The following is a 55,332-nucleotide window of genomic DNA, read 5'->3' as shown; positions in this document are numbered from 1 at the left end:
CAAGCTCGTCCCGCACCTGGCCGCAGCCCTGCCGGTCGCGGGCCCCGGGGGAGTGTCGTACACGATCCGACTGCGCAAGGGCGTGCGGTTCCACAACGGGGACGACCTCACGGCCGAGCACGTCGCGGCCAGCTTCAACTTCATCCCCGGCAGCCGGGGCAAGAGCCAGTTCCTGTCGCTGCTGGCGCCCTGGTTCAACAAGGCGGTGGTGGTCGACCCGCTGACCGTACGGCTGGAACTGCGGATGCCGTACGGCATCCTGCCGGACCAGTTGGCCCGCATCCCGATCAGCCACAAGGACTTCATCGCCGAGAAGGCCAAGCTGGTGGCGACCGGCCCGTTCCAGGTGGACAAGGTCGTCACCGGCCAGTCCATGCGGCTGACCAGGTTCGACGGCTACTGGGGGCCCAAGCCCAAGCTGTCGGCGATCGTGATGACATCGGTCCCCGACCCGTCCACCCGGTTGGTCAACCTCCGGGAGGGCAAGATCCACATCGCGACCGGGGTCCAGCCCGTCGACATCGCAGGCATCCAGCGTGACCGGTCCCTCAAGCTCCACGAGATCCAGGGCACCGGAGGCATCCGGGCCATGCTCAACATGACCCGCAAGCCGTTCAACAACCCCGACTTCCGCCGGGCACTGGCCTTCGCCATGGACCGCGAGGGCGTGCGCGAGGCCGTCTTCCACGGTGAGGCGGAGATCGCCCAGGGCCCGCTGGGACCCAACGTCGTCGGCTACGAAGCCGGCTATGCGCCCTACCCCGCCAAGGCCGACCTCACCCAGGCACGGGAACTGCTGGAGAAGTCGGGCGTCTCCAAGAGCACCACCTTCAAGATCATGGTGTCGACCAGCGGCGCGGCCCGGGACATCGCCCAGGTCTTCGCCGAGAACTGGGGCAGGCTCGGCATCAAGGTCACCCTGGACGTCGCCGACCCGGCCAACTGGAACCGCCGCTGGCTGATCCGGGACTACGACATGTCCCTCACCGTCCAGGAGTACGGACTGGTCGGCGGCTCCATGCCGCTCTCCCAGTTCACCGTCTACCGGGCGGCGTCCAGACAGAACCCCGGCTACCGCAACGGCGCCTTCGACCGCGACTTCGGCCGTCTGTTCGCCACGTCCAACGAGGCCGAGCGCGCCCAGCTGGCGAGCAAGCTCAACCGGATCCTCACCGAGGAGGCCATCGAGCTGCCCCCCGTCTACCCCAAGCTCCTCGTCGCCCAGCGCGCGGAGGTCAGCGGCCTGGATGTGAACGCGCTGCTCCTCGGCCGGTTGAACCTGCGGGGCGTCAGCATCTCAAGCCGTTAAGGAGAACAGGAGAATCGATCATGTTGGGACTCAACGATCAACCCGTCACGGGCACGGACCGTGCCTATCTCGACTTCTACCTCGGACTGCGGATCGGCTGGGCGAAGCTCCACCACCCCTTGCTCGACGCCTTCGACGAGCGCGCCAAGGAGTGGGAGGCTGAGCACGGCCACGCCCCCGAGGAGACCACCGAGATAGGGGAGGTCATCGAGGAATCCGCCCTCTTCCGGTACTTCATGTACCTCCAGCGGCACACGCAGCTGCTGATGAAGTACGGCCCGCGCGGCACCCACGCCTATATCGAGGGTCACCGGGCCGAACTGGAGGAGCGGATCGCCGGCATCGAGTCACTGGAACTCGATCCCGAGCTGGAGATGCCCGCCTACTACGCCGACACCGACTACCACCTGGAGAAGGGCGGCTACTGGCAGGACGATCTGGACGGTCCTGTCTACGACTTCGGCACCCGCATCCACTTCGCGGGCCTGGAGAACGTCGGCTCGATCCACCGGGCGAAGACGGAAGCCCTCCCCAAGGGTCCGTACCGTCGGATCATCGACCTGGGCTGCGGCACCGGTGACGGCACCTTCGGCCTGGCGGAGACCTTCCCCGACGCGGAGGTCATCGGCGTCGACCTGGCGGCGCCCTTCCTGAAGTGGGCCCACCTCAAGGCCGCGGACCGCAATCTGCCCATCACGTTCGTGCAGAAGGACGCCGCGGAGACCGGGTACGAGTCGGGCTCCTTCCAGCTCGCCACCTCGACGATGATCTTCCACGAGATGCCGGCTGAGCACATCGCCGCGATCATCCGGGAGAGCTTCCGGCTGCTGGAGCCCGGTGGACAGTTCGCCATCTACACCGCCGGTGAACTGCCCACCACCTACGGCCTGTTCATGATGGACTGGCACGCTCACATCAACAACGAGCCCTTCATGTCCGACTTCTTCCGGGCGGACCTGGAGAAGCCCCTCATCGACGCGGGTTACGAAGACGTCGTCACGACCGTCGTGGACGCGTTCAAGCACGGTGACAAGAAGGCGTACGGATCCGCCGCTCCCCCCGACCCGCGTCGGGCACGTGCAGGTGGTTGGCGTCTGGTCACGGGAAGGAAGCCGGCATGAAGCAAGCACCCAAGATCATCGACGGACAGATGGTCTTCTTCGAGGACCCCGCCGTCGACAAGCTCCTCGGCATGGTTCTGGCCCTTGCAGGCGAGACCTATGTGCTGCGCGACCGGGTCCGCGTACTGGAGCAGCTGCTGACGGACGGCGGCACCCTGCCCGAGGGCGCGGCCGAGGAGTACGTGATCCCCGCGGAGGCGGAGCCGGCCTGGCGCACCGACCGGGACGCCTTCTTCGACCGTCTCCTCGGTCCGCTGGCCGCCGACCTCATGGGCCCGGAGGCCACCCTCAAGGCCGACGCCGTCGTCAAGGCGACCGCGGCCAACAAGGCGGCTGCCTCGTGACCACTCCCGCCTGGCTGGAGCGCGAGCCGTCACAGACCGACGGGTCGATCCTCTGGCGCACCAGCATGATCACCATCCGCTCCACCGATCAGCCGAGGGCGGTGCGCTGGTACCGCAACGTCCTGGGCTTCAAGTTGGAGTTCGACATCCCCATCCGCGTCCCCAACCGGCCGTTCCGCATGGCCGTCCTGGTCGGCCCGGACAACCGGCGGATCGAGATCACCGGTCGCGGGGTGCCCAGCAAGGAACCCGTCGACGTGTGGGACACCCCCGTCTCGGTCACCTATCAGGTGGAGGACCTGGCCGCGACCAGGACCCATCTGGAGGCCATGGGAGTTCCGTACTTCACCCCGGAGTTCAAGGGGCAGTACGGAATGCTCCTGACGATCCTCGACCCCGACAACAACATCATCAAGATCCAGGCACCCAACGACCGGTGCGTCAAGGAGCAGAACCTCGAAGACGCGAACAACCCGCGCTACCTGGACGAACCCAAGTACGTACCCGACCCGGAGGTGAGCGATGGCTGAGCAGACGACGACCCGTCCGCGCCCCCCACTGCCCGAAGGCTGGAAGCCGACGCTTCTGTCCCTGCGCCTGGCGAAGAAGCACCCCAAGATCTCCCGCGCCATCATCAAGTGGGAGATGAACCGGGCGCCGAAGGCCACCGGTCCCGGTGATCTGTCGGATCTGCTGGCACCCGGACAGGACCGGCCGGCCGACTTCCCGTCCTACTACGTCTCCAACCCGGTGCACCACATGAACGGACTGCACTGGATGCACCCGTCCATGGGCTACCGGCTGGAGCGCATGGCGGAGGACTTCCCGCTCGGCAAGCGCGAGCAGATCCAGTGGTGGGTGGAGAGCCAGGTACTGGACCGAGGGGTGCGCCCCCGGCGGATCCTGGAGGTCGGCGCCGGCACCGGGGCGACCGCCTTCGTCTACGCCCAGGTCTTCCCCGACGCCGAAGTGATCGGGATCGACCTCTCCCCGTCGGTGCTGCGCTGGGCGCGCAAGCGGGCGAAGGAGTTGGGCATCGACAACGTCAGCTTCTACCACATGGACTCCGGCGACCTCTCGCACTTCGACGACGGCAGCTTCGACGTGGTCCACGAGTCGCACCTGCTCCACGAGATGCCGACGTACCAGATCGAACGGACCGTCCACGAGATGGTGCGGGTCTGCAAACCGGGCGGGTTCCTGGGCTTCTTCGACTGGGCCATCCCCGAGAACGACCGGGACTGGCGTCAGCGCGAAGGCATGGTCCGCAACAACGTCGAGCCGTTCATGCTCGACTACTCCCGGGCCAACCACCCGGCGATCCTGGAGGAGTTGGGCTGTGAGGAGATCGTGATGGTGGAGCGTCACAGCCAATCGGCCAGCTGGCGAGCCGTCAAGGGTAACCTCGGTTAGGTGGCGGACAACGGTGAGGGCGCGTTCCTCGGGTCGGAGAACCACCTCAGCGGGCTTCTGACGCTGACCTCACGGCTCATACAGGACCGTCTATCGGTCGCGCTGCGGCCCCTGGGCGTCACGTACGCCCAGGCCGCGGCGCTGGTCCGACTGTGGCGTTCGCCCGACGGGCGGATGTTGCAGAACGACTTCGTCACCTCGCTCGCGCTCGCCCGACCGTCGGGGACCTTGCTCCTCGCCGATCTGGAGCGGGCCGGTCTGGTGGCCCGTTCCCCGGATCCCACCGACGGCCGTCGCCAGGTGATCACCCTGACCCCGCGGGGGCGGGACCTGGAAGCATCGGTGTTCGCGGTGATCTCGGGGCTCCAACGGGAAATCGAGGAGATCGCGGGCGGGGAGGACCTCGCCACCACCATGCGGGTGCTGACCAGGGTGCTGTCCTGGTTGGAGCCTGCGGTCCTGGCGGCACTGCCCGCCCGGGACCGCGATGTCTACACCCGCTGAGCAAGGAGTCGCGGTCTTCCCCCGGTCGTCGGTCGGCCGGGGGAAACCGCTCCCACCCGCCCACGAACGGCCCCGTGTCACTCTCCGGGGCGGGCGCCGGCCGTCCGCAGGGACGCGACCGCCCGTGCCGTGTCCTCTGCAACGAGGTCCTGGTGGAGGGCGATCGCGGCGGCCGAACCCATTCCGGCGGCCGTCACCACCTGGGCCCTTCGATCGGCCACATTGCCCACCGCCCAGACGCCGTCGGCACTGGTTCGCCCGGAGTCGTCGGTGACCACCCAGCCCTCGCCGTCCACCGCACATCCCAGAGCGGTGAGCAGCCCGCCCCGCGGCACCATCCGCGGCTGTACGAAGACGGCGTCCCGCGCCACCACCCGCCCATCCGCGAGCTCGACGCCCACCAACACGTCCTCGTCCAGCACCAGTTGCTTGACGGAACCTTCGACGATCCGCACTCCCCGCGCGGTCAACTGCATCCGCTCCTCCTCGCCCATTTCCAGCCCATGGGCGAACAGGACGACATCGTGCGACCACTCGGGCAGCAGCAGCGCCTGATGGACGGCCGTCGCACCGGTCGCGATCACGCCGAGCGGCTGATCGCGCACCTCGTAGCCGTGGCAGTACGGGCAGTGCAGCACATCGCGGCCCCAGCGCGCGACGACGCCGGGAACATCGGGCAGCTCATCGCGGAGCCCGGTGGCGATCAGAACCCGACGCGCCTCCAGGGCGGCGCCCCCTTCCAGCCGTACCGAGAACCCGGGCTCGATGTGGTCGACCCGGGCATCGATCAGATCCACCCCGTACCCGGCGACCTCGGCCCGACCCACCTCCAGCAGGGCGGCGGGTGGCATTCCGTCCCGGGAGAGGAAGCCCTGCATATGGGCGGCGGGGGCATTGCGCGGTTCGCCCGCGTCGATCACCGCGACCCGACGCCGGGCCCGCCCGAGCACCAGCGCCGCATTGAGCCCGCCGGCCCCGCCACCGACCACCACCACGTCGTACACCGAGCCGTCCGCCATCGCCGTCTCCTTCCGGTCGTCCACCGTTCTGTCGCCAGCGTGCGGACTCTGGTGCTCGGATGACAACGTTTGTTGCTGTTTTCGGGACGACGGTGTGCAATGGAAGGCGTGGAGCACTCATCTGCCATCGCCAGGGCACTGACCGAGGTGGGCCCCCGGCTCAAGAAGCTGCGTACGGAGCGCGGGGTCACGCTGGCCGCGCTCTCGGAGGCCACGGGCATCTCCAAGAGCACCCTGTCCCGGCTGGAATCCGGCCAGCGGCGCCCGAGCCTGGAACTGCTGTTGCCCATCGCCCAGGCGCATCAGGTGCCCCTGGACGAGCTGGTCGGTGCCCCCGAGGTCGGCGATCCCCGCGTACGGATCACCCCTCAGCGGGTCCACGGTTCCATCGTCCTGCCCCTGACCCGGCACCCCGGCCCGCTCCAGGCGTTCAAGATGGTCATCCCCACCTCCCGCAGCACGCCGGAGCTGACCACCCACGAGGGGTACGAGTGGCTGTACGTCCTCTCCGGGCAGCTCCGGCTGCTCCTGGCCGAACACGACCTGCTGATGGGCGCGGGCGAGGCGGCCGAGTTCGACACCCGGGTCCCCCACTGGTTCGGCAGCACCGGCGAGCACCCGGTGGAGGTGCTGAGCCTCTTCGGCCGCCAGGGCGAGCGGGTCCACGTCCGCGCCCGCCCTTCGGGCGGCACCCACACGAAGACCTAGCGATTCGGGCTCCCGGCCCGGCACCGCCCCGCCCGGCGGGGCGCGGGAACGGTGTTGCCTGCGATCGACGGTCGAGGACCGGTCAGCCCTTGTAGGCGCCGACGATCCGGGAGAACTCGTACGGCGACTGCGGGACGTTGGTGCACAGGGACAGGTTTCCGGTGCAGGCGTTGCGGTCGCGGGTGACGTCCCAGAACGCGATCATGCCGAGCTTCTTGCTCTGTGCGAACGCCACCAGTTGCCGTGCGTCGGCCTGGTCGTAGATCTGGTGGTCGTCGTTCTCGCCAATCATCGGTGTGACCCCGACCATGGCCCAGAGCTGGGCGTCGGTGCGGTTCGGGTAGAGCGACTTCAACTGTGTGACGGTCGCCTGGGCGGCTTGGACGGCTGCGTCGCCGTAGTCGATGACCATGAAGTAGTCCATCGTCATCACATTGACCACGTCCAGCGCGACGCCCGCGTCACGGGCCGACGTCACCACGGACAGACCCGTCTGCGTGAGTCCCGAAGGGGTGACGGGCAGGGTGAGGGAGATGCGGAGCCCGGGGTGCGCCTGTTGGAGTCGGGCGAGCGCGGCCGAGCGGCGTGCGATGGAAACGGGATCGTTGACGGCCGCGCCTTCGATGTCGAAGTCCACGTACCGCAGGCCGTACTGCCTGACCACCGCGTCATACTCGGTGAACAGCGCGTCCACCGATTCGCAGTTCTGGGCGAGTTCCCTACCGCCCGCACCCCCGAAGGTGACCTTCACGTCTCCACCGGCGGCCCGGAGGGCATCGATGTTGCCCTGGGCCCATCCGGAGCGTGGATCGTAGTAGTTGAACCACATCGCCTTGCAGGTCGGTGATGTGATCGCGCCCAGACTGAAGTTCTTCAGTCCGCTGTCCGAGGCCAGGGTGCTCAGATTCGGAGTGGGCCAGGCACCCATGTCCACGTACGGTGCGGTGGGCAGGGTGCGCGTCGGGCTCAGGTCCCCGGTGGTCCCCGTGACGGCATGGCTCAGGGCCGACCGGTTGCCGGCCAGGTCCCTCGCGACCAGTTGGAACATATAGGCGGTGGTGGGCTGGAGCCCGGTCACACGGTAGGAGGTGACGCCGGTCAGGGCGGCGCGTCGGACGCCGTCGACGTAGATCTCGTAGTCCACCACCGGGCTGCGGTCGTCGACCGACGCCGTCCAGTTGAGGGTGAGCGCCCCGTCCTCGACCTCGGTGACGTGGACACCGGTGGGGACCGTGGGGGGCGTGATGTCCGCGTCCCCTTCACAGGGCCCGCCCTTGTTGACCACGCACTGCCCGGGTACCCCGCTGCCCTGGGCCACCCATCCGAAGGTGGTGGAGGCCCCCGGGGCGAGCGAGCCGTTGTAGCTGACGCTGCGGAAGCTGTATCGGTTCCCGCTGCGGGTGAGTTGGGAGTCCCAGTGGGTGGAGACGGTCGTGTCCACGGGCAGGGAGAACTCGACGCTCCAACTGTCCAACGCCGTACGGCTGTGATTCTTGATCGTGTACGTGCCCTGGTAGCCGCTCTCCCAGGAGGAGGTCTTGCGGAACTCTGCCGTCACCAGCACCAAGGGGCTGGTGGCGGAGGCGGGTGGGGCGCCTAACAGGGTGAGGACTCCGAGGACGGTGGCGACCAACGACGCCAATGGTCTTCGCATTGCTGCCTCCCAAACGGGGAACGAGCGCGAGCCGTACCGGTCGATGCGGCGGTTTGGTCTATACCAAAGCCGTCTGCCTTGACTATCGGTCGTGGGCTCACCGAGTCAAGATGAAAGACCGCCCGGCTCACGTCCGCGCCGCCGCCTCGTCGGATTCCCCCGGATTTGGCCCGCCCCCTTCTGTGGGCCGTCGGCTTCTGCACGCACGAGCGGCGACGGCACCCGATCGTGATCCCGGACCGGCGTTACGGCCGCACTTGTTGCTCGTTCACCGACCATGAAGAAGATCATCACTCTGACGGTTGTCGCCCTGGCCGGCCTGGCCGCCGCGACCCCCGCCCACGCGGACAACGACAGCAACTTCGGCGGCGGCGTCAACGCGGCCAACAACTGGAACTTCACCGCAGCCGCGGTCTGCCTCCAGGAGGTCGCTGTCGTCCCCGTGCTGGGTGACTACGTATCCGATCACGTCAACAACTGCAGCAACGGCAACGTGATCGACCACGCCGGCAAGTAACACCCCGCACCACCACACCCGCCCCCACCCCAACGCCCTGACCGGCACACGATGCGCCGGCCTGCGCATCCACTGTCGATGCACGGCCGGCGCATCGTCGGGACCTCGGGCGCGTTCCGGGCGGTTGTTGTACGGGATGGTGGCCGGCGCCGGGGCGGTCCTAGCGGGTTGGTGGGGTGAATCGGTTGCAGGACGCGCCGAGCGAGTGAGTGAAGCCGATATCAGATCGGCTTTTTTGTCCTCATATCACGTAGAGATACAGGTCAAGCGGGCGCTGAAGAGATCACCCCGTTCTGCCTCAGGTCACCCAATCGACCCATTTCGGCGGGGTCGTCGGGATCGTTGGCTCGGCGTGACACCACTGAAATGCGATGCCCCACCCGTCCGTGACCTCTCCGCTCTCGCTCCGTCTCTGGGCGGGACCCCGTCCATGCGGAGCCACAAGATCATTCAGGAGGTGAGTGATCCGAACATCGTCAGGCTCCAGCCTCCGCCGTTCTGTGCCGACATCCTGGCCGACTTCCTGGCCAGGCTGGAGAACATCAGGGAGGACTTCCGCACTCGCTTCGAAGGATGTCCCCCGACGGCGCATTCGGTGGCGGTCCGCGCGGATGAGGATAAACGCGAGTCGGTGCGGCATGTATGACCCGCCGGACCCCTATGACGGTGGGTATCCCCAGGTGGGGCCGGACGACTGGTATCGGGACGGCGGGCGCAGGGCCGAGGAGGAGCTGACGCATCCTCAGGATCTGTACCAGCCCTATCTACACGACCACGACATCGGACAGCCGTCGTTGGATTGGGACGACGAGTTGACCCTCTTGTTGCGGACCACTCCTGCACCCCCTCCGCCCGCTCCCGCTGTTCCCCGGCCGCGCTCCCACAGTCGGCGCAAGGTGCGCGAGCCGCGCAAGCCCATCGTTTGGCCGAGCGGGACACGGCTGTTGAGCGCGATCATCGCCATGATGACCGCCTTCCTGATGACCGCGGTCGGGATGCTCAGTGCCTTGGTCTCCTATGACCCCCTGCGCTACTTGGCGCTGGTGGGCGTCCCGGACGAGTTGGCGCGCGGATGGCCGTTCCTGGTCTTCGGGCCGTGGTTGGTGGCCTGTCTGTCCATCCTCCGTGCCGCGATGCATCGACGGCAGGCCCTGCATGCGTGGTTGATCGTCGTGTGCTTCACCGGCGTCGCGATGGTGTTGTGCATCGCCCATGCCGCGAAGACGGTCCCCGGTGTGTCGGTGGCGGCCATTCCACCGGTTGCGGCGCTCGCCTGCTTCCACCAGTTCATCCGCCAGGTCACGCTCACTCATCCCCGGCACGCCCGAGTCCGCTCCGAGGCCGCGCACCGGGCCCGATCCGCCGTCGAGGGAATGCGGAGGAATCGGCGTACCGACGCCTGACCGCGCGGGCCCGACGGTTCGGGCCAGGTCATCGGTGCTCGGCGACGCTGCTGGGGCGTTGGGGTGCCGTGCGGAGCGGTCCCCCGGCGGCCAACGGCCCGCCGGAGGGTGATCCGGTCGTGCCGGTCTTGTCGATCATGATGTGTTGAACGACGTAGGCCCGCTCTGGTCACACCCGTGATCAGGATCTGTCGAAATCTGCGGGCCGATGCGGTGCTCGATCGCGCACGATGCGCCGTTTCGCCCGTCGAAAACGGCGTGATTTTGGTCGTTTTCTCCATGGTACGTACTGGATTGTGTGGGCCAGTGTTGCGCCACGCCGGATCCCCGGGAATCAGCGGGAGTACACCACAGGACAGACGTTGGCCGGAGGTTCGCCCCGGCTCCGTCGGCGGTTCAGCCGGGGCAGATGGGCCGATGCGGAACATCGGGGAAGTAGGTCTTCCACTCGGCCCGGGGGAAGGACAGTCCCGGTCGTGCGCACAGCGCATCGGCCGTGCGGCGGGCGTCGAGCGACCAGGTCAGCGAGGCCGTGTGCGGGGTGGTCACCCGCACCTGTCGGGTGTCGGGTGTGAAGGCGAGCGCCAACACCGGGCCGGGGGACTGGGGGAGGCGTTTCCCCGGGGAGCGGGGCGCGGCGGTGTCCCACACTCGTACCTCGCCGTTGGCGTCGCCGACGGCCAGTTTGCTGCTGTCGGGAGAGAAGGCCAGCGCCGGTGCGGTTTCGCCGGCGCGGCTCTTGTTCAGAGGGTCTCCCGAGCTGAGGACGCTGATTCTGCGCATCCCCTCCTCGTCCCACAGTGTGATCCTCCCGTCCACATCGCTCACGGCCATCAGCCTGCGGTCATTGCTGACCGCCGCCGCCAGGAGAGGACCCTCGCCGTGGGCGATGAAGTGGTCGGACGGCAACTGCGGTCCGTTGTGGGTGATGCGCTGCCGGGCCGCGGTCACGAGGGAGTCGTACATCCCCGTGGCCAGGATCGGACCAGGAACCCCGACCAGTAGGTTCGACCACCGTGCCTTGGGCCGTCCCGGCGGCAGGGAGAGGATCTCCAGACTCTGCGAGTAGCCGTACGAACGGGACACGACGACCTTGCCCCACAGATCGATGAGGGCCAGGGCCGTGACGCCGGCACGTACCGGTGGAGTCTGCCTGCGTTTGCCGTTCTTCAGGTTCCACACGTCGATCCGTCCCGATGCGGTGAGTTGGGCGAAGGTCTCCGTGTGCCGGTCGAAGGTCATGTAACGCGCACAGTTCGATCCGCAGCCCTGGGGGGTGGCCCCTGTCTTCCCCCAGTACCGTGTGCCGTCGGCGTGGCGGATTTCGTACTGGCCGGCGCTGACGGTGGCGAGCACGGTGCCGTCCGGGCTGTACTCCGCCGCCGTGAGCGGCACTTGTTGCTCCACATCGGGTGTGGGCGTGCGGACGTGGATCGTGCGCACCGTGAAGCCGTGCTTCTGACCCATCGCATAGCGCAGGACACCCCGGGACATGTCCAGACGGAGGGCGAAGACATCCCTGCGCTGGAGCGGGAAGCGGAGTACGGGCACGGTGGGGGAGGCGAGTCGCCAGAGCAGGATCTCCCCCTCACCGAGCGTCGCCAGATGGGATCCGTCGGCACTGAACGTCAGATCGGACTGGCGCGATGTCCCGACACGGGCCGACTCCCGTCCCGACGGCAGATCCCAGAGCCGGACACCGGTGGGGGTGGTGATGGCCAGCGTCCGTCCGTCCGGCGCGAACCGGAAGGTGTTTCCTGCGCAGCCGCCGAGGCTGCTGAGCCATGGGGTGACGAGTGGGCGGCGCTTGCGGACGTCCCAGATGCGGAGCGACCTGTTGTCCGCGCAGAGGGCCATCAGCCGATCGTCGGGTGAGAACTGGAGTTCGTCGACCGCGCTCCATATGCCGCCCGTGTCGAGCACCTGCACTCCGGACCTGGTGTCCCACACCTTCACCGAACGCCCCGGCTCATGGAGGGCGAACAACCGTCCGCGATCCGAGAACCAGGAGGGGGAGGGGTTGCGGGGCGAGGTCGGCAACGGGCGCAGGGGACCGCCCGACCCCAGGTCCCACAGTTGGACCCCGTGCAGAGTGCGGACGGCGGCTGTCCGTAGATCGGGTGCGATCTCCAGTACCCGCCCCCGCTTCTCGTGCTCCAACCTGAGCTGGGGAAGACGCTTCCCCGTCGACACGTCCCAACGGTCGATGTGGTTCGCACCGAGGCTCAGCACCGTCCGGCCGTCCGCACTGAGGTGGTGTTGGCCGTCGAAGAACCCGGGCGCGGAGTTCCACGGCGGAGTGAACGAGGAGACCTCGGACTGGGCCCCCGCGGCGAAGAGCGCCCGCCGCGTCTCGGGGAGGTCGGCGAGCCGCCAGGCTGCCAGGCTCAGCTGGATGGCGGCGGCAGGGTCCGTGTCCCGCATGGTGTCGGCCATCTGCGCCACCCGGCGGGCCTCCGCGTCGATGGCGCGTCGCTCGCTCACCTCGCTCTGCCACCACGCCACCACTCCGGCGACCGTGGCGAGACAGACCAGCAGGGAGAGGCAGACGGTCAGGAACCGGAGCCGGCGTGCGGCGCGGGCGTCCGCCCGGCGGGCGTTGTCATGGGTTCGAAGGGACAGGTGGAGGAACGACCGCTCCTCGGGAGTGAGTGCATCGGAGTCCGTGAACGCCTCGCGGGCCGACTCCAGTTGCGCACCCCAGTACAGCGCACCCACATCGCGGCCCAACTCCTCCCAGACCCTGGCCGCCTCCGTTAGCCTGCGGTGCAGTCTGAGCGTCTCGCGGTCGGCTTCGATCCACCGTCGGAGCCGGGGCCAGCCGGTGATCAGTGCCTCATGGGCCAGATTGACGGCATGGTCGTCGATGGTGAGCAGTCGGGCCCGCACCAGTCGTTCCAGCACCCGGGTGCACTCCGGGGACAGCTCCAACTCGGCTCGCTGGGCCGGTCGGCGGGTGTCGGCGCTCGCCTCACCCGGGGCGATCAGCCGGAGCAACAGAACCCGCGCGGCCTGCGCCTCCGGTTCGCTGAGGGTGGCGAAGACCCCCTCGGCGGTGTGGGCGATCGCACCGTGAAGTCCGCCGATCGACTCGTACGCCGCTTCGGTGAGGGTCCGTCCGCGCCGCCGTTGCCAGATCTCCAACAGTGCGTGGGACACCAGCGGCAGCCCACCGGGCTCGGCGCCCGCGTCGGCGACGATGCGGGCGGTCAGGGCCCGTTCCACCGTGAGTTGCTCCGCGGTGGCGGGTCCCACCACGGCCTCCCTCAACTGCTCGGACGTCATCGGTCCCACCAGGAGGACGGCGTCCTTCAGGGCGGTGGCGAGGGCGGGGTGCTCCGCGCACCGGCCGTAGAAGTCCGCGCGGACGGCGATGACGATCCTGGCAGGGGAGTCGAGCAGGGTCTGGATGAAGGTGTTGCGTTCCTCCCGGTTGCGGCAGACGGTGAAGAGTTCTTCGAACTGGTCCACGAGGACCAGTGCGTCCTCGGTGAGCAGCCCCGGGCGAATGCGCGGCGGGCTGGGCGTGAGGATGCGGATGACCGACGGTCCGGTTCCGGACGCTCGGACGGCCGGGACCAGCCCGGCCCGCAGCAGTGATGACTTCCCGCTGCCGGACGCTCCGACGAGCGCGACGAAGGGGCGGCGCCCGATCAGTTCCACCAGATCGGCCACGAGTCCGTCCCGGCCGAAGAAGTGGTCGCTGTCCGCCAACTCGTAGCGCGCCAGGCCCGGGTACGGGGCGTGGGTGCCGTCGTCGCGTGTGTGATCGGCCTCGTCGGTGGCTGCCATGTGCCAACGCTTCTCCCACACCTCCGCGTCCCCACCGCAGGCCGCGACATAGGCGAGCGTCACCGCGAGCGAGGGCAGGCGTTCACCGGCCGCCGCGATGGAGAGCGTGGGCGCCGAGTACGGGCAACTCTTCGCCATCGCCCGATAGGTCGGTCCCCCCGCCGCACGGCGTAACTCCCTCAACTCGGATGCGAAGCGCTGTACCGGCCCCGCGTCCGGCTCCAACGGTTTCTCCCGACGTCCCACGTTCAGGCTCCCTCCCCCAGGACTCGGAGCGTAAGGGAACCGGGGCGGCGACGGGACGGAGGGTCACACCACCCGGCGGGGCCAGCGACTCAGGCGCCCGTGACGCCGTCGATCCGCTCCCGCAGCAGATCGGCGTGACCGTTGTGACGCGCGTACTCCTCGATGAGGTGCACCAGGATCCAACGCAACGAGCTCACCGGGCGTCGGGGCCGAGCGCCGCCAGGCGTTCGAAGGCGGTGGGGGTGGGACGGTCCGACAGGAAGTCCTTGATCGTCCGGGCGCACTCGTCCGGGCCCGTGCTGCCGGTGTCGCACTCCAGGTCGTACAGTCCGTGCGCATGGACACGGGTGTACTGCCGGGCGGCCAAGCCCGGTGGGCGATCCCCCCGGGCCCGTTCCCTGCGTTCCAACTCGGGCAGCGGGCAGTGCACACCGACGAGGACGACGTCCTGCGGCCGAAAGAGCGCCACGCAGTCCCACAGGCGCCACGGCTCGCTCAGTACGTGGTCGACGATGACGGTGTTGCCCGCAGCGGCCATGCCGGCCACCGCACGGTGATATCCCAACCAGGTCCGTCTGAGGACATCAGGGAGCCGATCGGGTGCGAGTTCGGGTTGCGACCGCATGGCGTGGAAGGCGTCCACCGGCAGATGAAAACAGGGATCGTCGAGCTGGGCGGCCAGTGCGCGGGCGATGCTCGACTTGCCCGAACTCGACGTGCCGTTGAGAAAGATGACGAGACCGGGGGAGGGGTCCTCCGGCAGGTGCGGACGGCCTGCCGGACCTGCCGTCTCATCTGTCGGCATGGTCGTCACCGTCGCTCGATCACGGTGTGCGGGGATGCGTCGTGGGGCCTCATCCCCAGCAACCTACCCCTCGCGGGAACGCGCTCGAACTCCGCCCCGGGCCCAACAACCGAGTCCTCCGCACGGGCGTCGACACATCCGGGAACACTCCCGCCGACCGAGCTTCACCGAGCTGACGATCCCCGCCGTCACCCACCGGTCTGAACGACCCATACAGGCGGTATCGTCCGGTTGCCAGATCGAATGGCACGAGCAGTGTGGAACATCGCGGGGAGGGCGAGCAGGACAGTGAGCGACAAGACGGTTCAGACGCTTGGCATCGAGATCGACGACCTTTCTCTGTCCCTGGTGGGATGGCAGATCGACGAAGTCGAAGCGCGCCTGGTCACCAAGAGCTACGGCAAGAAGGACCACTACCAGGAGATTGCCGTATCCGGCACGGTCCGGTTCCTCCCCGAGGACTGGACGGACCGCTTCAGCGGCAGCGACTACGCACCGCCCCTGCTGATGGCCCTGAGCCGTCGGGAGGACTCCCCCGCGGCACCGCGGTACGAACGCGTCGTCCTGGAGTCCGTGAAGAAGGTGAGCAAGCGCCCCCAGCGGATCTCCCTCAAGAGCACGTCGTGGGAGTGCAAGAAGCCCCTCGCGCCCGAGGACATCGCCCTGCGCCTCACCGCCTTCGACCTGGAGGAGATCGACTCGGGGCTGAACCTGCCCCCGACGAACGTCACCGCCCTGCCCATCGACGTGCTGGACGAGACCACCCACGAGTCGGTGCGGCTGCGGCTCAACACCAGCAGCGCCCACATCCTTCGCGACGCGTACGACAAGGTGCTGCGGGTCCATCTCGAAGGGTCCGCCGAGTTCGGCACGGCCCGGGAACTGCTCGCCGACCACCTCGCGGCCGAGGACTGGCGCGATGAGGACGCGACCCTCGAAGACGAGTGCCCCTTCGAGGTGGCACTGCCCGGTCTGGTGGTGGAAGTCCTCGACGAGGCCGGGTTCCTCCTCCAGAAGTCCGAGGTCAGCTTCTACGGACATATCGCCGTCACGGACGGGGCCAAGCTCCCGGGACGCCAGCCGCGCTGGATCGCGGACGTCGGTGACGACCTCGACGAGTACGCGGGTCAGCCCGCCCGTGTCGTCGTCCGACTCGTGGACGCGGAAGACCTGTGAGCGAGCTCCTCTCGCGGCTCACCGCACTTCAGGCCGCACTGGTCCGCGAACACACCCAGGCGCCCGGTCTCTTCGGCGAGATCGCACGCATGGAGGGACTGCTCGCCGAGACCTACCGCAATCGCGTGCCGTACGAACTGCTCCAGAACTCCGACGACGCGGGCTCCGGCACCGTACGCATCGAAGCTCTCGGCGGTGGGCGCTTCCGGTGGACCAACGACGGGCGGCTCCTCGATGCCGCGGACGTCGAAGCGCTGTGTCGCAGCGCGAGTTCCACCAAGACGCGCGGTGGGGACTCGATCGGCTACCGCGGCATCGGCTTCAAATCGCTGGCCGCGGTCGCGACGCGGATCGACGTGCGCTCCGGTGAACTGGGCTTCGCCTTCGACCGCACCGCATCGGCCGCCCTGCTGGGGGAGTCGAGCGCCGACGCCATCCCCTTGATCCGCATACCGTCCGAGATCCACCGCGGCGAGCCCACACACGGTGCCGTCTTCACCGTGACCTGCCGCCCCGAAGCCGATGCCGGATTCGACGCCCTCGACCCGATCAGCGCCCTCTTCCTGCGGAACGTGCAGCGCATCGAGATCAGCTCCGACTCGGGCCAGCACGATGTCCACATCGAGCGCGACACCTCGGGCATCGTCCTTCGCCTGGCAGAGGGCGAGGCCAGGTTCGGGGTGCTCCGGCACGGCCGGGCGACCGTGGCCGTCCCGTTGAACGCCCGTGCCATGACGCTCACCGGAGTGCGCGGCCGACTGGCATGCTTCCTGCCCCTCGATGACGAGGTTGGTCTGCCGGTCGTCATCTCCGGAGACCTCCTCACCGATCCGTCGCGCACCCATGCCGTGGTCGCCGACGAATCGACCCGACAGGTACTCGCGGATGCCGCACGGGTCATCGCCGATCGGCTGCGCACCCCGGGTGATCCGGTCTTCGAACGGCTGTGGCACCTGGTCCTGGAGGGCGAGGACATCCGCAATCTGCTGGTGTCCCCCGGCGCATCGGCCAGCAAGCTGCTGGTCAGCGCGCTCCGCCAGGAGATGACGACGCAGCGGCCGCCGTTCGCGTACTCCAGTGTCCTGTTGGAGCCCGACGACGTGGCGACCGTGTTTCCCGAGGGGGCGCCCACCGCGCTCTACACCCAGGGCAACCAGCCGGCGGCGAGGGCGGTCAAGGCCGTCCTCGGACTGGAAACCCTGGACCTGTCGGCGATGCTCTCGCAACGCGGGAGCGAAGGGCTGTCCGAGCCGCTCCAGAGCCGATTGGGCGGGCACTTCCAGGAACTCGCCCGGACCCACGGCCGCAAGCTGACCCCGGTCGAAAGCGAACTCGTCGAAGCGGCGGCCCCCACTGCGCCCCCGTCCGCCCCCACGGCCCCGGTGGTGTCCGCGACCAAGGCGGGGCCGGCTGCGGACGGCTCCCTGCCCGCGGTCCTGGCCCGTTGGCGCACCGCCGAGATCGCCACCATGGAGTTCCTCAACGGCCGTGGCTGGAGCCTGAAGGACGTCAGCGGACAGAACGTCGGCTATGACCTCGACGGCATCGACGCTCAAGGGCGACCCGTGCGTATCGAGGTCAAGAAGGTCGACCGCCCGGACGCTCGGTTCGCCATGACGAACAACGAGATGTCACTGATGCTGACGACCCGGGGCGGCTATCTGCTCGCGGTGATCGTCGGCGATGGGCGCCATGTCGCGCTGATGCTCCTCGATCCTTCGCAGGAAGACCTGCCGCGCGAGCGGGTCTGCCGGCGTTGGGACTGGGAGTTCACCGACTGGGCGCGCTTCGCCCGGACGGTCGAGTAGCTCTCCGATGCACCGGAGCGAGGTCCTGGCCCAGCCCGCGGCAGGACCTCACTCCCGTGGTGATGGGGCCGATCGGGTGCCGTACCGGCGCAGCGTGATCGGGAGCCCGCCCCGCCGTCGGTAGTGTCCGCTCGACGTCCACCCTCGATGGCTCATCACGACCAAGGGACCGATCCATGCACATGCGTACCCTGCTGGCCGCCCTCGCGCTCACCGTCGCCGGCATCGCCGGCGCCTCGACCGCCTCCGCGCACGACTTCGGCGACATCATCATCACCACCGAGCAGGCCCCGCGCATCGTCGTGGGGTGCGGGCCCGCCTTCGTGGTGGCCTCCCCGTCCGCGCAGTGCGGGATCTACGACATCGTCAGCTGAATCCGTACGCGGGGATCACGCCGGGTCGACGGGCGCTGCCCCGAATGCCGACCCGGCCTGGTCCGCACCGCGCGGGGGGCTCTCGGTCGAGACGGGGATTCGGTGCGTTGCACGAACCCCGGGGCACGTCGGCAGCGCGGGTATCTTGGCCCGATGATTGCCGGCACCACCGCTCAGGCCATCGTCGACGACATCGTCGGCCGCCTCGGGGTCAATGTGAACATCATGGATGAGCGAGGCGTGATCACCGCCAGCGGTGATCGATCGCGGGTGGGAAGCCTCCACGAGGGTGCCCGACGGGTACTGGAGACGGGACTGCCCTTCTCCGTCACCGGGGAAGAGGCCCGGGCCCTCCACGGCACCCGGGCCGGTGTGAACCTGCCCCTGCGGTTGGACGACGAGATCGTGGGAGTCGTCGGGGTCAGCGGTGAGCCGCGGGACGTGGGCGAGATCGCCCGGGCGATCGCCCACCTCGCCGAGGTGATGGTCATGCAACAGGCGTTCCTCGGTGAGGCGGGCTGGCGGCACCGGGTGCGGCAGCAGATCGTCGAGGACCTGGTGGCCGGACGGCTCACCGTGCAGAGCTGGCGGCAGCGTCAGCAGCTCGCCGGCTGCCGGGTGGAGCCTCCGTACACGCTCTTCGTCCTGCACTGCGGACAGCAGGACTCGGCCGATGACCCCCGCGAGCTGTACCGCTGGCTCGAAGTCGATGAGGCGGCCGTACTGGTCGCGGCGGACGCCGAGGGTGCGGTGTGGGCCGTCGCCGGGGGGACCGCGGCCGTCGCCCTGCGCCGCAGGTTGTCGGCCCTGTGCGAGAGCCGCACGGACATCGGCGTCCTCGACGCGGGCCGGGCGGAGGACTTCGCCGCACTGGTGGAACGCACCCGGCAGGCCAGGTTCGCGATGCGCCGCAAGCTGGTCGGCGAGGTGCGCCTGTCGGACCTGGAGCTTCCCGCACTGCTCGCCCGGATCGAGATCGACACCCGGCACGCCACCGCCGAGCGGATCCTCGGCCCGCTCTCCGCCGAGCTCCGACACACCCTGTGGGTGTACTTCGCCCGGGACTGCAGCATCACCGACGCCGCCCAGGCCCTCAATGTGCACCGCAACACGCTCGCCTATCGGCTGGGCCGGATCGAGGACCTCACCTCGCGCGACCCCCGGTCCTTCCAGGACGCCGTCGTCCTCCAGGTCGCCCTGCACCTCACCGAGCTCGACTGAACCAGCGGATGACGGCCACATGCTCCCGAACCGTCCTGTGCACCATGCACAAATGCAGGTGTGCACGGAGGAGGAAAGTTCGTCATCCGGGCCAATACTGACCGGGCGCCCCAGTCCCTAGAGTTCCGACACAGCTGGTTACGACACAGCTCATCAGTTCCGATACGGCTGTTTCCGACACAGCTCGTCGGACTCCCCGGATGTGCTCACTCCTCCCGAAGGGCCTGGTTCCGTGCGTGTGGTCATCGCTCCCGACTCGTTCAAAGGCAGTCTTTCGGCCTCCCTGGTCTGTGCCGCGATCGAGACGGGCGTACGCCGTGCCCTGCCGGACGCCGAGGTGGTACGGGTCCCCATGGCCGACGGCGGCGAAGGCACCCTCGATTGCATCCTCGGTGCCACCGGAGGCCAGGAAGTCACCCTGACCGCCACCGGTCCCCTCGGCCGTCCCGTACCCGCCCGCTATGTGCTCTCCGGCGAGGGCGGGGCCGCAGTGGTGGAACTCGCCGCCGCATCGGGACTTCCACTGCTCGCCGAAGGCGAACGGGACGCCCTGCGCGCCGACACCACCGGTACGGGCGAACTGATCGCCGATGCCATCGAACGGGGCGCACGTGACCTGCTCGTCTGCATCGGCGGCAGCGCCAGCACCGACGGCGGTACCGGTTTGATGCGCGCGCTCGGCGTGCGGTTTGAAGATGCCGACGGTCGCGAGCTGCCCCCTGGCGGTGCCGCGCTCGCCGACCTGGCGCGCATCGATGTCGGCGCGGTCAAGGACTCCGTGCGACGCACCCGCTTCCGCATCGCCTGCGATGTGACCAACCCGCTGGTCGGCCCCGAAGGCGCAGCCGCGGTGTTCGGCCCGCAGAAGGGCGCCACTCCCGAACAGGTGAGGCAACTCGACGACGCGCTGGCCCGCTTCGGCGATGTGCTCGCCGCACAGTTCGGGGTACGGGTGCACGATCTGCCCGGTGCCGGAGCGGCCGGTGGCACCTGCGGCGGCATGGTCGCCGTGCTGGGGGCCGAGCCCGTACGCGGCTGTGAACTGGTCGCCGACACCGTCGGGCTGCCGGCGGCGCTCGACGGCGCCGATCTGGTGATCACCGGCGAAGGCAGACTCGACCGACAGAGCGCCGCGGGCAAGGTCGTCTCCGTCGTCGCCCGGCTCGCCCGAGAACGCCGTGTGCCCGCCGTGGCCCTCGCCGGCGAGATCGTCCATCCGATCGACGAGCTGCACCGGATCGGTCTGACCGCCGCACTCAGCATCGCGGACGGCCCCCGCACCCTCGCGGCGATGACCGAGTCGGCGGCGCAGTTGCTGGCCGCCGCCGCCGAACAGGCCGTACGTCTGCGTTCCGCCTGACAAAGAACCGCCGACGGGACCCACCCCGCTCCTCGACTACAACCGTTCACACCGACACACCGACACCACCCACACACCGGCACACCGAGAACGCCGGCACCACTGACACACCGCTGTCCTCGGCACGCCGTTTTCCCACCGACACAACGCTTCCCACCGACAGTCCAGAGGGCTCCCGTCCCCTTGGGGGCCGGCTCCCCCCGTCCCCGTACCCGCAACGCCGTTCCTGTCCCCGCAAGGAGTCCCATGAGCACCGCCGGACCCGCCCTGCTCGCTGCGTTGGCAGCGAGCATCGGCCTGATCATCATCTTGTGCGGCCGGTTCAAGATGCACCCGTTCCTGGCCATCGTCCTCGCCACCTACGGGTTCGGCCTGGTCGCCATGGGCATCGGCGCCGCGACCGGCTCGGACCAGGCGTACGTCGACAAGCTCGGCACCACCATCGCCGAGGGCTTCGGCGCCATCCTGGCCAGCATCGGTCTGGTGATCCTCTTCGGCACGATCATCGGCAAGGTGCTGGAGCGCACCGGCGCAGCCGTCACCCTCGCCGAAGCGGTGCTCAAGGTGGTGGGCAAACGCCACCCCGCGATAGCCATGTCCCTGATCGGATGGGTCGTCTCCATCCCGGTCTTCTGCGACTCCGGCTATGTGGTGCTCTCGCCCCTCCAACGCTCGATCGCCCGTAAGACCGGCAAGAACCCCGTGGTCCTGGGCACCGCCCTCGCCACCGGCCTGTACGCGTCCCACACCTTCGTGCCGCCCACCCCCGGCCCGATCGCAGCCGCCGGCAACGTCGGCATCGGCTCCGACGGCCTGATCTGGGTCATCCTCTTCTCGATCCCCGTATCGCTCGTCGCCGCACTCGCCGGACTGGCGTGGGCACTGCGCCGCACCGGCAACCTGGAGAGCAAGCTCCCCGACGCCAAGCAGACGTTCGAGGAGTACAAGGAGCAGTTCGACCACCTGCCCAGCCTGTCCCGCGCCCTGACCCCCATCCTCCTGCCGATCGTGCTGATGGCCGTGGGCTCGGTCGCCGCCTTCCCGTCGGGGGACGGCACCGTGATCGACGGCGCCTTCGGCAGCCTGCTCAAGGACCTCGGCGCCCCGGTCAACGCGCTGCTCATCGGTGTGCTCCTGGCGTTGTTGCTGCTGCCGAAGAAGCTGGACGCGAAGGCGCTCACCACCTGGGTCGCCGAAGGGCTCGTGGACGCAGCTCCGATCCTGGTCATCACCGGTGCGGGCGGCGCCTTCGGCGCGGTGATCAAGGGCACCCCGATGGCCGACTACATCGGCACCCTCATCGGTGACGGCTCGGCGGTCAGCGGCATCACCGCGCTGCTGGTCCTCTTCGCCCTCGCGGCGCTGCTGAAGACCGCACAGGGCAGCACCACCGCGGCCCTGATCATCACCTCCACCCTGGCCCAGCCCCTGTTGCCCGCGCTGGGCCTGGACGGCAGCCTCGGATCGATCCCGATCGGTCAGGTGATGGCGGTCCTCGCGATCGGAGCGGGTTCGATGGTGGTGAGCCATGTCAACGACTCCTACTTCTGGGTCGTCTCGCAGTTCTCCGGCATGGACGTCAAGACCGCCTACCGGGCGCATACGGCGGCCACGCTCGTCCAGGGCCTCACGGCACTGGCCGCGGTCATGCTGATCGGAGTGTTCGTCCTGTAGCCGGATGCGTCAGCGACCCAGGTCGGCCGCTGCCACTCCAACCGGCTCCCACGATCAGGGCGGGGCCCGGGTCGACCGCCGATGCCGCCCCCGGGTTCCACCCCGCTTCACGGAGACCCGGAGACCCGGAGACCCGGAGACCCGGAGACCCGGGGACCGGTGTCCGACTTCTCTCCGGGGATCAACCATCTCCTCCCCGTTCGCGGTCTGTTGCGATGTGGGCGGTTCCGACCCAACAGGACCGACCGCATCGCGACCGCGCGGTCCACTCAGGCCCGCGGCGCAGCGAACCGTAGGGAGTGGCGCATGGCAGTACGACCCGGTAGAACGCGTACGAGCGTGGTGGGGTTGATGGCGGCGGCGCTTGCCGCCTCCGTCTTCACCGCACCGGCGCAGGCCCGTTCGGACGACTCCGGGCACGATCCGGACCGCACCGCACACCGGGAAACACAACAGGCGATGGAAGCCATCGTCCGCGGTGGCATCCCGGGTGTCACGGCACAGGCACTGACCGAAGACGGTGTGTGGCAGGGCACGGCGGGCGTCGGAAACCTGAAGACGGGAGCCCCGCGCGGAGCGAACGACCGGTTCCGTGTCGCCAGCATCACCAAGACGTTCGTCGCCACCGTCATGCTCCAACTGGAGTCCGAAGGACGTCTGGACCTCGACGACACGGTAGAGACCTGGCTGCCCGGGGTGGTGCGCGGTCAGGGCCATGACGGGCGGAAGATCACCGTACGCCAGTTGCTCAACCACACCAGCGGTGTCTTCGACTTCATCAACGACCCCGCCTATGCGGCGAAGTACCTCGATCCCGGGTTCTACCAGCACCGCTTCGAGACCCGGACACCCCAGGTCGCGGTCGCCGCCGCCATGTCCAACCCTCCGACGTCCGCTCCCGGCACCGAGTACGCGTACTCGAACACCAACTACGTGCTGGCCGCGCTGATCATGGAAGAGGTCACGGGCAGTACCTATGAGCGCGAGGTCCGCAACCGCATCATCAAACCCCTGAAGCTGCGGGCCACCGTCATGCCGGGGAACAGTTCGCTCATGCCACGGCCGAGCAGCCGGGCGTACTCCAAGCTGTCGCGCGATCCGGCCGCCACCAAGATCTACGACATCACCTTGCAGAACGCGTCCCAGACCTGGGCCGAGGGCGACATCATCTCCAACGCGGGCGATCTGAACCGCTTCTACAGTGCGCTGATGAAGGGGAAGCTGCTCTCACCGCGCCAGTTGAAGGCGATGAAGACCACGCCCCCCGGCTCGGATTACGGACTCGGTCTCGAACGCCTCACGGCGAGTTGCGGCAAGACGTTGTGGGGCCACGGGGGAGGTTGGATCGGCTCGCTCTCGTACGCGGCGACGACCGGGGACGGTCGCCATGCGTTCGCCTTCAACCTCAACGGGGACTGGAGCTCCACGGGGATGCTCGAAACGTTGGAGGCCCAGTTCTGCGGCACCCCGAGCGCCGGTCGCGAGGGTGGCACCGAGCACAACAGTGCCGGCGACGCGGAAGCGGGAGGCACGAGCGGTATCCGGTCGTCCATCGGTACGATCATGCGCTGAGCCGAGCGGGGAAGCGCAACGCCTCCACACCGCAACGGGCCCGACCGCTCACCGAGGGCATGGCCAATGCGTTGCCCCGGCGCATTGCCGACACTCACTCGTGGTGCGGCAGGATCGCACCCAGTACCGCACGATCCGCACACGAGGAGAACCGAGTCCGTGTCCCTGGCAGAGCGCCTACTCAACGCCGAAACCACCGCAGCCCTGGCCCGATGTCTCCTGCGTACGGGCCACGATGTCACCGCCGCACATGTCCGCACCTGCGGCGATCGGCTCGACGGGCTGAGCTTCACCGGACGCGTCACCGCGATCAGGGATGCCGTTCTCGCCGACCTCCCCACCGACTACCCGACCTTCGCCCGGGTCCTGCACACCGCGCTGGGGGACGATGAGTTCACCGGCTGGATGATCTATCCCATCGCGGAAGCGGTCTCCGTACGGGGTCTTGATGCCTTTGAACCCGCGCTTGACCTGCTGGCGGAGCTCACGCCGCGGCTCACCGCTGAGACCGGTGTCCGCCCCTTCCTCATCGCCGATCTGGATCGGGCGCTCAAGGCCATGACGCCTTGGACCACTCACCCCGACCCCCATGTCCGCCGGCTGGCGAGCGAGGGAACCCGCCCACGGTTGCCCTGGGCACCCCAGATTCCCGCGCTCATCCAGGACCCGACCCCAACGGTCCCCGTCCTCGACGCGCTCTACCGGGACGAGTCCGAGTACGTCCGCAGATCCGTCTCCAACCACCTCAACGACATCAGCCGTGATCATCCCGCGTTGGCCGTCGAGGTGGCGGCCCGCTGGTTGGCAGCGCCCGAGGCCACCACCGACCGCGTGGTGCGCCACGGCTTGCGCACGCTGATCAAGTCGGGTGACCCCGCGGCCCTGACCCTCCTCGGGCACTCCCCGGACCTCCCCGTCGTCGTGGAGGGTCCGCACATCACCACTCCTGAGATCCGGGTCGGCGATCATCTGGTGTTCGACTGGGCGGTGACCAATGCCTCCGAGCAGGCCGCCGAAGTGGTCATCGACTATGTGATCCACCACCGCAAGGCCAATGGCAGCCTCACCCCCAAGGTGTTCAAGCTCACCACGCGGACGCTCGGCCCCGGTGAGACCTGGCGGGCCACGCGCCGGCACTCCTTCAAGCCGATCACCACCCGGCGCTACCACCCGGGTGGTCATCTCGTTCAGATCCAGGTCAACGGCCGACCGTATCCGCAGGCCGCCTTCCTCCTGGAGCGCTAGGCAACCAGACGGCTAGGCAACCAGACGGCTAGGCAACCAGACGGCTAGGCAACCAGACGGCTCGGCAACGGGACGGCTCGGCAAGAAGAGCGGGTGCGCGAGGAGAGCCGTCCTAGCCGTGCCGGGCGAAGACCTCGCGGAGAGCGGCCAGGTCGGCTTCCCTCTCGTTGTCGTCCTCGTACTCGCCGTCCAGTTCCCGGAGGGCCATGACGGCCTCCGGGGTGAAGTCCTCGCCGAAGCGGTAGACGTTCAGGCAGTAGTCGAAGCCGGACTCACCGAAGAGGTCCGTGTCGGTTCGGCGGCAGTACTCCGCCGAACCGTCGGACACGTGCCACTGCGTGCCGTCGTACCAGAAGACACCGCCCGCGTAGTGGATCGTGCGGCCCGTCGCGGTGTCCGTGAGGTTCAGCGACTCGTAGTTCTCGGGACGGTCGCGGACCAGGGCGACGAGGGACTCGGGGACGCCTTCGTAGAAGGACTCCTGAAGGGCGAAATCCTCTTCGGCGTACAGATTCAGCGACGCCTCGTGGTCGAACGTCAGCAGCAGTACGCGGCCGTCCTCCGCGAAGTACCAGACCGCGGACTGGCCGCCCCGGTCGTTCCAGCCCAGCCGGTGCGCGCCGGTCACCACCACCGGTTGGACCTCGGCGAGCTCGTCCATGACGGCCGCACGGCGCCTGACCTCCGGGAGGGGTGTTGCTGCCAGGGCAGCCCATATCGCGTTGCTCATTCCCGCAGGCTATCCACTGCCTATGACAGGCCCGCCACCCACTCCACCTCGCCGTCCTCTGTATCGGTCCGGTCAACAGGGTGATCCAGGAGGAACGCCCTGCGTCGGGGGCCGGGCCGGTTCGGTGGCGGCCCTGTCGAACGGCGCAGGGCCCGTATCTTGGTGGCATGACGATGCACAAGAGCGCTGCTGTGAGCGTTGACGCGATGATCGAGGACCTGCGGACGCTCGTCGAGGTCGAGTCCCCGTCACGTGATCTCGTTGCCTTGGACGCGTCGGCCCGCGCGGTCGCGGCGCTCATCGAGAACCGACTCGGTGGGCAGGCCGTTCTGGTGGAGGGCAAGGCCGGACCACACGTGCGCTGGGAGGGCGGTGGCGAGCCCCGGGTGTTGATCCTCGGTCACCATGACACGGTCTTCCCGCTGGGCACGCTGGAGAGCCGCCCGTTCCGGGTGGCGGACGGGCGGGCGACGGGCCCGGGAGTCTTCGACATGCTCGGTGGTCTGGTGCAGGCCGTTCACGGCTTGGCGGCGCTGGACGACCTGTCGGGTGTGGAGATCCTGGTGACCGCCGATGAGGAGGTCGGATCGCGTACCTCACGTGCCCTGATCGAGGAGCGGGCCCGTGCCTGCGGTGCTGTGCTGGTGTTCGAAGGCGCCGCCGATGACGGTGGTTTGAAGACGGGACGCAAGGGGTGCGGCACCTTCGAGGTGTCCATCAAGGGGCGGGCGGCCCATGCGGGGCTGGAGCCCGAAGCCGGGGTGAACGCCCTGATCGAAGCGGCCCACCAGGTGCTGGATATCTCGGCACTGAGCCGGCCCGAGATCGGCACGACGGTGACGCCTACGGTGGCGTCCGCGGGAACCACGGACAATGTGATTCCCGCGGAGGCGACGGTACTGGTCGACGTCCGCGTCGAATCGGCCGAGGAGAAGACGCGCGTCGAGACGTGGATGGCGTCACTCGCCCCGCACCTGGACGAGGCGGAGATCGTCGTCCGGGGGGCGGTGGGCCGGCCGCCGATGCCGGAGTCGGCATCGGCGGAACTGTTCGCGATGGCGCAGCGCATCCAACCGGGCATCCTGGGCAAGGCGGTCGGTGGCGGCAGCGACGGCAACTTCACGGGCGCGTTGGGAGTGCCCACGCTCGATGGCCTGGGAGCGGTGGGCGGTGGAGCCCACGCCGATCACGAGTATCTGGTGATCGACGCGATGGAGGAGCGGGCGAACCTCGTCACCGGCCTGGTGAACGCGATCCGGGACTCCCGCGGCGAGTAGGCCCGTACGGACCGTGACCGGCGGGTGAGCTCGTACGGTCGTGGAACAGCACCCGCCGAACAGCACCCGCCGGACGTCAGCGGTCAGCGTCGTCGGTCCACTTCGGCGCGCACGGTCTTCCCCAGGGGAGACCGATCGACCACCGCCCACCGGTCGGCGAGCGCTTCCACCAGCATCAGCCCCCGCCCGCAGTCCTGGTCGAGCCGTGCTGCGACCAGTGCTCCGGGTTCCGGGGGCCGCTGTGTGTGACTGTCCGAGACATCGATCCGCAGCAGTTCGGGCGTGAGCGAGATCTCCAACTCGAAGTCCGCGTCGGGCACCCGGCCGTGGGTCACCGCGTTCGCGGCGAGTTCCGCGATGAGGAGGGCCGCGATGTCACCCATGGCGGAGTGGGCGGGGACACCCCAGTCCTGGAGTCGGTAGCCCGCGAGGCGACGAGCCAATCGGGCGCCCAACGGTGAAGAGGTGAACCGCTCCCGGAAGACGTTTGCGGTCGCGTCGGTGTTGGGGAAGGGAGAAGCTGGCATGGCGCCAATCTGCCCGTTGGCCAGCGGTGTTCACCAGATCGACCGCCCCTACGCTGAACCACCGTAGGGGTTGGGGAAGCAACCGTAGGACCCACTGCCCGTAACCTCCGCGCCGGTCGCCCCGCATTCGGACCCGCCCACACCGGGTGATGGAGTGCACATATGTGCGATGGTTGCGCTTTTGTGGTCTGCTCATGTCAGGCAACTCCGTACGTACGCCGCTGACCTGCTGGAACGAGCTCCCAGCAGCTGGTACGCGGGAGCAGCGTACGGGTCCGGGCCCTGGACGGTAGTGGTAACCGCCCGTGAACATGGCCGTGTTGACGCGTTGGATACGGAGAACAACGGTCGCGCGGGAGGTGTCTGGAATGACGGACGGTACGGGTGCGGGCGGCCTCGCCGCCGGCGGTGAACCGGAGACATCGGACAGCCTCAGGGCGTTCGGCGAGGTCGTCAAAGCGTTCCGCAAACGGGCGCGCCTGACCCAGGAGGAGTTCGCCCCGAGGGTCCGCTACTCGGTCCCCACCATCGCCTCCATCGAACAGGGCCGCCGCTTCCCGCCACCGGACTTCGTGGAACGTGCGGAAGAGATCCTGGACGCCTTCGGAGCCCTGCGCGGCGCAGCCCGTCACCTCTCCCGCCAACCAGGTCTGGCCAGTTGGTTCCGCCAGTGGGCCAAGCTGGAGGCAGAGGCGGTGAGCCTCAACACCTACGAGTGCCGGGTGGTGCCGGGGTTGTTGCAGACGGAGGGGTATGCGCGGGCGGTGACGTTCAGCGTGCCGCCCCTGCCGGACGCGGAGACGATGGACCAGCGGATCGCGGCTCGACTCGCTCGTCACGACCTACTGTCCACGAGCAGGAAACCGCCAACGTCATTCAGCTTCATCGTGGAACAGGCGGTGCTGGAACGGCACACCGGAGGGGACGCCGTAACACGTGAGTTGTACGACCACCTGTTGGGCTTGATCGAGCGCAACTGGAACGTGGAACTGCAGCTCATGCCGCTGAGGCAGCCGGTCCACGCGGGTCTGGACGGACCACTCCAGTTGGCGGAGACCCCGGACAACCGGTGGTTCGGCTACTCGGAAGGCCAGGAAAACGGACGCCTCATTTCCGACCCGAAAGAGGTCAGCCGTCTTCATCAACGCTATGCGAAGATGCGCTCACAGGCCCTGACCCCCGAGGACTCCTTGGGCCTGTTGAAGCGATTGCGAGGAACGCTATGAGCACGTCCGAACTGGCCTGGTTCAAGAGCAGCTACAGCGGCTCGCAGGGCGATGACTGCGTCGAGGTGGCGATGTCCTGGCACAAGTCCAGCTACAGCAGTGGTAGTCAGGGCGACTGCGTCGAGGTCGCCGCCTGCCCCACCACGATCCATGTCCGGGACTCCAAGCTGCGGCAGAGCCCGCAACTGGCCGTGGCCCCGGAGGCTTGGGACGCCTTCCTTACGTACGCGTCCCACAGCTGACCCACCGCACGGCGGAACGCCCCGCTCCCGAACCTCCGGGGGCGGGGCGTTCTGCCGTGGGGGCTTGAGGCAGCACGAACTCAGAGCACACGGACCCAGAGGGTGTAGACACCGGGGACGAACTGGTGCGGCGTGCAATTGTAGAGCGGCCCGTACAGGTGCTTCACGGCTTGGCCGGCGGCATGGCACGTGACGTCCGACGGGTAGTCGCCGATCGCACGGTAGCCGATCGAGGCCGAAGCGGAGCTGGCACCCGCGAACATGACGGTGCCGAGGGTGACGAGACCGGCGAGGACGCTGGCAGCACTTCTTCTCAAGGTCATCACAACTCCTGAAGGTGCGGTGCGATGGGTGATCCGGTGGCAGCTCTTCTCCCCGTGGTCCGCCGGCAGCGCAGTGATCTGCCCGGCCGACCCGGACGAAAGCTATCCGCACGCCACGATCATCGACAAGTGGTCTGCACCAATTTTGTTGAAGGGGGCAGGCGGATCGCATACCGCGGATCACCGAGCGTTCAGGAGCAATTCCATACGATCCGCCCTCAGGCCGCCGCTGCGGTGGGGGTGAACCCTGTGTGACCGAACAGGACCGCGTGCCCCTGGGGGAGTTTCGCGAGGATCCGGCGCGTGAGGGGGCGGCCCGCGCACTGGGCGATGAGGGTGAGGACGGTGCTGGTTGCCCAACGCGCCTGGGGAGAGGTGGTGGGCGCGAGTCGGAAGGCGACGGCGCCGACGAACGCGGGCGCGCTCAGCGGCTCGGCGAGCGGACGCTGTTCCAGGAGCAGTTGCTCCGCCTCCTCGGGGAGGAGCTTGGCGAGCTCGGCGCGCTCCTCACCGGCCAGCTGGCCGCCGAGAACGGTCAGCACCGCTCGTAGGGCCTGTTCGCCCTCGTCCGGGGTGGCGTAGAGACCGGCGTACCTGACCTGTTCGAGGAGGAGTTGCCACGGCAAGGTAGGGGTGTCCTTTCTCGGAGCCGTCCGGGGCTACCGGGCGGCAGAGGAGCGGTTCGTCATGCAGGCTGTCTGGTGTGTGGTGCCCCAACGGGTCGCGCCCCGCGGGAGGTTGGAGCACGACCCGTCGCGGAGACGGGTGCCCGCATCGGGGGTGCTCATGCCCGTGTCCGTGCTGCGACTCGGGACGAATCGTTCCCTCGGTGCGGCGGTCAGGTCGGAACGTGGACCGACCTCGCGTCGGCCCCGGTCAGAGGAACCTGCGGATGGGGGCGACGGACGCCTCCCGCAGGCGCTGCGTTGCGGAGCGCCGCTTCCAGCGCCCCTTCTGGATCCGTTCGCTGGCCTCTAGGTCTTCGTCGAAGTGGCTGTCCAGGGTGGCGGTGAACGACGTGTCCAGAACGGCGAGCATGACCTCTTCGTCATGGTCGAGGGAGCGGCGGTTGAAGTTGGTTGAGCCGATCAGCGAAGCGACCTGATCAACGGTGATGATCTTGGCGTGCATCATCGTGGGCTGGTACTGGAAGATCTTCACCCCGCAGTCGAGGAGTTCTTCGTAGTGGTGTTGGCCGGCGAGTTGGCAGACCCGTTTGTCGGTGTGGGGGCCGGGGAGCAGGATCTCCACCTCGACCCCGCGCCTGGCCGTCGCACAGATCAGGTCGATGAAGTAGGCGTCCGGGGCGAAGTAGGCGGTGGCCAGGCGGAAACGTTCCTGGGCGGATTCGAGCATGACGCGGATCAGGGTCTGCATGTCCTGCCAGCCGAAACTGGCCGAGCCGCGCACGACCTGCACCACGGAGTCGCCCTGCGGGGAGTGCGTGGTGAAGCGGTCGTGGGTGTCGAAGAGGGAGTCGTGGCACTCGGCCCAGTTCTGTGAGAACGCGGCTGCGATGCCGTCCACGGCGGGACCGCTCACCCGGACGTGGGTGTCACGCCACTCGTCGGTGCTGCCCGCGTTTCCGCACCATTCTTCGGCGATGCCCACACCGCCGGTGTAGGCCACCGACTCGTCCACGACCAGCACCTTGCGGTGGCAGCGGTGGTTCTGCTTCAGCGGGGAGAGGTACAGCGGCTTGCGGAACCAGGCGACCTCGGCCCCGGCCCGGTCCATGAGGTCGAGCAGGTCCTTCTCGATGAGCCGGCTGCCGAAGCCGTCCAGGAGCAGCCGCACCCGTACTCCGTTGCGGGCGCGGTCGGCCAACGCCTCGGCGAACTGGCGGGCGATGTCGCCGCGCCAGTACACGAAGGTCATCATGTCGACCGTGTGTTCCGCGTTGCGGATGCTCTCCAGCATCGCGGGGAAGATCTCATCCCCGTTGCGCAGCGGCAGGAGGGCATTGCCTTCGGTGGCCGCGATACCGATCAATCGCTCCAGCCGCCGCCGCATCCGCTGCTTCCGCTCGTCCAACGACAGGTCGTCCGGCGGCATATCCTCCGGCGGCACGTCGTCCAACGACGGTCTGTCCGACGACTCGTCGTCCGATGTCAGGGTGTGCGACGAGTCGCTTTCGGGCGGCAGTCGTGTCATGGCGTCACCTGGCCGTTTTTTAGGAAATGCCGCCCCGAGGATCGGCAGGCACGATGGGCTGACTCTACACGCGCACTGCGTGAACGGGCCGCTGTCAACAGCCACCGCGCCCGGAAATCGCAGCAACTCCGTCTTGTGCCCGTGCCTGAACGGAGGAAAACCCTGAGAATTGCATGCGTGATTGTTCCCGGCCGGGGCACCTGGTTTCTCGGAGGTTGATAATCATGGTTCCCCTGCTTCTCGTATTGCTGCTCGTGCTTCTTCTTTTCGGTGCCGGATTTGCCCTGGAGGCATTGTGGTGGATAGCGGTCATCGTGCTCGTCGTATGGTTGCTGGGCTTCGTTGTCCGGCCGGGTGGTAGTGGTGGCCGCCGCGGTCGCTGGTACCGTTGGTAAAAGCGCTTCTTGTTGCTGATGGGGCTGGTACGGAGGGAATTCTCCGTACCAGCCCCATCAGCGTTTCAGAGCGGCCCTGTTGAGCGTGGAAGGCGCGCGGGATGCCGTGGCCTAGACCGTGGGAAGTGCTGTTGTGGGCTACGCCGAAGGGGACGCGAAGAAGGTGATCCGAGCCTTGGATGGCCAGTACCTATTGCGGGTTCCATTGCGTTCCTTGTCGATTGGATCTCGGGTTGGTCGTACTTTTCGTGAATGTTCCCGAGTGCGCTGGGAAGGCGCTTCTATGAGTCAGCCTGCCGGGTCGATGAGTTTCACTTTCCGGCCCCAGGCAATCACTTGATCGAAAGGAACCTTCATGACGAACATCTGGGGATACAATGCAGCGTCCGGGCATCAGACGGGTGCGGACCTGACCGGCTTCAAGGTCGAGGCCACCGACGGTCAGATCGGCAAGGTCGACAAGTACTCCGAGGACGTCGACGCCGCGCACATCGTCGTGGACACCGGTATGTGGATCTTCGGCAAGCATGTACTGCTGCCGGCGGGCACGATTTCCCGCATTGACCCTGCCGAGCAGAAGGTTTACGTCGACCGCACCAAGGACGAGATCAAGGGTTCGCCCGAGTTCGACAAGGACCGGCACATCGGTGACGCCAGCTATCACCACCAGGTCGGCACCTACTACGGAACGCCCCGCATCTAGCGGCTCGAACCACCGACACGAACCACCGGCACGATACGAGGATCGACGGGTGCGGCTGACCTCCCCAGGGGCCGCACCCGCCTCGTTCGTCTGCCCCCGTAGGCCCCGGCTCATCCTGTTCGTAGCCGGGTTGTGATGCTCGTACGGGCGCCTGGGGGTGCCGGAGCGCCCAGGGGGAGGCGAGTACGGCGTGTTCCCGCTTCAGGAGGGTAGACGCACGGCCAGAAAAGGGAGGGTGCGCCGATGAGCGTGACGGATGGAAGCGAGAGACACCACACCGTGCAGGTGTGCCGGTGCCAGTGCGGCACCGAGGACGGCCGGAGCAGCCGGGACACCGCACGGGATGAGCCGGAGGAGACTCCGCGCGAGCGGGAGAACCGGCGTTGGAACGAAATTCTGCAAGAGACCCGAGTGGCCCAGACCGGCGTACAGATCCTGTTCGGGTTTCTGCTGAGCCTGGCGTTCACCCCGACGTTCCGTGAGCTGGACACACCGGGCCGCGCCCTCTACGTGCTGACCGTGGCCCTCGGCGCCCTGGCCACCGCTTCGCTCATAGCCCCCGTATCGATCCACCGCTTCCTCTCGGGCCAGCGCATGAAGGACGAGGTCGTCCGCATGGCCGGCCGATTGATGGTCGGCGGCATGGTCCTCCTCGCCTGCACCATCGGCTGCACCCTGCTCCTCATCCTCCATGTGGTCCTGCCCGGGCCCCTCGCCACCACCATCAGCGCCGTGGTGATGCTCTGGTTCGCCCTCTGCTGGTACGTCCTCCCCTTCCGGCTGCGGCAACAGGCGAATCGCACCCCCACCCCCTGACCCGCAACGGGCATCGACACATAGGTTCACCGGGTCGCGCTCCTCCCGCTCCTCCCATACGCCGGGGTCCCCGTACGAGTGAATGGGTCGTCAACTCCCGTACGCACGGTGAAGGTGCCCGGCATCCTCCTGGCAAACGGGAGGGGCGCACGTGCAGGTAGGAACAGACGTCAACGGGTCGGCCCGATTACCGGTGCGGGCCCTGGAACCCCGCCCGACGAGTGAGGGCCTACGCCGGAGCGTGCCGCGCCATGTCGCCTGTGTGATGGACGGCAACGGCCGATGGGCGGCACAGAGGTCCCTACCGCGCACTTCGGGTCACCGTGCCGCGGAGACAACGGTGATCGACGTCATCGAAGCGGCCCGCTCGACCGGGGTGGAGTGGTTGAGCCTCTACGCCTTCTCGACCGAGAACTGGCGACGCCCGAGCGGCGAGGTCGACTTCCTGATGCATCTGGTGCGCCGCGTGGTGCGCAAGCATGCACCGCTGTTGCACGCCCGGGGGATTCGCTGCCGGTTCCTCGGTGTGTCGGACTCGAAGGTCCCGGCGCCCCTGGCCCAGGACTTCGCCGACCTGATGACGTTGACCGAGGCCAACCGGGGCATGACGTTGACCGTTGCGTTCGATCACGGCGGGCGCAGCGACATCGTCGAGGCGGCGCGGTCGCTCATCCGCAGCGGAACACCGGCCGATGGGGTCACCGAGGAGACCTTCGCCGCCCATCTTCCCTTCCCCGACACGCCCGATGTGGATCTCGTCATCCGCACCTCCGGTGAGCAGCGCATCTCCAACTTCATGTTGTGGCAGGTCGCTTATGCCGAGTGGGTCTTCCCTCCCGTTCTCTGGCCCGACTTCCGTGCGGCGCACTTCGTGGAGTGCCTGCACACCTACCAACAGCGCGACCGCCGCTTCGGTGGCGTCACCCCGGCCGTGAATGGAGCCCATCGACCGTGACCAGCACCAACGCTTCCCAGGCCGACAGCTACCCGGGGCCCGGGGAGCGCACCCCGCACGCCGATCCCCTCTTCGGCCCGGGATCGCAGTTCCACGAGTTCTTCAACGATCCGCGCTGGGCGCTTGCGGTGATCCGGGCCACCGTGCTGGAGGCCGCGCACCCCCAGATCGGTGCCGCGCTGATCGACAACTCCACGTTCGTGGCCCATCCGTGGCGACGGCTACAGAACACCTTCCTGAGCCTCCAACGTATGTTCGGCGCCGATGACGAGGTGCGACAGCGCGAGGCGGCACGGCTGAACCGACTCCACTCGCGCCTGAACGGCACCGACGCACGCAACCATCCGTACGACGCGATGGACCCCGAAGTGCGCGCCTGGGTGGTGGCGACCCTGTTCGAAAGCACCGTCACCATGTGCCGGCTCAGCGGCCAGCCCCTTGAGCAGCACACGATGGAGCGTCTGTACGCGGAGTTCCAAGCGTTCCTGGCCGCCTTGGGCGACCAGGCCGGCCATCTGCCGCCGACGCTGAACGAGTTCTGGCGGTACTACGACCGCGTGGTCGAAGAGGAACTGGAGAACACCGAGGCGCTGCGGATCATCCTCTACAAGCTGTTCGACCATCTGCCCGCACCGGCGTTGCTCGACGGATTGCCCACCGTCTGGGCGGCGGGTCGGGCGCTCGCGGGGCCGGTCATCGGCGCCATCACCGTGGCGTCCCTGCCGGAACCCTTCCGCCGCCGGGCGGGACTGCCGGAGATCCCCGGTGCGCAGACGCTGACCCAGACCGCCTATCTGGCCGCCGGCCTCGTGCGCTTCGTACCCGGTGGTTGGATCAACGCCGAGGGAGTGGCCAGCCTGCTGGCACTCTCCCCCGAGAGCGACGACCCGCGCGCCCGTACCGTCATGGCGGTACGGGATGGAATCAAGCGGGCGGGCGCCCTGCTCAGACTGATCACTCCGCTGCCCGCAGAGCCGGAGCCCACCACTGCCACCGGGTCCCAGCGCAGCGCCGAGGAGTTCTTCCGTACCGTGCTGGACCAGACCGGTGACGGCTCCTTGGACTGGCCCGACCTCGCAGCCATGGCGCGTGAGCTCGCCGGCCGTCTCGACCTGGACGAACCCGCGGAGACCAGGCTGTATGCCGCCTACGCGGAGTGGTGGAAGGAACTGCAACAGGCCCTCGACAGCGACGGTGACGGCCGCATCAGCGCCGAGGAGTACGCCGCGGCCGTACCGACCCTCGCGGGACCCGCACTGATCAAGGTCGCGGACGTGCTCTTCGACGCCACCGACGCCGACGGCAACCAGTCCATCGACGCGGACGAGTACCGGACCCTGTTCCGTACCGGTTTCCAACGCGACCTGGCCGACACCGGCGGTACGTACTCCAGGAGTGCGTTCGTCAAGGAGTTCCTGTCGTTCATGTCGGGCCGCCAACGCTCCACGGCATTCGATCCGCTGCTGGCGCAGGCGTGATGCGTGTGTAGCCGGTTTCCCTCCCTGCCTCCAGCGGCATCCGTGTACTCGCCGAAAGCGTCCAGCCCTGACGACGCTGCGCCCGTCCGGTCCACCACTCTTGGCGATCCCGTTTACCCGCCGCCACCGCGTGGTACGGGTGGGCGCCTGGGGCCCGGATCGTACGGGTGGGTCCTCGTCACCGGTCGGAGGCGCCAGGGCATGAGCGGGAACGGGCAGGGGCAGGCGGCACCCACCATCACCACGAAGGTGCCGGCGCGGCTCGATCGGCTGCCCTGGTCCCGATGGCACTGGATGATCGTCGTCGGCCTGGGGACCGTATGGATCCTGGACGGTCTCGAAGCGACCGTGGTCGGCGCCATCGCCGGTCGGATCTCGGAGGACGGCAGCGGACTCGCGATCTCGGATGCTCAGATCACCGGGGTCGCCGCGGCGCTCTATGTGGCCGGGGCCTGCTCCGGGGCCCTGTTCTTCGGCCGGCTCACCGACCACTACGGCCGCAAGAAGCTGTTCCTCATCACCCTGTCGGTGTATCTCGCGGCCACGGCACTGACCGCCGTCTCCTTCTCCGCCTGGTGGTTCTTCCTCTTCCGCTTCCTCACCGGCTTCGGCATCGGCGGGGAGTACGCGGCGATCAACTCCGCCATCGACGAGTTGATCCCCAGCAAGTACCGGGGCCGGGTGGACCTGATCATCAACGGCAGCTACTGGCTGGGCGCCATGGGCGGTGCGCTCCTGTCCGTCCTCGCGCTCAACACCGACCTGTTCCCGAAGGACGTCGGCTGGCGGCTCACGTTCGCCCTCGGCGTCGTACTCGGACTGGTGATCCTGCTGGTCCGACGCCATGTCCCGGAGAGCCCGCGCTGGATGCTGATCCACGGGCGGGCCGACGACGCCGAGCGTCTCGTCGACGCGGTGGAACGCGAGGTCGAGAAGGACATCGGGCGGCCCCTGCCGGACGTCAAGGGGCAGATGACCGTCCACCAGCGCGGCACCATCGGCTTCGGGGAGATCGCTCGAACGGTCTTCCGGGTCTACCCGCGACGGGCCACGCTCGGGTTCTCGCTCTTCATCGGGCAGGCGTTCCTCTACAACGCCATCACCTTCGGCTTCGGAACCATCCTGGTCACGTTCTTCGACGTGCCCACCGGGTCCACCGGCTACTACTTCGCCGTCATCGCCGCGGGCAACTTCCTCGGACCGCTCCTGCTCGGACGCCTCTTCGACACCTGGGGCCGGCGCCCGATGATCGCAGGTACGTACATCCTGTCCGGGCTGCTGCTCTTCGGGACCGCCGCCCTCTTCGGCGCCGGAGTCCTCACCGCGACCACCATGGCCCTCTGCTGGTGCGTGGTCCTCTTCTTCGCGTCCGCCGGAGCGAGTTCGGCATATCTGACCGTCAGCGAGATCTTTCCCATGGAGACCAGGGCGATGTCGATCGCCTTCTTCTACGCGATGGGCACCGCAGCCGGTGGCATCTCCGGGCCCCTGGTCTTCGCCGGACTCACCAGCAGCGGCGTCGTACCGGACGCTGTGCTCGCCTTCTGCATCGGAGCGGCACTGATGGTCGCCGCCGGGCTGGTCGCCGTCTTCTTCGCCGTCGCCGCCGAGGGCCGCTCACTGGAGGACATCGCCACACCGCTCTCCGTACGACCGTCCGGTGCCGAGGACGGCACCGGACGGGAACCGACCACTCCGGCGGTCTGACGGCCCGGGTCCTCGCGGTACGAGGTCGGGTGGCCCGTCGGCAGCGGGCGGGAGGTAGGGCTACGGCTTGAAGGTGTCCTTGGCCTTCTCCTTGGCCGCGCGGGCGTGGCCTTCGGACTCCTTGGCCCGGCCCTTCGCCGCCAGGCGCTCATTGCCCACGGCGCGGCCGGCTTCCTTCTCGACCTTGCCCTTGACCTGCTGAGCCTTCGCCTTTGCCTTCTCGTCCTTCGCCATGATGATTCCTTCCGTCTTGTTATGGATTTTCCATCCATGAACCATTACACGGTGATTTGTGGAGACTGTCTTGCTGGGCTACTGCCCACAGCTCAGCGCCGTATGGCTGCGTCCGTGGGAATTTTTTTGCGATGTCAGGGCGGTGATCTCTGCCTTTCCGGGCGGATACCCGTGCTGTGTCCCCTCACGCCACCTCCACACGGCCCCGCACCTGGCCGCTTTGGTCGGCCGACGCCCGGTCGGCCCCTGTCGGGGTTGGACGGCCGGCAGACGGGTTACCCGTACGAAGGAAACCCCGCCCGGAGGAACTCCTTCCGGGCCTTGGGCGGGGCACACCACGACGACGAGGAGAACGCGCCATGCCGCGAGGATCGAGCCCCAAGAGGGAACGTCAGTACGAACATGTCAAGGAGTCCGCGGAGGAACGCGGGGAGTCGCCGAAACGGGCGAAGGAGATCGCCGCGCGCACCGTCAACAAGGAGCGTGCTCGCGTCGGTGAGTCCAAGACCGCGAGCAGGACTTCGCTGCGTGACCCGAAGTCCGCCTCGCAACGGGGTGGCCAGCGGTCACACTCGGGTGCTCAAGGCCCGACGAGGGACCAGCTCTACGAGGAGGCGAAGAAGCGCAACATCGATGGGCGTTCAACGATGAACAAGCAGGAGCTCAAGCGGGCCCTCGGGCGGTCGTAGCCCCACCTTGAGTGGGTCAGCGGCCCAGGGCTGCGGCGAAGGAGCTGACGATGGTGGTCGCGGCAAAGGCGACCATGATGGTCCGTTGCCCGCGTGCGGCGGGGATCGGGCGAAACGGTTGCAGGGGGCGGCGGGCTGCGGATGCTCCGGATGCGTGCGCTGGCGGAGTGTCGCCGGCCGTTCGTCGTGCGATGCGGGACCGATTGATACCGCTCCAGCGGCCGGTGGACCGGACTGGGAATCGGGCGGGGGATCGGACGGGGTCGGGAGCGACCGAGTGGGCGCCCGGTCTTCGGCCGTGGCGCTGGTGCGGACATGCCGGGGGACAGAGGGCGTTCGCACGCAGCAGTCCGCTGTCGGTGAGTTGGAGAAGGCGGTCGACCATGGGGGAGGGGCGGCCGGTCAGGGCCAGACGTGTTCCCGAGGCGGTGGCGGTGCCGTGCGCGCGGTGCAGGACGGACAGCCCCGCGCAATCCATGAGGGTCACCCGGGTGAGGTCGACGAGGATGGCGGCAGGGCGGCACGCCAGGCACAGTCGGAGTGCAGCGTCGAGTTGTGCGCCGTTGTCGAGGTCGACCTCACCGGCCAGTTGCATGACCGCCACTTCCCTACCGGTCCGAGGGGAGCGGGTGAAGTGGGTCCGGTGCGAGAACGTCGTCCGGGGTGTGGTCATGGGCCCGGTCCCCCTTCCGGAGGGCCAGGCGGCCCTCCCGGAGGACCGGGCGTCGGCCCACTGTCACGCAGAGTGCAACTGCCACCCTGACTCCCGCTGCCGCTGCCGCTGCCGCGTTGACGCACGGACGGCCCCCGCGCGCCCGGCGCAACCACAGCGCCGAAGGCGAACCGCTCGGTAAGTGGCCAGGGGAGACTGTCGTGTTGGGTTGGCCGCTGGACTGCTGTCTTCGTCGGCATACCGCTACGCCTGCCCGCACCGACTGCTTTCAACCGGCGCCGCAGCCCCGACGGCCGCCGACCGCAGAGAGCCTCTCCTCGGCCTTGCGGGTGCTGACTCGATGCCCGCCCTAATCGCGGCGATGGGGGTCGGTGGGGGTGTCCGGCGGCTGCCAGGAGTCGGATCGCGGCTGGGGGCCCTGGGGCGGCTTGGGCTTCCGGGCGGCGCGTCGGCTGCCGACCCAGAAGGCCACCACCAGCCCGACGACGAGAACGACACCGACGGCGATCAGAAACAGCGACGCCGAACTCCCGGCGGCGAGGACGAAGGACGGGACTTGTTCGGTCATGGGACGCGTCTACCTCGACAGGAGCGAACCACACCCGTGACACCCCACCGATGGTGTGGTCTTCCACTCGTGTGGCCCCGGTGATCCGCCGCACAAGAGGGATTCTCAGCCTCGATCAAGCTCCGACACTCACGCCGCGACACCTCGTTCGGTTGGCCGAAGGGCCGTCGACGCCCTGTCGGCCCCGGCCGCCGATGAGAGCACATGGCCCGGGAACGTGTGTACGCCAGGGGTTCGGGAAGGCGCAGTTCCACACCCGCGCTCGAAGGGAGACTGGCCGCGATGACGAGCGTCCTATCCGCACCGCACCGTGACAGCACCGCGTACGAGCAGACGACCGGCCGTACCGGGCTGGGCGATCTCCCGCGGGTCGCCGACCCCGCCCGGATCGCTCCCAGGGACGCGAAGGACCTGTCCAAGGTCTTCTTCGATCGCCTCCAGGAGCTGGAGGAGGGAACGGCGGAGTACCAGTACGCCCGCAACACCCTGATCGAGATGAACCTCTCCCTGGTGCGCTTTGCCGCCGGTCGGTTCCGCAACCGCGGCAGTGGGGAGATGGAGGACATCGTTCAGGTCGGTACCGTCGGCCTGATCAAGGCCATCGACCGGTTCGACCTGACTCGCGAGGTGCAGTTCACCACGTTCGCCATCCCCTACATCGTCGGGGAGATCAAGCGGTACTTCCGCGACTCCTCCTGGGCGGTCCACGTACCGCGCCGCCTCCAGGAGTTGCGTACCGAACTGGCCAAGGCGCGCGACGACCTCGCCGGCGTACTGGATCGCGACCCGAGCGTCCAGGAACTGGCCGGGTTCCTCGATCTGAGCGACGATGAGGTCATCGAGGGCATGGTGGCGTCCAACGGGTACACCGCGGGCTCCCTCGACCTGCCGATGGCCGACTCCGAAGACGGCCAGGCTCAGAGCGGGCCCTCGTACGGAGACGTCCTCGGCGACGTAGACCCGGCGATGGAGCTCGTGGAGGACTTCCGTAGTCTCGCGCCCCTCCTGGCGGAACTGGACGACCGCGAGCGCCGCATACTGGAGATGCGCTTCGGCCGGGAGATGACACAGGCGGCCATCGGCGATGAACTGAACCTGTCCCAGATGCATGTGTCCCGGCTGCTGAACCGCACGCTCGGGCGACTCCGCGAGGGAATGCTCACCGAGCGCTGAAGCCCGCTCCCGTATCGCACCCGGCCAGCATCTGACGCATCGTCAAGGCAGTGGTGGCATGTAACTGATATGTCGTCAGGGATGCTGTGTATGGGCCGGATGTCCGTGGGTGCGGCGGGCTTCCTTCATCTCGGCTTCGTACACGTGCTGTCGGCCGTCCAGGAGTTCGCTGCGGATCTGGTTCTCGATCTCGGTGAAGGGCCGGTAGTAGTGGGTGTTGTACGCCTCGACGATCTGGAAGGTCCAGTGGCCCGGGATGACGTTGCGGCCGATGATCTCGCGTTCCAGCAGGTCGGCCTGGGCATCGTGACCCGCGGCGCGCAACTGTTCCAGTGCCTCGTCCAATTTGAGGTCCGCGCCCCCGGTCAACTGGTGGAAGGCGTAGAGGCTGCCGCGGGCCCGTTCCACGGTCTCCAGGGCCTCCGAGAGGGTACCCAACGCTTCGACGGTGGTATCACTCGCGCCTTCGGGTCGACGGTGTGACGGGCCGGTCCGCCCATCACCGGAGTGGTTGTCGTTCACGGTCCTCCTGAACACGGTTGCGTACGTTCCGTACGGTTGCGAGCGGGGTGGGCGGGTCAACCGGTCAGGGCAGGGGCGTGCCTCCGGTGGCGTTGACGATCTCGCCGGTGATGTAGCTGGCCTGGGGCGAGGCGAGGAACACATAGGCAGGTGCCATCTCGGCGGGCTGTGCGGGGCGGCCGAGGGGTGACTGTTTGCCGAACTCGGTGGTGTCGGGCATCGTCGCGGGGATCAGGGGCGTCCAGACGGGGCCGGGGGCGACCGCGTTCACACGGATCCCATCCTGGGCGAGCATCTGGGCGAGCCCCTGGGTGAAGTTGACGATCGCGCCCTTGGTCATCGCGTAGTCGAGCAGGTGCGGACTGGGTTTGTACCCCTGCACGGACGCGGTGTTGATGATGCTGGCCCCGGCCGACATATGAGGGATGGCCAGCTTGGACAGCCAGAACATGCCGTAGAGATTGGTGCGCACCACCCGGTCGAACTGTTCGGTGGTGATGTGGGCGATGCCGTCGGGTTGGGACATCTGGTAGGCGGCGTTGTTGACGAGGACGTCGATCCGGCCGAACTCGCTCACCGTACGTTCGATCAGTTGCTGGCACGCTTCTTCGAAGCGGATGTCGCACTCGACGGCGATCGCCGTGCGTCCTGCTTCCTCGACCAGGCGGATCGTCTCGCGGGCTTCGCCCTGCTCCTCGGGGAGATGGGTGAACAGGATGTCAGCGCCCTCGCGTGCGTAGGCGAGGGCGACCGCCCGGCCGATGCCGGAGTCCCCGCCGGTGAGCAGGACCTTGCGGTCCTTCAGAACACCGGAGCCCTGGTAGGAGTCCTCACCGTGGTCCGGTGGCGGGTCCATCGGGCCGGTCCACCCCGGGTGGGCTTGCTCCTGCTGGCGGAACTCCGGCCGGGGATGCTTGGTCACCGGATCGCTGGCCGACTGGTTCTCGGGCGTGTTCTCGGGCATGGGGACCTTCCTTCGATGGGCCGTATCGCTGCGGGCCCGATCGTGCTGTGCTGTGGCTCAGGCGGGCGGGTACGGGGCTTCCCCGAGGAGCTTCGCCAAGTGGACGGCGTTGGCTGCGAGGGTTTGGGTGGTGGCTGCGACGGCCTCGGGGGTCTCGTCGAGGTCCTGGTAGTCGGTGCCCTGTTGGGCTTCGCCGACCCAGTAGGTGACCGCGCCCGGGGCGAGGGAGAAGCCGAGGTCGTTGAGGCCCTGGAAGAGGTCGGCGCTCACCTTGTGGGCACCGTCCTCATTGCCGACGACGGCGACCGCTCCGACCTTCCCGGTGAAGAGTTGTCGTCCCTGGTCGTCGGTCTCCGAGATGTCCGCGTTGAGTCGTTCGAGGACGCGTTGGCAGAGGCTGGAGGGGTGACCGAGCCAGATCGGTGTGGCAAGAAGGACGATGTCCGCGGCCATGACCTTCTCCCACAACCCCGGCCAGGCGTCGCCTTCGCCCATGTCACGGGCGACCCCCGGCCGTACGTGGTGGTCTGCCACTCGCACCGTCTCGCCCGGGACACCGAGGGCGGCGAGTTCCGCCATCACCTGCTCGGCGAGGTGATGGCTGCTGGAACGGTCGGGCGAGGGGGTGAGCGTACAGACGAGTGCCAGGGCGCGCGGCATCGAACCTCCGGGTCGGTGAGTGGGGATGGACGTGGGTCGGGTGTCAGGGAGTGAGCAGGGTCTTGACCATGCCGTCCTGCTTGTTCTGGAAGGTCCTGTACGCCTGCGGACCCTCTTCGAGGGGGAGCCGGTGGGTGGCGAAGCCGTCCACGCCCAGTGGATCGGCGTCGTCGAGCAGCGGAAGGATGTCGTCGACCCAGTGCTTGACGTTGGCCTGGCCCATGCGCAGTTGGATCTGTTTGTCGAAGAGGGTCAGCATCGGTACGGGGTCGATGGCGCCGCCGTAGACGCCGACGACGGAGATAGTGCCACCGCGACGTACCGCGTCGACGGCCAGTTGGAACGCGACCATGCTGTCCAGCCCGGCGTGCTCCATCACCTTCGCCCCGACGGCGTCCGGGAGCAGACCCGCGAACCGCTGGGCCGTCCTGGCGACGTGTCCACCATGTGCTTCCATGCCGACGGCTTCGATGACCGCGTCGGTGCCGCGCCCGTGGGTGAGCCTGCGGATCTCTTCGGCGAGGTCCTTGCCGTGTTCGCCCAGGTCCAGGGAGTGGACGCCGTTCGCGCGGGCGCGGGCCAGCCGCTCGGGTACGAGGTCGACGCCGATGACCAGGCCCGCGCCCTGGTGGAGGGCGATGCGGGTGGCCATGTCGCCGATCGGGCCCAGTCCGATGACGGTGACGCTGCCACCCGGCGGAATGTCGGCGTACTGCACGGACTGCCAGGCGGTGGGCAGCACGTCGGACAGATAGACGAACCGGTCGTCCGGCGGTCCGTGCGGCACCTTGACGGGCAGGGTGTTTCCGAACGGGACGCGAAGGTACTCCGCCTGCCCGCCGGGCACCTGGCCGTAGAGCTTGGAGAATCCGAACAGGGAGGCGCCCGTGCCGTACTCGGTGACCTGCGTGGTCTCACACTGCGAGTGCAGGCCCTGCCCGCACATCCAGCACGTACCGCAGGAGACGTTGAACGGGACCACCACCCGGTCCCCGACCGAGAGGGCGGTGACCTCGGGCCCGATCTCCTCCACGATCCCCATCGGTTCGTGGCCGAGGACGTCCCCCTCGTCCAGATAGGGGCCGAGGACCTCGTACAGATGGAGATCCGATCCGCAGATCCCGGACGAGGTGATCTTCACGATGATGTCGGTGGGGTCCTGGATCTCTGGGTCCGGGACCGTGTCGACTCGTACATCGCGCTTTCCGTGCCAGGTCAGAGCCCTCATGGTGCCTCCTTGTCGGATTCCCGCGGTTCCCGGCTCCTCGGGGCCACGTTCCCCGCCCTTCCATACCGGCAAACCTCAATAAATATGGTCAAAGAGGTGACTAACACACGGTGGGGAAGGTGTATCTGTGTGCATGTGCGTGCATTCCGTTGCAGGATGCATGGGCTTGCGCGGTACGGGCGCTGACTCAGGCGGTACCGCGCCAGGCGCCGGTTTCGGCGCCGCGTGCCTCGATGAACTCCTTGAAGTTCTTCAGGTCGCCCTTGGCCTGACGGCGGACGAAGCCGAGCTTGTCGGCGACGGTGTCCGCGATGCCCCGGGGGTCGTGATCGAGTTGGAGCATGACCTTCGTGTGCCTGTCATCGAGGCGGTGGAAGGTGACGACCCCGGCCTGGCGGACCTCGCCCGCCACCGTGGTCCAGGCGACCCGCTCGTCGGGGATCTGCTCGGTGATCTCCGCGTCGAACTCGCGACCCACCCCGTCGACCTTGGTCACCCAGTGCGTCAGTGTCGACGTCCGCTGCTCGATGCGCTCGACACCGTCCATGAACTGCGGGAACTCCTCGAACTGGGTCCACTGGTTGTAGGCGGTACGGACCGGCACAGCAACCTCTACGGACTCTTCGATCTTCGACATGCCCACTCCTTCTGTCATCGCACTCTGTCGCTGAACCCTGCTGTTGCGTTTTCCTGTCGCGCTTCGCTGAAGAGCTCTGCTGTCGAACGGGTGAGATCAGCGGGTACCCGCGTTGTTCCGTCTGACACGGCACGAGCTGACATGGCACGAGCTGATGCGGGCGCATCGAGGGGTGTACGGGTCCATCGACGGTGTGCGGGTCCATCGAGGGTGTGGTGGGCCGTTTGTGAGGAGCCCGGAGGCCGGCCTCTGCGGGGTGCCCCTGTTGTGCTGCGGTGAGAACGGGTGAACTCTGGGAGCAGGGGGTCGTGCTCCATGATCGGAGACACCATGATCATTCTCGGGCTCATACTCCTGGTCATCGGCCTGGTGGCAGGCATAGGCGTCCTGTGGACCATCGGAATCATCCTGTTGGCCATCGGTGTGGTGCTCTGGGCGTTGGGAGCCCTGGGGCACGCAGTCGGAGGCCGGCGGCACTATTGGTGACCAGAACGCCGTCCCCCGCCGGACCCGCTGTCACCGTCCGGGCAGGATTCGATCCTTCCCTGTGCCCGGTGAAGCCGCTGCCCAACGCTCGGGCGACACCCGGCGGGCCCGCGCGGGGCAATCGTGGAACCCCGTCCCCTCGTGTGAGAGCCGTTTCGCAGGGCAGGCGGACGGGTGACGCATTGGACGGGTGTGCCGCATGAGGCTCGCCCGCGGAGCGCCCCCTACACCGCACCGCCCGACGGGTGCGTCCGGTGTCAGACGCGGGGCGCAGGCTGCGAGGTGTAGGCGTGCTCGGTGTGACGACGCAGATTCAGAGCAGAGACGGCCGGACACTGGCCCCCTGGACGGTGTATACGCCGCAGGAGGACACACTGCTGCTGGCCCAGGCATTGGAACGGGAGCGCATGGCGGCGGGTGCTGCGGTCCTCGATGTGGGAACCGGTGCCGGGGCGCTCGCCCTGGCCGCGGCTCGCCGAGGTGCACGCGTCACCGCCGTCGATACGACCTATCGGGCCGTCCTCACCACGCGGCTCAACGCCCGGCTCGCCCGCCTGCCCGTCGAGGTCCTCCACGGCGACCTGTTCACCCCGGTCACCGGCCGTCGGTTCGATCTGATCGTCAGCAACCCTCCCTACGTCCCCACTCACCGGACCGTTCCGCGCCGCCACAGCGCCTCAGTGGCCTGGGACGCCGGCGCTGACGGAAGGCTGTTGCTCAACCGGATCTGCCGCAGCGCGCACATGTCACTGCGCCCCGGTGGCGTACTGCTGATGGTGCACTCCGCCCTGTGCGGCATCCCACCGACACTCGCAGGACTGGAACGGTCGGGTCTGCGGGCCAGTGTGACCGACCGACGTCATGTGCCGTTCGGTCCTGTACTCCGTTCCCGCCTCGCCTGGCTGCGGCATCGGGGGCTCATCGAGGCCGGCGACGAGAAGGAAGAGTTGGTGATCATCCGTGCCGAACGGACCCACTGACCAGCAGCTTGGGAAGGAAGCCGTGAAACAACCGGTTCCGGATGGATCCGGTTGGCGCCCGCCCCGCGTCACACTGACGAAGGACGGGCCGCTCCTGGTCGAGGGACCGGTGGAGGTCGTCCTCGACGACGGGACCACCGCAGTGTCGGACCGCTTCACCGTTGCACTCTGCGTCTGCCGCCGCAGCCGGTCCTTCCCCTGGTGCGACACCAGCCACCGCCGCCGGGAGAAGAGGCGGACCGCATGACCGCCCCCGCAACGCACACCACCGCCACAGCCACAGCCGCCGCACTGCCACAGAGCAGGGGAGAGCTGTCCCACACCGTCTTGCAGGCACTGGCCCGTCCGGCCGGGGCGGCCCTGCCCGAGGAGTTGGACACCGCGGGCGCGGACCCGTATGGCGATGATCTGCAACTGGCCCTCCACCTCTGCTACGAACAGCACTACCGCGGTTTCGCAGGCGTCGACTCCGGATGGGAGTGGGAGCCCGGTCTCCTACGACTGCGGGCCGCGCTGGAGCACCGCTTCCTGAGCGCGCTCCGCGCCGACGTCGGGCCGCCGAGGAGTTCCGGGGAGGCTCTCGCGGAGATCCTCGTCGAACCCGCAGACCCCGGGGACGGCGGTGGCCCCTCCCATTTCCTCAAGGAGCAGGGGGAGTTGTGGCACTTCCGTGAGTACGCGGCCCATCGCTCCCTCTACCACCTGAAGGAGGCCGACCCACATGTGTGGGTCATTCCGCGGCTGACGGGCCGGGCGAAGGCCGCGATGGTGGCGGTGGAGTACGACGAGTTCGGTGCCGGCCGGGCCGAACGCATCCACGCCCGCCTCTTCGCCGATCTGATGGCGGACCTCGGCCTGAGCACCGCCTACGGGAGGTACGTCGACGCAGCCGCCGCCGACATGCTGACCGTCGTCAATCTGATGTCCCTGTTCGGACTGCACCGTGCCCTGCGCGGAGCACTGGTGGGGCACTTCGCGGCGGTGGAGATCACCTCATCGCCCGGCTCACGGCGTCTCGCCCACGGCCTCCAGCGCGTCGGCGCGGGCCCCGCAGCCGTCCACTTCTACGCCGAACACGTCGAAGCCGACGCGGTCCACGAGCAGATCGTCCGCCGGGACGTCATCGGCGGCCTCCTCGAATCCGAACCCTCCCTCGATCAGGACATCGCCTTCGGCATCGACGCCACCGAATGGACCGAATCCCGCCTCGGCGCACATCTCCTCACCGCCTGGCGCGACGGCCGCACCTCACTGCGCACCCCGCTGTGAAGCACCCCCGTCCTCTCCGCCGTGGTGACCGTCCGCCGCGCGCTGGTACCTGAACAACCACTGATCAGAGCCGTTCCGCGGCCGGCCCCGTGACCGTACCGTATGCACCGAACGGCGAGTTGCCTCCGCAGCCCGCAGCCCGCAGCCCGCAGCCCGCAGCCCGCAGCCCGCAGCCCGCAGGCCAACTCCCCGGCGTGAGTGGGGCGGTGGCGGTGCCGCTCCTGGATCTAACTCGAAGCCACTCCACGGCGACGACGACATGAATTCCTTTGACTCATGTCGTCGTCGTCCCCATGCTCGAAGCACCGGGGCGACCGTGGTGGAGTCCCCTCCCGTACCCCGGCCTGGAGGCGGCAAGAGTGGATCTCGCGCAGTTACGTGACCGATTCCCCGTCCGCGAACCCGTCACATGGCTTTTCAGACTCAACTGCGCAGCTAGAGCAGTCAGGTTCGGATCCGCTCCCGAGTTCGGATTCGGGCCTGGTTTTCACGGACTCCACATCGGCGACTCCGTCTCATGCTCCTGTCCATCCTCGAATCCCTCCCCGGCGCGACCGCTTGAGCTGTCGGCCGGGTCGAGTCAGTTCTCCACCTCCCGAGGATAGGAACGCTCCTGGTGGTGCACACCGTCGAAAAGATTCAGTTGCCCGAGCAACTCTGGTCCCGGAACTTCACGCTCCTCTTTGCCGCGCGGACCGTGTCCGTGCTCGGCGATCACATGCTCATACCCACCACGATCACGGTGGCGGTGCTCCAGGCCGGGTACGGCGTGATCGGCGTGGGGTACGCACTCGCCGCCCACACTGCACCGTTCGCGCTCTTCGTGATCTTCGGCGGAGTCCTCGTCGACCGGTTCACGCCCGTGCGGGTCATGATCGTCGCGGATCTGGCCCGGCTGGTCCTACACGTAGCCCTCGCCGCTTCCTTCGCCCTGGGCAAACCCAGTCTCTGGCTGATCGTCACGCTCCTCGCCCTGGGCGGGATCGGTACGGCCGCCTTTCAACCCGGTTATGTGAGCGTCATTCCACGGACCGCCCGTGACGTCCAGAAGGCCAACGCCGCGATTCGTGTCGCCGAGTCGCTCATGACGGTGGCCGGACCCGCCCTCGCCGGGCTGCTCCTCGCCTTCTCGTCCGTCGCCGTCGTCCTGTTCATCGATGCCGCGACCTTCGGCATCAGCGCCGCCTGTCTGCTCGCACTCCGTCTGAAGATTCACCGGTCGACACAGCGCAGCTCCCTCCGTCGCGACCTTGTGCAGGGGTGGCGGGAGTTCTCCTCGCGCACCTGGCTCTGGGGCGTCATCGTGATCTTCATGCTCTACCAGGCGACCGTGAACGGCCCGTTCGTCGTCCTCGGGCAGAGCCTCATCACCCTCGAACACGGCGAAAGCGCGCTCGGCTTCATCATGTCGATGTTCGGCCTCGGGAGCGTTCTGGGCGGGCTCGTCGCCGTACGTCTCAGACCGCTCCACCCCTTGCGGGCCGGCGCCATCGCCATGGCCGGCACGGTCTTCGGCATCCTCGCGGTGGCCCTGCGGCTCTCCCCGCCGATGCTCGCCCTCGGTTACGCCCTGTGGGGTGTGGGTGCGGCGTTCTGGCTGGTCATGTTCCATTCGAGCGTGCAGACCAAGATCGCTCCCGACATACTCGGCAGGGTGCACGCCTACGACGTCGCGGGATCGGTCATCATGCGGCCGGTGGGACAGATCGCGGCCGGACCCGCAGCGCTCTGGGTCGGTGCGGTGCCCGTGTTGTTCTTCTCCTCGGGAATGCTCGTGGTCACCGTCCTGCTGCTGCTCGCCGTTCCGGCGATACGCAATCTGCGCAGGACCGAGTGAGCGGCACCCACGCGGATCCATCCGAGCGAGGTCATCGGTCCGGGACCACCGTCAACTGCATCATCCCGCCCCTCGGAAACCCCTCGTCACATATGGAGATTTGGTGAACGACCCAACCGCGACCGCGGTCTGACCATCATCCCGGCCGAACCCGTCACCGCTTGGAAGTGACGGTTCGTGACCGAGGAGGTCCGCACACCCCATGAGGCTCCCCCGCCGTCGTCACGCGAACCGCACCGGAACCCCGAACCGCACGAGAGGCCCGGAACAGGCCGGGATCTCGGAACGCGGCGGCAGCCCGCAACGGCCGGAGGGCTCTAAGCACAGGCGCCGTCCATCGGGCCTCCTTCCATCGGGCCTCCTTCCATCGGGCAGGGCCGACAGCCCGAGGAAGGCCGCCCGGACCGGCCGGCGCCTCCGCATCGACTTCCCCAGAAGCGGTCTACGGGGTTGGCGGCGCTGGACGCCCTCCTGGAAACTGACCTCCGGCCTGTTCCTGCTCTTAACCGGCACCCTCGCCGGCCTCTTCACGATCATCTACGTACAGGTGGAGATCCCGAACGCGCATGACTCCGCCCGCCGGCAGGCCACCGTCTACTACTGGGCGGACGGGAGTCGAATGGTGAGCGTGGGGGATGTGAACCGGCAGGACGTCACCCTCTCCCAGGTGCCCGAATCCGTCCAACGGGCCGTCATCGCGGCGGAGAACGCCGACTTCTACAGTGACTCGGGCGTCTCCCTGAAGGGCATCGCCCGCGCAGCCGCCAACATCGTCAGGGGCAAGGAGACCCAGGGCGGCTCCACGATCACCCAGCAATACGTGAAGAACACCTATCTCAGCCAGGACCAGACCGTCCAGCGCAAGGTGAAGGAACTCTTCCTCTCCCTGAAGGTCAGCAATCAGCGCCCCAAGTCCGAGGTGCTTGAGGGCTATCTCAACACCTCGTGGTTCGGCCGTGACGCCTACGGCATCCAAGCCGCCTCCTACGCCTACTACGGCATCCCCGCCAAGGAGTTGAACCCCGCGCAGGGCGCGTTGCTCGCCGCCGTCCTCAAGGGTGCGGAGAGCCTGGACCCGTCACTCAGTCCCGCCAATCGCGAACGGGCGGAGGACCGCTGGAGCTGGATCCTGGACCGGCAGGTCGAAACGGGCACGATGAGCGCCGAGGAACGAGCGAAGTACAAGCAGTTCCCCGAGCCGAAGCCCCCTGTCAAGCCGACCAGCCAGGCCGGGCAGATCGGCTATCTCGTCGACATCGCCAACAAGTACATCAGGAGCCGCAGCTCGCTCACCGACAAGGACCTCGCAGGTGGCGGCTACCGCGTCCACACCACCTTCGAGAAGCCCAAGGTGCGCGCGCTGGCCCAAGCCGTCGAGAAGGTGCGCGCGGACCACCTGGATCCGAGGACGCGCCCGGACGACCACCATGTGCAGGTCGGCGCCGCCTCGGTACGCCCCAAGGACGGGGCGATCGTCGCGGTCTACGGAGGCCCCGACGCGATCAAGCACTTCAGCAACAACGCGGACACCTCGGGTGTCCCTGCCGCATCGACCTTCAAGCCGTTCGTGTACGCAGCCGCCCTTGAGCAGGGGTTCGCCGACAGACAACGCGCCGTCGACGACCTCGGCCCGCACCCCCTGCGGCCCCTGCCGACGGCGGCACCGATCCAGCCCATGAGCCTCTTCTCGTCCCTGGTGACCTCCGACCACACCCCCTTCGTGGAGATCGGCAAGAAGATCGGGCTGAAGAAGGTCAAGGAACTCGCGGTCGCATCGGGACTGCGCGAGGAGAGCATGGCCAAACTGGAACCGACCTTCTCGATCGGCACCTCCACCCCCAGCGCTGTCCGGCTGGCCAGTGCTTACACGACCTTCGTCAACGAGGGCCGGGCCACCGAGCCCTACTCGGTGACCAAGGTCGAGCAGAACGGCATCGCCGTGGGCGGCTTCGACCTGGCCGAAAGCCGAAGGGCGATGAGTTCCGAGGTCGCCTCGATCGTCGGCGCGGCGCTCCGCCAGGTGGGCCGGATCACCGTCGGACAGTCGAAGGCCCGCAAGCCCGCCTTTCCGGCCTGGGCGGGCAAGACGGGCCCGAAGGACCGTATGAAATCGGCCTGGTTCATCGGCGCCACGGATGAACTGAGCACCTCGGTGGCGATGTTCCGCACGAAGCCCGACGTACCGAATCTGCTGCCCATGCAGGGCGTGGGAGGCCCCGATTCCGAGCGGGGCAGCGCCTTCCCGCCGCTGATCTGGGAGGAGTACCAGCAGATGACGGCGTCTTCACCGGCCCCGGCGGACGTCTCCGAGGGCCCATGAGGTCGCTGTCTCGGGTCGTGGTCCGGCGTGGGTCGTTTGCAGGAGCCAGGCCGTGGTCGGGCGTCGGTCGTTTGCAGGAGCCAGATCGGAGCGAGAGGGTGGAGGTGCAGTGAAAGGAGACTCGTCATGGCAACCGGCAAGGGCAAGGCAAAGCAGGTGAAGGGCAAGCTCCAGGAGACGGCAGGGAAGGTCACCGGCGACAAGGGCCAGCAGGCCAAGGGGCGTGGCGAGCAGGTCGCGGGCAAGGCAGAGGAAATGACGGAAAAGGCCCGTCGACAGGGCAAGCACTAGACACTCAACCGGTGACATACGGCCGGTCACGGTGGGTTCGGAGCCGTCGCCGGCCGACGCCGACACGGTCGGACGCCCCTGATCCCTCTCGCGGCCGATGAATCCGTGAACGTACGCCAGGCTGGTTGAGGAACGGTCGGTCCGGGCCAGTACCCGTTTCGGCCGTGCCCGTACGACGCGAGAGGGCGCCCACTGAGTCACGGTGGGCCACGAAGCCCCGCGAAGCGGCCGGGGCGTCCTGGTCTTGGCCGTGGCCAGTGGGCCAGGGCTGCCCCACAACCCCTCCTCTACACGGTCAGCCCCGCAAAAGATGCGAGGCGCGCCACAGTGACAAGACTGGTCACCATGGCGGATCACAGTGGAGTGCGCACCGGCCGTCCTTCTGCGGGGTCGAAGAGAAGGACCGCGCCAGCGAAGGGGCCCGAGCATGCTGCCCGGGCTGCCTGCGAAAGCCTCGAAAGACTGATCGACCACCCCACCGAAGGCGTCTCTGCGGTGAGCCGCTCCGACGACGGTTGGTGCGTCGTCGTGGACGTCCTCGAAGTGGCCCGCATTCCGGACACCACGAGTCTGCTCGCCTCCTACGAAGTCCAACTGGATCAGAGGGGCGATCTCCTGGAGTACCGCCGGGTCCGCCGCTACAGGCGTGGCGCCGCGGACGAGTAGCCCGAGTTGCCCGAGCGGGAAGGAACCATCGTGACCACGACCTACGCCGATGATGTGGCCCCGTGCCCACCACGCGCCGGCACGCTGTACGACGTGCTGGAACTCATCCTCGACCGCGGGATGGTGATCGACGTCTTCGTTCGCGTCTCGCTGGTCGGCATCGAGATCCTCAAGATCGACGCGCGGATCGTCGTGGCCAGCGTGGACACCTACCTGCGTTTCGCCGAGGCGTGCAACCGGCTTGACCTCGAACGCGACTCGGGCAGCACCACCGTCCCCGAACTGCTCCACGGCGGCGCGGCCAAGTCGATCGGCAAGCGCAAGGTGCGCAGGGCGGCGGAGACCGTCGGTGACACCGTGCGCAAGGCAGTGGGCGGCGACGACGACGGTGACGAAGCCGACGACGAAGCCGAGGAGCAGGAGCGGCCGAAGAAGCGACGCGCCCCGGCCCGTAGCAGTGCCGGTCGGCGACGTCGTGCGGACGCGTGATCACATGTCGACCGACGGCATCTCCGTCTACGCGATCGTCCGGGCCGGCACCACACCCCCCAGGGGCGCAACCGGTGTCGGCGGCCCGGCGGTGGCCGTGCGCACGGTGCGTAGTGGACTGGTGGCCGCCGTCGTGAGTGATGCCCCCGCGCGACTGCGGGCCCGGCGCCGGGACCTGCTCGCACACCAGGAACTCCTGATGGGGCTGGCGGAAGACGGCCCGGTCCTGCCCATGCGCTTCGGCGTGATCGCTCCGGACGAGGGAACCCTCCGTGACCAGCTGGCCACCGAGGAGGCGGGCCATCTGGCCACCTTGGACCGGCTGGCGGGTCATCTGGAGATGAACGTGAAGGTCCTGCCGGCTCACGACGCGCTGGGCGCACTGGTCGCCGCGGACACCACCGTACGACGACTGCGAGAAGAAGCCCGCCGTCGCCCGGGCTATGACGCGAGTGTGCGGCTGGGAGAGGCCGTGGTGGCTGCACTGTCCCGTCGGGCGACCGAGGCAGGACGGCGCATGGTGGGTGAACTCACCCCGATGGCGCGCGCGAAGGCAGAGGGGCCCGAGGTCCGGGGGTGCGCCCTCAATGTTTCGTTCCTCGTCGAACGGGCGGCCAGTGAGCGGTTCAGCTCGACGGTCGAGCACTTCGCGAAGACCCATCGAGACCATCTCGAAGTCCGACTCGCGGGCCCGCTGCCCTGCTACAGCTTCGTCGGCGCCCGGACTCCGACGGCACTGATCGGCGGAGGCTGAGGATGGGGCTGATCTCCGGGATCCTTCTCCTCCCCCTCGCACCGGTCCACGGCGTGGTGTGGATCGCGGAACGCCTTCAGGACGCCGCCGAACACGAGTTGCACGACCCCGCCGTGATCCGTGCACAACTGTCCGAACTCAACCGAGAACTCGATGAAGGGTGCATCAGTTGGGAGGAGTTCGAAGCAGAGGAAGAAAGGCTGCTGGACCGACTCCACGGCTGCGCCGAACCGGTCGGTTCACGTCGAGCATCAGAAGGTGACAACCATGGATGACCAGGCCAAGGTGACGCTCGCAGCTGCGCTGGTGGGCGGTTACGTACTGGGCCGGACCAAGAAGGGGCGTCTGGCACTGAGTGTCGCGACCTATCTGGCGGGCCGTCGGTTCGGCCTCGAACCACGTGAGCTGGCCGCTGAGGGCATGAGGAGACTGGGGGAGGTGCCCCAGTTCGCCGAGTTGCAGGACCAGTTGAGGGGCGAAGTCCTCGACGTGGGCCGGCAGGCGGTGACCGCGGCTGCGAATCGCGGCATGAGCTCTCTGGCGGACGCCATCAGCGACCGGACTGCCCGGCTGAGCGAGCAGGCGAACGGAGAGGGCGAGGACGACGGAGACGAAGAGTACGAGGACGAGTACGAAGAAGAGCCCGAAGACGAATACGAAGAGTCCGAAGACGAGGACGTAGACGAGGACGAAGAGCCCGAAGACGAATACGAAGAGTCCGAAGACGAGGACGTAGACGAGGACGAAGAGCCCGAAGACGAGTATGAAGAGGAAGAGCCGCAGGACGAAGAATGGGACGAGGAGGAAGAAGAGGACGAGGCGGAGGAGACACCTGAGCCGCGACGCCGCCGTGGACGCGCGACGCCAGCCAAGAAGCCTGCGGCCAAGAAGTCGGCCCCTGCGAAGAAGTCGGCGGCTAAGAAGTCCACTTCGGCGAGGAAGCCTGCGGCGAAGAAGGCGGCTCCGGCGAAGAAGTCGGCGGCCAGGAAGTCCTCTCCGGCTAAGAAGTCCACTTCGGCGAGGAAGCCTGCGGCGAAGAAGGCGGCTCCGGCGAAGAAGTCGGCGGCCAGGAAGTCCTCTCCGGCTAAGAAGAC

Annotated in this window: 58 protein-coding genes and 1 pseudogene (1 of these 59 only partly in view); 41 read left to right on the top strand and 18 right to left on the bottom strand. The window is 68.0% G+C overall.

The window, feature by feature from the left end; translation table 11 throughout:
* The 6 genes in view from ABZ348_RS13455 to ABZ348_RS13430 are tightly spaced (at most 20 nt apart) and all read left to right on the top strand, a layout consistent with a single transcriptional unit that may run on beyond the window.
* Window positions 1-1,309: the 3' portion of an ABC transporter substrate-binding protein gene (locus ABZ348_RS13455; protein WP_358932446.1), read on the top strand. The gene continues 254 nt to the left of window position 1, outside the view; 1,309 of the gene's 1,563 nt are visible here — the last part of the coding sequence; its start codon lies off the left edge, out of view; the stop codon is at window positions 1,307-1,309.
* A gap of 20 nt (window positions 1,310-1,329) precedes the next feature.
* A complete protein-coding gene (locus ABZ348_RS13450) occupies window positions 1,330-2,430 on the top strand; it encodes a class I SAM-dependent methyltransferase (RefSeq protein WP_358932444.1) in 1,101 nt (366 codons plus the stop codon).
* Window positions 2,427-2,774 (top strand): hypothetical protein, encoded by a 348-nt coding sequence (locus ABZ348_RS13445; protein ID WP_358932442.1) that lies wholly within the window; start codon window positions 2,427-2,429, stop codon window positions 2,772-2,774. The genes ABZ348_RS13450 and ABZ348_RS13445 overlap by 4 nt, the downstream gene beginning before the upstream one ends.
* Window positions 2,771-3,304, top strand: a complete 534-nt coding sequence (locus ABZ348_RS13440) for a VOC family protein (protein ID WP_358932440.1) — start codon at window positions 2,771-2,773, stop codon at window positions 3,302-3,304. The genes ABZ348_RS13445 and ABZ348_RS13440 overlap by 4 nt, the downstream gene beginning before the upstream one ends.
* Window positions 3,297-4,187, top strand: a complete 891-nt coding sequence (locus tag ABZ348_RS13435) for a class I SAM-dependent methyltransferase (RefSeq protein ID WP_358932438.1) — start codon at window positions 3,297-3,299, stop codon at window positions 4,185-4,187. The genes ABZ348_RS13440 and ABZ348_RS13435 overlap by 8 nt, the downstream gene beginning before the upstream one ends.
* Window positions 4,188-4,691 (top strand): MarR family transcriptional regulator, encoded by a 504-nt coding sequence (locus tag ABZ348_RS13430; protein ID WP_358932436.1) that lies wholly within the window; start codon window positions 4,188-4,190, stop codon window positions 4,689-4,691. It abuts the gene before it with no gap.
* Window positions 4,692-4,768: 77 nt separating this feature from the next.
* Here ABZ348_RS13430 and ABZ348_RS13425 read toward each other — a convergent pair whose 3' ends face one another.
* Window positions 4,769-5,710 (bottom strand): NAD(P)/FAD-dependent oxidoreductase, encoded by a 942-nt coding sequence (locus ABZ348_RS13425; RefSeq protein WP_358932434.1) that lies wholly within the window; start codon window positions 5,708-5,710, stop codon window positions 4,769-4,771.
* A 108-nt stretch (window positions 5,711-5,818) separates the two neighbouring features.
* Between ABZ348_RS13425 and ABZ348_RS13420 the strand changes: the two genes are divergently transcribed.
* Window positions 5,819-6,418 carry an XRE family transcriptional regulator gene (locus tag ABZ348_RS13420; protein WP_358932432.1) on the top strand — a complete coding sequence of 200 codons (600 nt, stop codon included), beginning with the start codon at window positions 5,819-5,821 and terminating at the stop codon, window positions 6,416-6,418.
* A gap of 82 nt (window positions 6,419-6,500) precedes the next feature.
* Here ABZ348_RS13420 and ABZ348_RS13415 read toward each other — a convergent pair whose 3' ends face one another.
* Window positions 6,501-8,072: a cellulose binding domain-containing protein gene (locus tag ABZ348_RS13415; RefSeq protein ID WP_358932430.1), complete on the bottom strand. Its 1,572-nt coding sequence runs from the start codon at window positions 8,070-8,072 to the stop codon at window positions 6,501-6,503.
* A 277-nt stretch (window positions 8,073-8,349) separates the two neighbouring features.
* On the opposite strand from ABZ348_RS13415, the gene ABZ348_RS13410 reads away from it, so the two are divergent.
* The 3 genes from ABZ348_RS13410 (at window position 8,350) to ABZ348_RS13400 (ending at window position 9,992) form a co-directional block, all read left to right on the top strand.
* Window positions 8,350-8,589, top strand: coding sequence for a hypothetical protein (locus tag ABZ348_RS13410; protein WP_358932428.1), 240 nt, complete (start codon window positions 8,350-8,352; stop codon window positions 8,587-8,589).
* Window positions 8,590-9,046: 457 nt separating this feature from the next.
* On the top strand, window positions 9,047-9,235 hold the full coding sequence (locus ABZ348_RS13405; RefSeq protein WP_358932426.1) for a hypothetical protein: 189 nt from the start codon (window positions 9,047-9,049) through the stop codon (window positions 9,233-9,235).
* On the top strand, window positions 9,228-9,992 hold the full coding sequence (locus tag ABZ348_RS13400) for a DUF2637 domain-containing protein (RefSeq protein ID WP_358932425.1): 765 nt from the start codon (window positions 9,228-9,230) through the stop codon (window positions 9,990-9,992). Before ABZ348_RS13405 ends, ABZ348_RS13400 begins: the two co-directional genes overlap by 8 nt.
* 396 nt (window positions 9,993-10,388) lie before the next feature.
* Here the strand turns inward: ABZ348_RS13400 and ABZ348_RS13395 are convergent, their stop codons facing one another.
* The 3 genes and pseudogenes from ABZ348_RS13395 to ABZ348_RS13385 all read right to left on the bottom strand — a co-directional run bounded on the left by ABZ348_RS13395 (window position 10,389) and on the right by ABZ348_RS13385 (window position 14,835).
* The gene (locus tag ABZ348_RS13395) at window positions 10,389-14,030 is read right to left on the bottom strand and encodes a hypothetical protein (protein ID WP_358932423.1); all 3,642 of its coding nucleotides are present in this window, start codon (window positions 14,028-14,030) and stop codon (window positions 10,389-10,391) included.
* 89 nt (window positions 14,031-14,119) lie between these two features.
* Window positions 14,120-14,221: pseudogene (locus tag ABZ348_RS13390) on the bottom strand (DUF664 domain-containing protein); the annotation flags it as partial.
* Between the two features lie 2 nt (window positions 14,222-14,223).
* Complete coding sequence (locus tag ABZ348_RS13385; protein ID WP_358932421.1) at window positions 14,224-14,835, bottom strand: AAA family ATPase; 612 nt, start codon at window positions 14,833-14,835, stop codon at window positions 14,224-14,226.
* Between the two features lie 288 nt (window positions 14,836-15,123).
* On the opposite strand from ABZ348_RS13385, the gene ABZ348_RS13380 reads away from it, so the two are divergent.
* The 8 genes from ABZ348_RS13380 to ABZ348_RS13345 all read left to right on the top strand — a co-directional run bounded on the left by ABZ348_RS13380 (window position 15,124) and on the right by ABZ348_RS13345 (window position 25,265).
* The gene (locus tag ABZ348_RS13380) at window positions 15,124-16,011 is read left to right on the top strand and encodes a hypothetical protein (protein ID WP_358932419.1); all 888 of its coding nucleotides are present in this window, start codon (window positions 15,124-15,126) and stop codon (window positions 16,009-16,011) included.
* The gene (locus ABZ348_RS13375; RefSeq protein ID WP_358932417.1) at window positions 16,008-17,819 is read left to right on the top strand and encodes a DUF3883 domain-containing protein; all 1,812 of its coding nucleotides are present in this window, start codon (window positions 16,008-16,010) and stop codon (window positions 17,817-17,819) included. The genes ABZ348_RS13380 and ABZ348_RS13375 overlap by 4 nt, the downstream gene beginning before the upstream one ends.
* A gap of 176 nt (window positions 17,820-17,995) precedes the next feature.
* Window positions 17,996-18,193: a hypothetical protein gene (locus tag ABZ348_RS13370; protein WP_358932415.1), complete on the top strand. Its 198-nt coding sequence runs from the start codon at window positions 17,996-17,998 to the stop codon at window positions 18,191-18,193.
* Between the two features lie 153 nt (window positions 18,194-18,346).
* Window positions 18,347-19,414 (top strand): sugar diacid recognition domain-containing protein, encoded by a 1,068-nt coding sequence (locus tag ABZ348_RS13365; RefSeq protein WP_358932413.1) that lies wholly within the window; start codon window positions 18,347-18,349, stop codon window positions 19,412-19,414.
* Between the two features lie 232 nt (window positions 19,415-19,646).
* Window positions 19,647-20,774 (top strand): glycerate kinase, encoded by a 1,128-nt coding sequence (locus ABZ348_RS13360; protein WP_358932412.1) that lies wholly within the window; start codon window positions 19,647-19,649, stop codon window positions 20,772-20,774.
* A 246-nt stretch (window positions 20,775-21,020) separates the two neighbouring features.
* A complete protein-coding gene (locus ABZ348_RS13355) occupies window positions 21,021-22,448 on the top strand; it encodes a GntP family permease (protein WP_358932410.1) in 1,428 nt (475 codons plus the stop codon).
* Window positions 22,449-22,754: 306 nt separating this feature from the next.
* Window positions 22,755-24,020, top strand: a complete 1,266-nt coding sequence (locus tag ABZ348_RS13350) for a serine hydrolase domain-containing protein (protein WP_358932408.1) — start codon at window positions 22,755-22,757, stop codon at window positions 24,018-24,020.
* A 159-nt stretch (window positions 24,021-24,179) separates the two neighbouring features.
* Window positions 24,180-25,265, top strand: a complete 1,086-nt coding sequence (locus ABZ348_RS13345) for a DNA alkylation repair protein (protein ID WP_358932406.1) — start codon at window positions 24,180-24,182, stop codon at window positions 25,263-25,265.
* Window positions 25,266-25,377: 112 nt separating this feature from the next.
* On the opposite strand, the gene ABZ348_RS13340 is transcribed toward ABZ348_RS13345, so the two are convergent.
* Window positions 25,378-25,995 carry a hypothetical protein gene (locus tag ABZ348_RS13340; protein WP_358932404.1) on the bottom strand — a complete coding sequence of 206 codons (618 nt, stop codon included), beginning with the start codon at window positions 25,993-25,995 and terminating at the stop codon, window positions 25,378-25,380.
* Between the two features lie 167 nt (window positions 25,996-26,162).
* Here ABZ348_RS13340 and ABZ348_RS13335 point away from each other — a divergent pair, with 167 nt between their 5' ends.
* Complete coding sequence (locus tag ABZ348_RS13335; RefSeq protein ID WP_358932402.1) at window positions 26,163-27,272, top strand: M20 family metallopeptidase; 1,110 nt, start codon at window positions 26,163-26,165, stop codon at window positions 27,270-27,272.
* 83 nt (window positions 27,273-27,355) lie between these two features.
* Here the strand turns inward: ABZ348_RS13335 and ABZ348_RS13330 are convergent, their stop codons facing one another.
* A complete protein-coding gene (locus ABZ348_RS13330) occupies window positions 27,356-27,799 on the bottom strand; it encodes an ATP-binding protein (RefSeq protein WP_358932401.1) in 444 nt (147 codons plus the stop codon).
* Window positions 27,800-28,167: 368 nt separating this feature from the next.
* Here ABZ348_RS13330 and ABZ348_RS13325 point away from each other — a divergent pair, with 368 nt between their 5' ends.
* Window positions 28,168-29,025 (top strand): helix-turn-helix transcriptional regulator, encoded by an 858-nt coding sequence (locus ABZ348_RS13325; protein WP_358932399.1) that lies wholly within the window; start codon window positions 28,168-28,170, stop codon window positions 29,023-29,025.
* Window positions 29,022-29,267, top strand: a complete 246-nt coding sequence (locus tag ABZ348_RS13320) for a DUF397 domain-containing protein (RefSeq protein ID WP_358932397.1) — start codon at window positions 29,022-29,024, stop codon at window positions 29,265-29,267. The genes ABZ348_RS13325 and ABZ348_RS13320 overlap by 4 nt, the downstream gene beginning before the upstream one ends.
* A gap of 80 nt (window positions 29,268-29,347) precedes the next feature.
* Here the strand turns inward: ABZ348_RS13320 and ABZ348_RS13315 are convergent, their stop codons facing one another.
* The 3 genes from ABZ348_RS13315 to ABZ348_RS13305 form a co-directional block, all read right to left on the bottom strand.
* The gene (locus ABZ348_RS13315) at window positions 29,348-29,590 is read right to left on the bottom strand and encodes a hypothetical protein (protein WP_358932395.1); all 243 of its coding nucleotides are present in this window, start codon (window positions 29,588-29,590) and stop codon (window positions 29,348-29,350) included.
* Window positions 29,591-29,808: 218 nt separating this feature from the next.
* Window positions 29,809-30,216 (bottom strand): DUF2267 domain-containing protein, encoded by a 408-nt coding sequence (locus tag ABZ348_RS13310; RefSeq protein ID WP_358932393.1) that lies wholly within the window; start codon window positions 30,214-30,216, stop codon window positions 29,809-29,811.
* Window positions 30,217-30,466: 250 nt separating this feature from the next.
* The gene (locus ABZ348_RS13305; RefSeq protein WP_358932606.1) at window positions 30,467-31,645 is read right to left on the bottom strand and encodes a phospholipase D-like domain-containing protein; all 1,179 of its coding nucleotides are present in this window, start codon (window positions 31,643-31,645) and stop codon (window positions 30,467-30,469) included.
* A gap of 323 nt (window positions 31,646-31,968) precedes the next feature.
* Here ABZ348_RS13305 and ABZ348_RS13300 point away from each other — a divergent pair, with 323 nt between their 5' ends.
* The 6 genes from ABZ348_RS13300 (at window position 31,969) to ABZ348_RS13275 (ending at window position 37,798) form a co-directional block, all read left to right on the top strand.
* On the top strand, window positions 31,969-32,139 hold the full coding sequence (locus ABZ348_RS13300) for a hydrophobic protein (protein WP_358932391.1): 171 nt from the start codon (window positions 31,969-31,971) through the stop codon (window positions 32,137-32,139).
* A gap of 355 nt (window positions 32,140-32,494) precedes the next feature.
* Window positions 32,495-32,842: a PRC-barrel domain-containing protein gene (locus ABZ348_RS13295; protein WP_358932389.1), complete on the top strand. Its 348-nt coding sequence runs from the start codon at window positions 32,495-32,497 to the stop codon at window positions 32,840-32,842.
* Between the two features lie 243 nt (window positions 32,843-33,085).
* Complete coding sequence (locus tag ABZ348_RS13290; protein ID WP_358932387.1) at window positions 33,086-33,658, top strand: DUF6328 family protein; 573 nt, start codon at window positions 33,086-33,088, stop codon at window positions 33,656-33,658.
* A gap of 202 nt (window positions 33,659-33,860) precedes the next feature.
* Entirely contained in the window at window positions 33,861-34,613 is a 753-nt protein-coding gene (gene uppS / locus ABZ348_RS13285; protein ID WP_358932604.1) for a polyprenyl diphosphate synthase, read from the top strand.
* Window positions 34,610-36,091, top strand: coding sequence for an oxygenase MpaB family protein (locus ABZ348_RS13280; protein WP_358932385.1), 1,482 nt, complete (start codon window positions 34,610-34,612; stop codon window positions 36,089-36,091). The genes uppS and ABZ348_RS13280 overlap by 4 nt, the downstream gene beginning before the upstream one ends.
* A gap of 201 nt (window positions 36,092-36,292) precedes the next feature.
* Window positions 36,293-37,798 carry an MFS transporter gene (locus ABZ348_RS13275; protein ID WP_358932383.1) on the top strand — a complete coding sequence of 502 codons (1,506 nt, stop codon included), beginning with the start codon at window positions 36,293-36,295 and terminating at the stop codon, window positions 37,796-37,798.
* 60 nt (window positions 37,799-37,858) lie between these two features.
* Here ABZ348_RS13275 and ABZ348_RS13270 read toward each other — a convergent pair whose 3' ends face one another.
* Window positions 37,859-38,032 carry a CsbD family protein gene (locus tag ABZ348_RS13270; protein ID WP_358932381.1) on the bottom strand — a complete coding sequence of 58 codons (174 nt, stop codon included), beginning with the start codon at window positions 38,030-38,032 and terminating at the stop codon, window positions 37,859-37,861.
* Between the two features lie 359 nt (window positions 38,033-38,391).
* Between ABZ348_RS13270 and ABZ348_RS13265 the strand changes: the two genes are divergently transcribed.
* Entirely contained in the window at window positions 38,392-38,721 is a 330-nt protein-coding gene (locus tag ABZ348_RS13265; RefSeq protein WP_358932379.1) for a plasmid stabilization protein, read from the top strand.
* A gap of 16 nt (window positions 38,722-38,737) precedes the next feature.
* Here ABZ348_RS13265 and ABZ348_RS13260 read toward each other — a convergent pair whose 3' ends face one another.
* Window positions 38,738-39,394 carry an STAS domain-containing protein gene (locus tag ABZ348_RS13260; RefSeq protein WP_358932377.1) on the bottom strand — a complete coding sequence of 219 codons (657 nt, stop codon included), beginning with the start codon at window positions 39,392-39,394 and terminating at the stop codon, window positions 38,738-38,740.
* A 349-nt stretch (window positions 39,395-39,743) separates the two neighbouring features.
* On the bottom strand, window positions 39,744-39,962 hold the full coding sequence (locus tag ABZ348_RS13255) for a DUF6479 family protein (protein ID WP_358932375.1): 219 nt from the start codon (window positions 39,960-39,962) through the stop codon (window positions 39,744-39,746).
* Between the two features lie 282 nt (window positions 39,963-40,244).
* Between ABZ348_RS13255 and ABZ348_RS13250 the strand changes: the two genes are divergently transcribed.
* Window positions 40,245-41,135 (top strand): SigB/SigF/SigG family RNA polymerase sigma factor, encoded by an 891-nt coding sequence (locus tag ABZ348_RS13250; protein WP_358932373.1) that lies wholly within the window; start codon window positions 40,245-40,247, stop codon window positions 41,133-41,135.
* Between the two features lie 75 nt (window positions 41,136-41,210).
* Here ABZ348_RS13250 and ABZ348_RS13245 read toward each other — a convergent pair whose 3' ends face one another.
* The 5 genes from ABZ348_RS13245 to ABZ348_RS13225 all read right to left on the bottom strand — a co-directional run bounded on the left by ABZ348_RS13245 (window position 41,211) and on the right by ABZ348_RS13225 (window position 45,146).
* On the bottom strand, window positions 41,211-41,657 hold the full coding sequence (locus ABZ348_RS13245; protein ID WP_358932371.1) for a hypothetical protein: 447 nt from the start codon (window positions 41,655-41,657) through the stop codon (window positions 41,211-41,213).
* A 64-nt stretch (window positions 41,658-41,721) separates the two neighbouring features.
* Window positions 41,722-42,621 (bottom strand): SDR family oxidoreductase, encoded by a 900-nt coding sequence (locus ABZ348_RS13240; RefSeq protein WP_358932369.1) that lies wholly within the window; start codon window positions 42,619-42,621, stop codon window positions 41,722-41,724.
* Window positions 42,622-42,678: 57 nt separating this feature from the next.
* On the bottom strand, window positions 42,679-43,281 hold the full coding sequence (locus ABZ348_RS13235; RefSeq protein WP_358932367.1) for an NAD(P)H-dependent oxidoreductase: 603 nt from the start codon (window positions 43,279-43,281) through the stop codon (window positions 42,679-42,681).
* 43 nt (window positions 43,282-43,324) lie between these two features.
* Entirely contained in the window at window positions 43,325-44,509 is a 1,185-nt protein-coding gene (locus ABZ348_RS13230; protein WP_358932365.1) for a zinc-dependent alcohol dehydrogenase, read from the bottom strand.
* Between the two features lie 187 nt (window positions 44,510-44,696).
* Window positions 44,697-45,146 carry an SRPBCC family protein gene (locus tag ABZ348_RS13225; protein ID WP_358932363.1) on the bottom strand — a complete coding sequence of 150 codons (450 nt, stop codon included), beginning with the start codon at window positions 45,144-45,146 and terminating at the stop codon, window positions 44,697-44,699.
* Window positions 45,147-45,476: 330 nt separating this feature from the next.
* Here ABZ348_RS13225 and ABZ348_RS13220 point away from each other — a divergent pair, with 330 nt between their 5' ends.
* The 12 genes from ABZ348_RS13220 to ABZ348_RS13165 form a co-directional block, all read left to right on the top strand.
* The gene (locus ABZ348_RS13220) at window positions 45,477-45,632 is read left to right on the top strand and encodes a DUF6131 family protein (protein ID WP_358932603.1); all 156 of its coding nucleotides are present in this window, start codon (window positions 45,477-45,479) and stop codon (window positions 45,630-45,632) included.
* Window positions 45,633-45,931: 299 nt separating this feature from the next.
* Window positions 45,932-46,612: a HemK2/MTQ2 family protein methyltransferase gene (locus tag ABZ348_RS13215; protein WP_358932361.1), complete on the top strand. Its 681-nt coding sequence runs from the start codon at window positions 45,932-45,934 to the stop codon at window positions 46,610-46,612.
* A gap of 22 nt (window positions 46,613-46,634) precedes the next feature.
* A complete protein-coding gene (locus ABZ348_RS13210) occupies window positions 46,635-46,859 on the top strand; it encodes a CDGSH iron-sulfur domain-containing protein (RefSeq protein ID WP_358932359.1) in 225 nt (74 codons plus the stop codon).
* Window positions 46,856-47,881 (top strand): iron-containing redox enzyme family protein, encoded by a 1,026-nt coding sequence (locus ABZ348_RS13205; protein WP_358932357.1) that lies wholly within the window; start codon window positions 46,856-46,858, stop codon window positions 47,879-47,881. Before ABZ348_RS13210 ends, ABZ348_RS13205 begins: the two co-directional genes overlap by 4 nt.
* A gap of 619 nt (window positions 47,882-48,500) precedes the next feature.
* Entirely contained in the window at window positions 48,501-49,718 is a 1,218-nt protein-coding gene (locus tag ABZ348_RS13200) for an MFS transporter (protein WP_358932355.1), read from the top strand.
* A 547-nt stretch (window positions 49,719-50,265) separates the two neighbouring features.
* Window positions 50,266-52,038, top strand: a complete 1,773-nt coding sequence (locus ABZ348_RS13195) for a transglycosylase domain-containing protein (RefSeq protein ID WP_358932353.1) — start codon at window positions 50,266-50,268, stop codon at window positions 52,036-52,038.
* A gap of 126 nt (window positions 52,039-52,164) precedes the next feature.
* The gene (locus ABZ348_RS13190) at window positions 52,165-52,329 is read left to right on the top strand and encodes a CsbD family protein (protein WP_358932351.1); all 165 of its coding nucleotides are present in this window, start codon (window positions 52,165-52,167) and stop codon (window positions 52,327-52,329) included.
* A gap of 345 nt (window positions 52,330-52,674) precedes the next feature.
* Window positions 52,675-52,995, top strand: a complete 321-nt coding sequence (locus ABZ348_RS13185) for a gas vesicle protein (RefSeq protein WP_358932349.1) — start codon at window positions 52,675-52,677, stop codon at window positions 52,993-52,995.
* A gap of 27 nt (window positions 52,996-53,022) precedes the next feature.
* A complete protein-coding gene (gene gvpJ, locus ABZ348_RS13180) occupies window positions 53,023-53,484 on the top strand; it encodes a gas vesicle protein GvpJ (RefSeq protein WP_358932601.1) in 462 nt (153 codons plus the stop codon).
* Between the two features lie 4 nt (window positions 53,485-53,488).
* Window positions 53,489-54,238 carry a GvpL/GvpF family gas vesicle protein gene (locus ABZ348_RS13175; protein ID WP_358932347.1) on the top strand — a complete coding sequence of 250 codons (750 nt, stop codon included), beginning with the start codon at window positions 53,489-53,491 and terminating at the stop codon, window positions 54,236-54,238.
* A 2-nt stretch (window positions 54,239-54,240) separates the two neighbouring features.
* Entirely contained in the window at window positions 54,241-54,513 is a 273-nt protein-coding gene (locus tag ABZ348_RS13170) for a gas vesicle protein GvpG (protein WP_358932345.1), read from the top strand.
* Window positions 54,506-55,332: histone protein (locus tag ABZ348_RS13165; RefSeq protein WP_358932343.1), on the top strand; the 827-nt coding region annotated here is incomplete at its 3' end. The genes ABZ348_RS13170 and ABZ348_RS13165, both read left to right, overlap by 8 nt.

Source organism: Streptomyces sp. NPDC005963, assembly GCF_040638655.1.
Taxonomy (GTDB): domain Bacteria; phylum Actinomycetota; class Actinomycetes; order Streptomycetales; family Streptomycetaceae; genus Streptomyces.
The sequence above is the reverse complement of the archived record's forward strand: the minus strand, read 5'-3'. Positions and strand labels throughout refer to the sequence as shown.

Bases quoted from the DNA above. Each gene is read 5' to 3' on its own strand.
- ABZ348_RS13435 (WP_358932438.1), top strand. From the start codon at position 3,297: ATGGCTGAGCAGACGACGACCCGTCCGCGCCCCCCACTGCCCGAAGGC.
- ABZ348_RS13320 (WP_358932397.1), top strand. From the start codon at position 29,022: ATGAGCACGTCCGAACTGGCCTGGTTCAAGAGCAGCTACAGCGGCTCG.
- ABZ348_RS13330 (WP_358932401.1), bottom strand. From the start codon at position 27,799: ATGCCAGCTTCTCCCTTCCCCAACACCGACGCGACCGCAAACGTCTTC.
- ABZ348_RS13190 (WP_358932351.1), top strand. From the start codon at position 52,165: ATGGCAACCGGCAAGGGCAAGGCAAAGCAGGTGAAGGGCAAGCTCCAG.
- ABZ348_RS13250 (WP_358932373.1), top strand. From the start codon at position 40,245: ATGACGAGCGTCCTATCCGCACCGCACCGTGACAGCACCGCGTACGAG.
- ABZ348_RS13370 (WP_358932415.1), top strand. From the start codon at position 17,996: ATGCACATGCGTACCCTGCTGGCCGCCCTCGCGCTCACCGTCGCCGGC.
- ABZ348_RS13275 (WP_358932383.1), top strand. From the start codon at position 36,293: ATGAGCGGGAACGGGCAGGGGCAGGCGGCACCCACCATCACCACGAAG.
- ABZ348_RS13300 (WP_358932391.1), top strand. From the start codon at position 31,969: ATGGTTCCCCTGCTTCTCGTATTGCTGCTCGTGCTTCTTCTTTTCGGT.
- ABZ348_RS13290 (WP_358932387.1), top strand. From the start codon at position 33,086: ATGAGCGTGACGGATGGAAGCGAGAGACACCACACCGTGCAGGTGTGC.
- ABZ348_RS13425 (WP_358932434.1), bottom strand. From the start codon at position 5,710: ATGGCGGACGGCTCGGTGTACGACGTGGTGGTGGTCGGTGGCGGGGCC.
- ABZ348_RS13175 (WP_358932347.1), top strand. From the start codon at position 53,489: ATGTCGACCGACGGCATCTCCGTCTACGCGATCGTCCGGGCCGGCACC.
- ABZ348_RS13350 (WP_358932408.1), top strand. From the start codon at position 22,755: ATGGCAGTACGACCCGGTAGAACGCGTACGAGCGTGGTGGGGTTGATG.
- ABZ348_RS13265 (WP_358932379.1), top strand. From the start codon at position 38,392: ATGCCGCGAGGATCGAGCCCCAAGAGGGAACGTCAGTACGAACATGTC.
- ABZ348_RS13450 (WP_358932444.1), top strand. From the start codon at position 1,330: ATGTTGGGACTCAACGATCAACCCGTCACGGGCACGGACCGTGCCTAT.
- ABZ348_RS13185 (WP_358932349.1), top strand. From the start codon at position 52,675: ATGGCGGATCACAGTGGAGTGCGCACCGGCCGTCCTTCTGCGGGGTCG.
- ABZ348_RS13295 (WP_358932389.1), top strand. From the start codon at position 32,495: ATGACGAACATCTGGGGATACAATGCAGCGTCCGGGCATCAGACGGGT.
- ABZ348_RS13240 (WP_358932369.1), bottom strand. From the start codon at position 42,621: ATGCCCGAGAACACGCCCGAGAACCAGTCGGCCAGCGATCCGGTGACC.
- ABZ348_RS13385 (WP_358932421.1), bottom strand. From the start codon at position 14,835: ATGCCGACAGATGAGACGGCAGGTCCGGCAGGCCGTCCGCACCTGCCG.
- ABZ348_RS13220 (WP_358932603.1), top strand. From the start codon at position 45,477: ATGATCATTCTCGGGCTCATACTCCTGGTCATCGGCCTGGTGGCAGGC.
- ABZ348_RS13235 (WP_358932367.1), bottom strand. From the start codon at position 43,281: ATGCCGCGCGCCCTGGCACTCGTCTGTACGCTCACCCCCTCGCCCGAC.
- ABZ348_RS13205 (WP_358932357.1), top strand. From the start codon at position 46,856: ATGACCGCCCCCGCAACGCACACCACCGCCACAGCCACAGCCGCCGCA.
- ABZ348_RS13255 (WP_358932375.1), bottom strand. From the start codon at position 39,962: ATGACCGAACAAGTCCCGTCCTTCGTCCTCGCCGCCGGGAGTTCGGCG.
- ABZ348_RS13365 (WP_358932413.1), top strand. From the start codon at position 18,347: ATGATTGCCGGCACCACCGCTCAGGCCATCGTCGACGACATCGTCGGC.
- ABZ348_RS13340 (WP_358932404.1), bottom strand. From the start codon at position 25,995: ATGAGCAACGCGATATGGGCTGCCCTGGCAGCAACACCCCTCCCGGAG.
- ABZ348_RS13315 (WP_358932395.1), bottom strand. From the start codon at position 29,590: ATGACCTTGAGAAGAAGTGCTGCCAGCGTCCTCGCCGGTCTCGTCACC.
- ABZ348_RS13335 (WP_358932402.1), top strand. From the start codon at position 26,163: ATGACGATGCACAAGAGCGCTGCTGTGAGCGTTGACGCGATGATCGAG.
- ABZ348_RS13170 (WP_358932345.1), top strand. From the start codon at position 54,241: ATGGGGCTGATCTCCGGGATCCTTCTCCTCCCCCTCGCACCGGTCCAC.
- ABZ348_RS13415 (WP_358932430.1), bottom strand. From the start codon at position 8,072: ATGCGAAGACCATTGGCGTCGTTGGTCGCCACCGTCCTCGGAGTCCTC.
- ABZ348_RS13355 (WP_358932410.1), top strand. From the start codon at position 21,021: ATGAGCACCGCCGGACCCGCCCTGCTCGCTGCGTTGGCAGCGAGCATC.
- ABZ348_RS13260 (WP_358932377.1), bottom strand. From the start codon at position 39,394: ATGACCACACCCCGGACGACGTTCTCGCACCGGACCCACTTCACCCGC.
- ABZ348_RS13400 (WP_358932425.1), top strand. From the start codon at position 9,228: ATGTATGACCCGCCGGACCCCTATGACGGTGGGTATCCCCAGGTGGGG.
- ABZ348_RS13325 (WP_358932399.1), top strand. From the start codon at position 28,168: ATGACGGACGGTACGGGTGCGGGCGGCCTCGCCGCCGGCGGTGAACCG.
- ABZ348_RS13270 (WP_358932381.1), bottom strand. From the start codon at position 38,032: ATGGCGAAGGACGAGAAGGCAAAGGCGAAGGCTCAGCAGGTCAAGGGC.
- ABZ348_RS13445 (WP_358932442.1), top strand. From the start codon at position 2,427: ATGAAGCAAGCACCCAAGATCATCGACGGACAGATGGTCTTCTTCGAG.
- ABZ348_RS13230 (WP_358932365.1), bottom strand. From the start codon at position 44,509: ATGAGGGCTCTGACCTGGCACGGAAAGCGCGATGTACGAGTCGACACG.
- ABZ348_RS13225 (WP_358932363.1), bottom strand. From the start codon at position 45,146: ATGTCGAAGATCGAAGAGTCCGTAGAGGTTGCTGTGCCGGTCCGTACC.
- ABZ348_RS13305 (WP_358932606.1), bottom strand. From the start codon at position 31,645: ATGCCGCCGGACGACCTGTCGTTGGACGAGCGGAAGCAGCGGATGCGG.
- ABZ348_RS13410 (WP_358932428.1), top strand. From the start codon at position 8,350: ATGAAGAAGATCATCACTCTGACGGTTGTCGCCCTGGCCGGCCTGGCC.